This window comes from Streptomyces sp. NPDC002825 (genome assembly GCF_040295385.1).
In the GTDB taxonomy this organism is placed as follows: Bacteria; Actinomycetota; Actinomycetes; order Streptomycetales; family Streptomycetaceae; genus Streptomyces.
In genome coordinates this window covers 226,581-268,575 of sequence record NZ_JBEOVH010000001.1, presented here as the reverse complement: position 1 = coordinate 268,575, position 41,995 = coordinate 226,581, and the positions used below count along the sequence as shown (strand labels likewise).

Annotated in this window: 41 protein-coding genes and 1 tRNA gene; 11 read left to right on the top strand and 31 right to left on the bottom strand. The window is 71.4% G+C overall.

What is annotated here, in order from left to right; genetic code table 11:
- Positions 1 to 141 precede the first annotated feature (141 nt).
- On the bottom strand, positions 142 to 594 hold the full coding sequence (locus ABT041_RS01275; protein WP_351177020.1) for a MarR family winged helix-turn-helix transcriptional regulator: 453 nt from the start codon (positions 592 to 594) through the stop codon (positions 142 to 144).
- 128 nt (positions 595 to 722) lie between these two features.
- On the opposite strand from ABT041_RS01275, the gene ABT041_RS01270 reads away from it, so the two are divergent.
- On the top strand, positions 723 to 1,640 hold the full coding sequence (locus tag ABT041_RS01270) for an alpha/beta fold hydrolase (RefSeq protein ID WP_351177017.1): 918 nt from the start codon (positions 723 to 725) through the stop codon (positions 1,638 to 1,640).
- 14 nt (positions 1,641 to 1,654) lie between these two features.
- On the opposite strand, the gene ABT041_RS01265 is transcribed toward ABT041_RS01270, so the two are convergent.
- The 19 genes from ABT041_RS01265 to ABT041_RS01175 all read right to left on the bottom strand — a co-directional run bounded on the left by ABT041_RS01265 (position 1,655) and on the right by ABT041_RS01175 (position 21,521).
- Positions 1,655 to 2,851: a cytochrome P450 gene (locus tag ABT041_RS01265; protein ID WP_351177014.1), complete on the bottom strand. Its 1,197-nt coding sequence runs from the start codon at positions 2,849 to 2,851 to the stop codon at positions 1,655 to 1,657.
- A gap of 146 nt (positions 2,852 to 2,997) precedes the next feature.
- Positions 2,998 to 3,660 (bottom strand): response regulator, encoded by a 663-nt coding sequence (locus ABT041_RS01260; protein ID WP_351177011.1) that lies wholly within the window; start codon positions 3,658 to 3,660, stop codon positions 2,998 to 3,000.
- Positions 3,657 to 4,982: a sensor histidine kinase gene (locus ABT041_RS01255; RefSeq protein ID WP_351177008.1), complete on the bottom strand. Its 1,326-nt coding sequence runs from the start codon at positions 4,980 to 4,982 to the stop codon at positions 3,657 to 3,659. The genes ABT041_RS01260 and ABT041_RS01255 overlap by 4 nt, the downstream gene beginning before the upstream one ends.
- Positions 4,983 to 5,058: 76 nt before the next feature.
- On the bottom strand, positions 5,059 to 7,290 hold the full coding sequence (locus ABT041_RS01250) for an FG-GAP repeat domain-containing protein (protein WP_351177006.1): 2,232 nt from the start codon (positions 7,288 to 7,290) through the stop codon (positions 5,059 to 5,061).
- 163 nt (positions 7,291 to 7,453) lie between these two features.
- The gene (locus ABT041_RS01245) at positions 7,454 to 8,323 is read right to left on the bottom strand and encodes an alpha/beta hydrolase (RefSeq protein ID WP_351177003.1); all 870 of its coding nucleotides are present in this window, start codon (positions 8,321 to 8,323) and stop codon (positions 7,454 to 7,456) included.
- Positions 8,324 to 8,416: 93 nt separating this feature from the next.
- Positions 8,417 to 9,685: a kynureninase gene (gene kynU / locus ABT041_RS01240; protein WP_351177000.1), complete on the bottom strand. Its 1,269-nt coding sequence runs from the start codon at positions 9,683 to 9,685 to the stop codon at positions 8,417 to 8,419.
- Complete coding sequence (locus tag ABT041_RS01235; protein WP_351176997.1) at positions 9,678 to 10,529, bottom strand: tryptophan 2,3-dioxygenase; 852 nt, start codon at positions 10,527 to 10,529, stop codon at positions 9,678 to 9,680. The genes kynU and ABT041_RS01235 overlap by 8 nt, the downstream gene beginning before the upstream one ends.
- A 121-nt stretch (positions 10,530 to 10,650) precedes the next feature.
- Entirely contained in the window at positions 10,651 to 11,427 is a 777-nt protein-coding gene (locus ABT041_RS01230; RefSeq protein WP_351176994.1) for a DUF3152 domain-containing protein, read from the bottom strand.
- A 269-nt stretch (positions 11,428 to 11,696) separates the two neighbouring features.
- On the bottom strand, positions 11,697 to 12,110 hold the full coding sequence (locus ABT041_RS01225; protein WP_351176991.1) for a DUF3151 domain-containing protein: 414 nt from the start codon (positions 12,108 to 12,110) through the stop codon (positions 11,697 to 11,699).
- Between the two features lie 14 nt (positions 12,111 to 12,124).
- Positions 12,125 to 13,618, bottom strand: coding sequence for an MFS transporter (locus ABT041_RS01220; RefSeq protein ID WP_351176988.1), 1,494 nt, complete (start codon positions 13,616 to 13,618; stop codon positions 12,125 to 12,127).
- A gap of 78 nt (positions 13,619 to 13,696) precedes the next feature.
- The gene (locus ABT041_RS01215) at positions 13,697 to 14,866 is read right to left on the bottom strand and encodes a MalY/PatB family protein (RefSeq protein ID WP_351176985.1); all 1,170 of its coding nucleotides are present in this window, start codon (positions 14,864 to 14,866) and stop codon (positions 13,697 to 13,699) included.
- Between the two features lie 60 nt (positions 14,867 to 14,926).
- Positions 14,927 to 15,949: a class II fructose-bisphosphate aldolase gene (gene fbaA / locus ABT041_RS01210; RefSeq protein WP_351176982.1), complete on the bottom strand. Its 1,023-nt coding sequence runs from the start codon at positions 15,947 to 15,949 to the stop codon at positions 14,927 to 14,929.
- A 222-nt stretch (positions 15,950 to 16,171) separates the two neighbouring features.
- On the bottom strand, positions 16,172 to 16,720 hold the full coding sequence (gene pyrE, locus ABT041_RS01205) for an orotate phosphoribosyltransferase (RefSeq protein WP_351176979.1): 549 nt from the start codon (positions 16,718 to 16,720) through the stop codon (positions 16,172 to 16,174).
- A 10-nt stretch (positions 16,721 to 16,730) separates the two neighbouring features.
- Entirely contained in the window at positions 16,731 to 17,516 is a 786-nt protein-coding gene (locus tag ABT041_RS01200; protein WP_351177639.1) for an aldose epimerase family protein, read from the bottom strand.
- A 35-nt stretch (positions 17,517 to 17,551) separates the two neighbouring features.
- Entirely contained in the window at positions 17,552 to 18,352 is an 801-nt protein-coding gene (locus ABT041_RS01195) for an SRPBCC family protein (protein ID WP_351176976.1), read from the bottom strand.
- Between the two features lie 117 nt (positions 18,353 to 18,469).
- A complete protein-coding gene (locus ABT041_RS01190; RefSeq protein WP_351176973.1) occupies positions 18,470 to 20,179 on the bottom strand; it encodes a polyamine aminopropyltransferase in 1,710 nt (569 codons plus the stop codon).
- A 74-nt stretch (positions 20,180 to 20,253) separates the two neighbouring features.
- Positions 20,254 to 20,772: a DUF2617 family protein gene (locus tag ABT041_RS01185; RefSeq protein WP_351176970.1), complete on the bottom strand. Its 519-nt coding sequence runs from the start codon at positions 20,770 to 20,772 to the stop codon at positions 20,254 to 20,256.
- Between the two features lie 217 nt (positions 20,773 to 20,989).
- The gene (locus tag ABT041_RS01180; RefSeq protein WP_351176967.1) at positions 20,990 to 21,208 is read right to left on the bottom strand and encodes a hypothetical protein; all 219 of its coding nucleotides are present in this window, start codon (positions 21,206 to 21,208) and stop codon (positions 20,990 to 20,992) included.
- A gap of 52 nt (positions 21,209 to 21,260) precedes the next feature.
- Complete coding sequence (locus ABT041_RS01175; RefSeq protein WP_351176964.1) at positions 21,261 to 21,521, bottom strand: hypothetical protein; 261 nt, start codon at positions 21,519 to 21,521, stop codon at positions 21,261 to 21,263.
- 121 nt (positions 21,522 to 21,642) lie between these two features.
- Between ABT041_RS01175 and ABT041_RS01170 the strand changes: the two genes are divergently transcribed.
- Positions 21,643 to 22,824 carry a pyridoxal phosphate-dependent aminotransferase gene (locus ABT041_RS01170; RefSeq protein WP_502976318.1) on the top strand — a complete coding sequence of 394 codons (1,182 nt, stop codon included), beginning with the start codon at positions 21,643 to 21,645 and terminating at the stop codon, positions 22,822 to 22,824.
- 136 nt (positions 22,825 to 22,960) lie between these two features.
- Positions 22,961 to 24,151, top strand: a complete 1,191-nt coding sequence (locus ABT041_RS01165) for a putative hexosyltransferase (protein ID WP_502976334.1) — start codon at positions 22,961 to 22,963, stop codon at positions 24,149 to 24,151.
- A gap of 21 nt (positions 24,152 to 24,172) precedes the next feature.
- Here the strand turns inward: ABT041_RS01165 and ABT041_RS01160 are convergent, their stop codons facing one another.
- Positions 24,173 to 24,709, bottom strand: coding sequence for a YbjN domain-containing protein (locus ABT041_RS01160; protein ID WP_351176958.1), 537 nt, complete (start codon positions 24,707 to 24,709; stop codon positions 24,173 to 24,175).
- A 139-nt stretch (positions 24,710 to 24,848) separates the two neighbouring features.
- Here ABT041_RS01160 and ABT041_RS01155 point away from each other — a divergent pair, with 139 nt between their 5' ends.
- Complete coding sequence (locus ABT041_RS01155; RefSeq protein ID WP_351176955.1) at positions 24,849 to 25,268, top strand: hypothetical protein; 420 nt, start codon at positions 24,849 to 24,851, stop codon at positions 25,266 to 25,268.
- A 1-nt stretch (position 25,269) separates the two neighbouring features.
- Here ABT041_RS01155 and clpB read toward each other — a convergent pair whose 3' ends face one another.
- Complete coding sequence (gene clpB / locus ABT041_RS01150) at positions 25,270 to 27,861, bottom strand: ATP-dependent chaperone ClpB (protein ID WP_351176952.1); 2,592 nt, start codon at positions 27,859 to 27,861, stop codon at positions 25,270 to 25,272.
- A gap of 122 nt (positions 27,862 to 27,983) precedes the next feature.
- Here clpB and ABT041_RS01145 point away from each other — a divergent pair, with 122 nt between their 5' ends.
- Complete coding sequence (locus ABT041_RS01145; protein ID WP_351176949.1) at positions 27,984 to 28,388, top strand: pyridoxamine 5'-phosphate oxidase family protein; 405 nt, start codon at positions 27,984 to 27,986, stop codon at positions 28,386 to 28,388.
- Between the two features lie 105 nt (positions 28,389 to 28,493).
- Here the strand turns inward: ABT041_RS01145 and ABT041_RS01140 are convergent, their stop codons facing one another.
- Positions 28,494 to 28,811, bottom strand: a complete 318-nt coding sequence (locus tag ABT041_RS01140) for a Rieske (2Fe-2S) protein (protein ID WP_041129982.1) — start codon at positions 28,809 to 28,811, stop codon at positions 28,494 to 28,496.
- A gap of 8 nt (positions 28,812 to 28,819) precedes the next feature.
- Entirely contained in the window at positions 28,820 to 29,035 is a 216-nt protein-coding gene (locus ABT041_RS01135; RefSeq protein WP_351176946.1) for a hypothetical protein, read from the bottom strand.
- A 132-nt stretch (positions 29,036 to 29,167) separates the two neighbouring features.
- Here ABT041_RS01135 and ABT041_RS01130 point away from each other — a divergent pair, with 132 nt between their 5' ends.
- Complete coding sequence (locus tag ABT041_RS01130) at positions 29,168 to 30,148, top strand: helix-turn-helix transcriptional regulator (protein WP_351176943.1); 981 nt, start codon at positions 29,168 to 29,170, stop codon at positions 30,146 to 30,148.
- A gap of 69 nt (positions 30,149 to 30,217) precedes the next feature.
- Here ABT041_RS01130 and ABT041_RS01125 read toward each other — a convergent pair whose 3' ends face one another.
- From ABT041_RS01125 to dnaK, 4 genes are read right to left on the bottom strand one after another with little or no spacing between them, the layout of a single operon-like run.
- Entirely contained in the window at positions 30,218 to 30,661 is a 444-nt protein-coding gene (locus ABT041_RS01125) for a heat shock protein transcriptional repressor HspR (protein ID WP_189803135.1), read from the bottom strand.
- 4 nt (positions 30,662 to 30,665) lie between these two features.
- On the bottom strand, positions 30,666 to 31,838 hold the full coding sequence (gene dnaJ / locus ABT041_RS01120; protein WP_351176940.1) for a molecular chaperone DnaJ: 1,173 nt from the start codon (positions 31,836 to 31,838) through the stop codon (positions 30,666 to 30,668).
- A 33-nt stretch (positions 31,839 to 31,871) separates the two neighbouring features.
- The gene (grpE, locus tag ABT041_RS01115; RefSeq protein WP_351176937.1) at positions 31,872 to 32,516 is read right to left on the bottom strand and encodes a nucleotide exchange factor GrpE; all 645 of its coding nucleotides are present in this window, start codon (positions 32,514 to 32,516) and stop codon (positions 31,872 to 31,874) included.
- Positions 32,513 to 34,354, bottom strand: a complete 1,842-nt coding sequence (gene dnaK, locus ABT041_RS01110) for a molecular chaperone DnaK (protein WP_351176934.1) — start codon at positions 34,352 to 34,354, stop codon at positions 32,513 to 32,515. The genes grpE and dnaK overlap by 4 nt, the downstream gene beginning before the upstream one ends.
- Before the next feature lie 202 nt (positions 34,355 to 34,556).
- On the opposite strand from dnaK, the gene ABT041_RS01105 reads away from it, so the two are divergent.
- Entirely contained in the window at positions 34,557 to 35,036 is a 480-nt protein-coding gene (locus ABT041_RS01105; RefSeq protein ID WP_351176931.1) for a sugar transferase, read from the top strand.
- A gap of 126 nt (positions 35,037 to 35,162) precedes the next feature.
- Positions 35,163 to 37,421 (top strand): (Fe-S)-binding protein, encoded by a 2,259-nt coding sequence (locus tag ABT041_RS01100; protein WP_351176928.1) that lies wholly within the window; start codon positions 35,163 to 35,165, stop codon positions 37,419 to 37,421.
- Positions 37,422 to 37,477: 56 nt separating this feature from the next.
- Here ABT041_RS01100 and ABT041_RS01095 read toward each other — a convergent pair whose 3' ends face one another.
- Positions 37,478 to 38,152, bottom strand: a complete 675-nt coding sequence (locus ABT041_RS01095) for a hypothetical protein (protein ID WP_351176925.1) — start codon at positions 38,150 to 38,152, stop codon at positions 37,478 to 37,480.
- 203 nt (positions 38,153 to 38,355) lie between these two features.
- Between ABT041_RS01095 and ABT041_RS01090 the strand changes: the two genes are divergently transcribed.
- On the top strand, positions 38,356 to 39,189 hold the full coding sequence (locus ABT041_RS01090) for a Yip1 family protein (RefSeq protein WP_351176922.1): 834 nt from the start codon (positions 38,356 to 38,358) through the stop codon (positions 39,187 to 39,189).
- 60 nt (positions 39,190 to 39,249) lie between these two features.
- On the opposite strand, the gene ABT041_RS01085 is transcribed toward ABT041_RS01090, so the two are convergent.
- Both ABT041_RS01085 and dcd read right to left on the bottom strand, forming a co-directional pair.
- Entirely contained in the window at positions 39,250 to 39,747 is a 498-nt protein-coding gene (locus ABT041_RS01085; protein WP_351176919.1) for a phosphoribosyltransferase, read from the bottom strand.
- 13 nt (positions 39,748 to 39,760) lie between these two features.
- On the bottom strand, positions 39,761 to 40,336 hold the full coding sequence (dcd, locus tag ABT041_RS01080) for a dCTP deaminase (RefSeq protein WP_030690788.1): 576 nt from the start codon (positions 40,334 to 40,336) through the stop codon (positions 39,761 to 39,763).
- 414 nt (positions 40,337 to 40,750) lie between these two features.
- On the opposite strand from dcd, the gene ABT041_RS01075 reads away from it, so the two are divergent.
- Both ABT041_RS01075 and ABT041_RS01070 read left to right on the top strand, forming a co-directional pair.
- Positions 40,751 to 40,821 (top strand) — tRNA-Gly (locus tag ABT041_RS01075).
- 147 nt (positions 40,822 to 40,968) lie between these two features.
- Positions 40,969 to 41,967 (top strand): quinone oxidoreductase family protein, encoded by a 999-nt coding sequence (locus tag ABT041_RS01070; RefSeq protein WP_351176916.1) that lies wholly within the window; start codon positions 40,969 to 40,971, stop codon positions 41,965 to 41,967.
- Positions 41,968 to 41,995 lie beyond the last annotated feature (28 nt).

Genomic DNA, 41,995 nt, shown 5'->3' with positions numbered 1-41,995 from the left:
CGGCGGCCGGAGGTGGCGGGCCGAGGCGGCCGGAGGTGGCAGGCCGAGGCGGCCGGAGGTGGCAGGCCGAGGCGGCCGGAGGTGGCAGGCCGAGGCGGCCGGAGGTGGCAGGCCGAGGCTCCGTCTTGTTCAGCTGCCGCGTCAGGAGCGCGCCGGTGAGGCCGGCATGAGCGTGCGGGCCAGTACCTCCAGCGCCTGGGTGACCTCACCCAGGCGCTGCGGGTCGTCGGAGCCCAGCGCCGCGGCGAGCGCGCCTTCGATCCGCGTGGCCCGCACCTCCGCGACGCGCTCGGACGCCTCCGCGGCCGGGCGCACGAGCACGCGGCGCCGGTCGGCGGGGTCGGGCACGGCCTGCACCGATCCGGCCTCCTTCAGCCGGGCCACGGCGGTGGACACCTGGCTCTGCGGCAGACCGGTCCGTGCGGCGATCTCGCCGACGGAGCTGTCGGGGTGGGCGGCGATGTCACCGGCGACGATCAGGACCAGCCGGGCGCTGCCGGCGTAACGGCCCTCGCCACCGGGGGGCTCGGGCAGTGCGTCCTCGCCGATCTTCATCAGGAGGCGGCCCAGGAGGAACAGTTCGGCTCCATTCACCCCGTCAACATACATCGAACTGGATTCATCCGATCTGATGCATCGGGATTGATGTATCGAGATGGATGGAATAACGTGGAAGAGGAGACGGGGGGCACGAAGCCCACCGCACACAAAGGGGGAGCACCATGACCGCGATCACGACCGCGACGGCTGCGAGGACCAGGACCGCTGCGACGACCACTGCCGCGACCGAGGCCACGACCGCGACCGCGACCAGGACGGTCGGCGCGCTGGACGTTCCCGGGGCGGTCCTGCACTACCAGGTCCAGGGCACCGGGCCCACGCTGCTCATCTCGCAGAGCGGGGAGGGTGACGCCGACCGCAGCACCGACCTCGTGGCCCGGCTCACCGACTCGTACCGCGTGATCACCTACGACCGCCGCGGCCTCTCCCGCAGCCGCCTCGACGCCCCGGAGCGGGGAGCGACGCTGGTGGAGCACGCCGACGACGTGCAGCGACTCCTCGCCGCGCTCAGCGACGGGCCCGTCCTGATGCTCGGTTGCAGCCTGGGCGCCGTCATCGGGCTGCACGTGGCCGTGCGCCACCCCGGACTCATCGACACGCTGGTCGCCCACGAGCCGGTCGCCCCGCGCCTGCTGTCCGACGAGGAGCGCGCCCGCCACGAGGGCGAACTCACCGGCCTGCAGGACCTGTACGGCCGAGAGGGCCTCTCCGCCGTCCTGCCGGAGATCGCCCGGTGCCTGGGCATCGACCCGGCCGGCACGGACGCCGAGCCGAACCTGACGCCCCAGCCGATGAACGCCCGGCGGATCGCGAACTTCGACCGGTTCATCCGCCACGACTTCACCGCGATCGTCCAGGACACGCTGGACACCGGCGCGCTGGCGAGCACCGGCACGCGCATCGTGCCGGCCATAGGCCGCTCGACCCCGGACGCCGTGTTCGACCTCCGGTGCGCGGCCTCCCTGGCCGAGCTCGTCGGCCACGAGGTGCGGGAGTTCCCCGGTGGCCACAACGGCAACACCAGCCACCCGGAGGCGTACGCGGCCCGTCTCCGCCAGGTCCTGGCGGAGACATGCTGAGCCCGGGGGCCGGGTCAGACCTCCACGAGCAGCTCCTCGAAGCCCCGGATGACGTAGCCGGGCTTCCACACCGGCTCCGCCGAGAGCGTCATGCCCGGCGCCTGGCGCAGCAACTCGCCGAAGACGGCGGTCAGTTCGAGGCGGGCGAGCGGGGCGCCGAGGCAGTAGTGGATGCCGGCGCCGAAGGTGATGTGCGGGTTGTCGGCCCGTTCGAGGTCGAGGACGTCGGCGGTGGGGCCGAAGCGGGCGGGGTCGCGGTTGGCGGAGCCGAAGAGGAGGGCGACCTCGGAGCCGCGCGGGAGGGTCACGCCGCCGATCTCGATGTCGTCGAGGACCCAGCGCTCGAACATCTGGAGCGGGGTGTCGTAGCGCAGAAGTTCTTCCACAGCTGTGGACAACTTTTCGGGATCGGGGCGTACGCCCTGCCTGAGGAGCGTCCACCAGCCGTTGACCGTGGTGTTCACGGTCGCCTCGTGGCCCGCGTTGAGGAGAAGGACGCAGGTGGAGATCATCTCCTGTTCCGTCAGCTCCTCCACCGCGATCAGCGAGGAGATCAGGTCGTCCCCCGGGTCCTTCCGCCGCCGCGCGATCAGCTCCCGCAGATAGTCCGAGAACTCGACGGAGGCCTGGACCGCGCGCCGGGCCGTCTCCTGCGAGGGGTTCAGCTCGAACATCCCGCAGATCGCCGCCGACCAGGGCCGCAGCCGCGCCCGCTCCTCGTCCTCGGCCGGAATGCCGAGCATCTCGGCGATCACCGCGACCGGCAGCGGCTCGGCGACGGCGGACAGCAGGTCGCCGCCGCCCGCCGCGACCAGGTCACCGACGAGCGCGGCGGCCAGGCGCCGCACCGTCGGGGCCAGGTTCTCCACGGTCCTCGGCGTGAACGCCTTGGAGACCAGCCGCCGGATCCGGGTGTGGTCGGCCGCCTCCAGATCGAGCAGACCGTGGTCGTTGAGCGTGTGGAACGGCTCGTACGCGGCGTCCGGCGCCGTCCGCCCGAACTCCTCGTGCGTGAAGCGATGGGTGTACGTCCGGCCGAGCCGCCGGTCGCGAAGGAGCGCGGACACGTCCTCGTAGTGCGGGATGAGCCACTGGCGGGTGGGGGCGTGCCAGTGCGCGCGGCCGGCGGCGCGGAGCCGGGCGTAGGCGGGATAGGGGTCGGCGACGAACTCGGCCGACCAGGGGTCGTACACAGCGTCAACAGCGTCCATGCCCGGACGCTACCCCTCGGGCCCGGTGTGGACCCGGCCGGCCGGACACAGCACCGGCTCCGTCCGGGACCTCCTGCGCCGGCACCGCACGGCCCCCGTCGCGGCCCTGCTCGGCCCGCGCGGCACCGGCTCCGTCCGGGGCCCGGTCAGCCGCCGACGCGGACCAGGCCCGCCTCGTATGCGAAGACCGCCGCCTGGGTGCGGTCGCGGAGGCCCAGCTTCACCAGGATGCGGCTCACGTGGGTCTTGATCGTCGACTCGGCGACGACGAGGTGGTCGGCGATCTCGGCGTTCGACAGGCCCTGGGCGATGAGGACCAGGACCTCCGTCTCCCGCTCGGTCAGCTCACCGATCCGCGCCATCGCCGGCGGGCGCGGAGAGCTCCCCGGCGCCTTCGCGAACTCGGTGATCAGCCGCTTCGTGACGGTCGGCGCGAGCAGCGCCTCCCCCGCCGCGACGACCCGCACGCCGTCCGCGAGCTGGCGGGCGGAGGCGTCCTTGAGGAGGAAGCCGGAGGCCCCGGCGCGCAGCGCCTGGTACACGTACTCGTCGAGGTCGAAGGTCGTCAGGACCAGCACCTTCGCGTCCGCGTCGGCGGCGACGATCTCCCGGGTGGCCTCGATGCCGTTCAGCTCGGGCATCCGGATGTCCATGAGGACCACGTCGGGGTGGAGGGCGGCGACCTGCGCGATCGCCTCCCGGCCGTTGACAGCCTCGCCGACGACCTCGATGTCCGGCATCGCGCCGAGCAGCACCGAGAAGCCCTCACGGACCATCATCTGGTCGTCGACGATCAGTACCCGGATCACGCCTGCTGCTCCTCACGGCTCACGGGGACGAAGGCGGTCACCTCGTAGCCACCGTCCTCGGTCGCCTCCGCCGTCATCTCCCCGCCGAGCATCGTCACACGCTCCCGCATGCCGGTGATGCCGTGCCCGGCGCCCGGGGAGGGCTTCACGAGGCCGCGCGCGGGGCCGTTGGCGACGCGCAGGCCGAGGCCGCCGAGGACGTAGCTGACCTCGACCTTCGCGGCGGCGCCCGGGGCGTGCCGCAGGACGTTCGAGAGGGCCTCCTGGACGATCCGGTACGCGGAGAGCTCGACGCCCTGCGGGAGTTCGCGGACCGCGCCGGTCACGGTCTTCTCGACGTCGAGCCCGGCCTCGCGGACGTTGGCGACGAGCACGTCGAGGTCGGCGAGGGTCGGCTGCGGGGCGTCGGGGGCCTCGTAGTCCTCGGCGCGGACGACCCCGAGGATGCGGCGCAGTTCGGTCAGCGCGGCGACGGCGTTCTCCCGGATGGTGAGGAAGGCCTGCTCCAGCTCGGGCGGCGGGTTCTCCACCCGGTAGGGCGCGGCCTCCGCCTGGATGGCGACCACGGACATGTGGTGGGCGACGACGTCGTGCAGCTCGCGGGCGATGGTCGTCCGCTCTTCGAGGAGGGTGCGCTTGGACCGCTCGACGGCGGTGACGGTCTGCTGGGCGGTGACCTCACGGCGGGCCTGGGTGCGGACCTGGTGGATGGCCACGCCGAGCATGGCCATGGCCGAGAAGAACAGCAGCTCGGCGCCGTTGAAGCCGTAGTAGCCGCCCACGCCCAGGAAGAAGGCCGTGAACATCGCGTACCCGGCGGTGACCAGCCACATCCACAGGGCGGTGCGGGGCCGGGTCCGCATGGCGACGATCAGCAGGACCGCCCAGTGCGCGGCGAAGGAGTTCGGCGACCAGGGCCAGCCGTCGTACCCGCCGATATAGGCGACGAAGGGGGTGGAGCCCAGCGAGACCCAGAAGGCGAGCACGGGCCTGGCCAGGGTGAGCAGCACGGCGCCGGCCGGCACGAGGCAGTAGACGAGGGCGATCGGGCGGGCCTCTCCCCCGACGAAGTCGACGCCCAGGAAGAAGACGATCACCGCGAGGAAGCCCACCATCGCGTGCGGCAGCAGGCCCACGTGCGGACGTATCCGCCTCGGCAGGAAGCGGAAGGCGGGGCTGTCCGGCGCGAAGCGCGGCAGCGGGCGGTAGGCGAAGGCGTTGTGGAAGAGGTCGGCGCGCAGACCGCCGAGCGCGTCCTGCGCCAGGCGGAGCTCGGGGCTGCGGCTCGTCTCGGTGGTCTGCGTATCGGTCACGCGAACCACCGTACGGGCGGCGGGGGACCCGGTCGTCCCGCTGGATGCGGATCCTTCCGGGTCCCCCTTGAGGACTAGCGCCCCGCTACAGGACGCTGTTGAACTTCGAGCCCTCGCCCGCGTACAGCGACGTCGTCTGGCGGCTGAAGGGGGCGGTGACGGAACCCGTCGAGCGGTACACGTACGTGCCGCCCGAGCCGTAGGCGATGAGGTCCGGGCGACCGTCGTTGTCGAGGTCACCCGCACCGACGAGCTGGGAGAAGGCGTTCCAGCCGGCGCCGATCTTCACGCGGACGGAGAAGCCGCCGCGGCCGTTGCCCTGGTACAGCCACAGGACGCCGGCGGTGTCGCGGGCGACCATGTCCCCGGCGGCGGTGCCGGCGATGTTGCCGACGGCGGTGAGCTGGTTGTAGATCTGCCAGCTGCCGCCAAGGCTCACCCGCGTCGCGTACGGCTTCGCGTAGTTGCCCGTGCCCTTGTAGAACCACATGGTCCCGGCGCCGTCCGTGGCCACCAGGTCGGAACGGCCGTCGCCGTCGAGGTCCGAGCCGCCGGCGAGCTTGTTGTAGATCTGCCAGCCCGTGCCGACCTTCACCCGGGGGGCGAACGTGCCGTCGCCCTTGCCGAGGTAGAGCCACTGCACGCCCGATCCGTCGACGGCGATGAGGTCGCCGTTCGCGGCACCGCCGATGTTTCCGACGGCCTCGATCTGCTTGTAGACCTGCCAGCCGGGGCCGATCTTCGTCCGCTGCGCCGGCTTGACCTGGCCGTTCACCGGACGGTCCCGCAGGTCGTCGCGCCACAGCACGCCGGAGGCGTCCCGGGCGAGGACGTCGGTGGAGCCGTTGTCGGTGTAGTCGTGCGGGTTGGCCGTACGGACGATGTTCGTGAACCAGCCCTGGTAGGCGGAGTCGCCGATGCCGTCGAGCGGCGTCGCCTCGGCCTCGACCGCGTACTTGCCGTTCGGCGCGTCGACCCCGGCGATGACACCGTCCCAGTCGAAGGAGAACAGGGTGCCGGTGGCGGGGGCGGTCAGGCGCTTGGTGAACTCCTTGCCGGTGGCGATGTGCGTGAGCGTGACGTCCAGGGAGGCGTCGGCGCGCGACAGCGTCCAGCCCAGCCGCACCTTGCCGCCGGTCTTGTCGAGTTCCGCCACGTCGGGGACGTGGACCTCCTGGATCTCCAGCGGCTCACGGACCGCCGGCGTACCCGTGTCCGCGATCTTGGTGACGGTGGGGGAGCCGTCCTCGCCGACCGCGACACGGAACAGCCCGTCGCCGTCGGCGGCCCGGTTGCCGCGCAGCACCACGCTGAAGTCGGCCGAGGGCGCCGCGGTCACGGCCGTGACGCCGAGGGCGAGGGTCTCACCGGTGGTCAGGGAGACGGCCTGGGCCGGCTTCGAGGGGTTGCCGTACACGAGCCGGTCGCCCGCGAGCTCGTAATACCAGTCGCCGTCACGGACACCCAGGACGGTCTTCTTCCGATCGCCCGTCTTGCGGTCGACGGACGTCACGTACAGCCCGGTCGCCTGGTCGTAGTCGAGCCAGGCCACGTGCGAACCGGAGAACATCAGGCTCGTGAAGTCGTACCCGGACTCGACGGAGGCGTAGGTCTCGGTCGCCGTCCCGGCCGTCAGGTCGACCAGCGCCCGGCCGCCGGTCCGCGCGCCCGCCGGACCCGTCGCGTACCCGACGAGGATGTGGCCGCCCTTGACCGTCGAGCCGGTGAACTCGGTGGCGTCCGCGGGCAGGCCCTCGATCTTGCGGGTGGTCGTCGTGGCGCCGTCCTTGGTGACGACGTGCAGTTCCGCCGTGCCGTCCGCCTGGGTGATCTGCGCGAGCACGCTCGTCGGGCTCAGCACGGCCACGTAGTTGCCGTTCAGCGCGCCCAGGTCAATCTCGACGCCCGGGGCGACGGAGGTGGCCGGGGTCGCCATGTTCCGAAGGGTGAGCTTGCGCATCTGGACGGTCCAGCTCGCGTCGCCGAGGACGACCACGTCCCCGCCCATGGCGAACCCGCCGTTCTCGGGCTCGATGAGCCGGGTGGCGAGCCCGCCGTCGTACGGCGTCCAGAGCAGGTTCCGCTCGTACGTCTGCTTGTCGAAGTACCAGCTGAGGAACCCGGAGGTGCCCACGCCCGAGAGCACGGAGCCCTCGGGGAAGACGGGAGTGGCCGTGGCCTCGTCGGCAGAGGCCACCACCGCCCCGGCCGCGAAGGCGGTCGGGGCCGTGGCCAGGGTGCCCGCGCCCAGGGCCGTGACGGCGAGGACGGCCGTGACGGCGGAGGCGAGGCGGATGCCGGTGGTGCGGAACTGCAAGGTGAACCCCCACGAGAAAGATCGGACACGGGAGTGCCGTGCCCGATGAGACTCGTGATCCGTTCGAAGGGTTGTACGGGCGGACAGGAGAATTCCGGTTCGCCCGGCCGGTCGGCCGGGCCGGCTCACCAGGCCGGTCGACCAGGCCCGTTGACCAGGCCGTTCACCAGGCCAGCTGGGCGATCTCCTCCGCCACCACCGCGCACGCGTCCGCCGCCGGGTCGATCAGCGGGAAGTGGCCGACGTCCTGCAGGAGCGTCAGGCCGACCTCCTCGCCCGCCTTCGCCGCCGCCTCCGCGTACGCCTCGGCCACCGCGTACGGGACGACGATGTCCTCGCGGCCCTGGACCAGGGTCGTCGCGATGCCGGTCGGCAGGAGGACCGACGGGTCCGTGAAGGCGGCCCGCGCCTCGTACCGCGCCTCGCCGCCGAGGAGCTCCGTGACCGCGCCGCCGCACACGCCGAGCTCCACCGCCCGCCCGAAGTGGGCGATCGGGGCCAGGGCGACGACCCCGCGCAGCTCCGGCGGGGCCGGCAGGCGCCAGGGCGCGTCCGCAGGCAGGACGTGCCGGGCGGCGGCCCAGAGCGCCAGGTGCCCGCCCGCCGAGTGACCCGTGAGGACCGTGCGCCGCGGGTCGGCCTGCGGCAGATGGGCCGCGGCGAGTTCCGGTACGGCGTCGAGGGCCGCCGCCACGTCGTCGAAGGTCTCCGGCCAGCGCCCCGCCACCGGAGCCGTACCGCCCTGGTGGGGCAGGCCGGGGCCGCGCCGGTACTCGACGCTCGCCACGGCGAAGCCCCTGCGGGCCAGGAAGTCCACGAACGGGGTCAGATGCTGCCGGTCGTACGGTGCCCGCCAGGCGCCGCCGTGCAGGGCGACGACGAGGGGAGCCAGGGTGCGCCCGTCACGCGGGGCGTAGAAGTCGACCACCTGGTCCGGGTGGTCGCCGTACGCGGCGGTGGCGTCCGGGGCGACGGCCGGGTGCGAGAAGGCCGACGCCTCTTCGGCGGCATCGCGCGCGGCGGGGTCCGGCATGCTGTTCCAACCTCTCGGGTACGCGGCCGAATTGGCCTGACCTGCGGGGACGGTACCAGCACCGGAACCCCCGCAGATCAGGCGATCATCCGACTACCGAAGAACGTCGGCGAGGGTACTCGCCGCCCGCTCCGCGTCCGCGAAGCCCACGTACAGCGGCGTGAAGCCGAACCGCAGGATGTCCGGACGGCGCAGATCCCCGACGACCCCGCGCTTGATCAGCTCGGTCATGACGGCCGGCGCGTCCGCGCAGCGCAGCGCCACCTGGCTGCCGCGCTCGCCGTGCGCCCCGGGGGTCACGGAGGTGACGCGGCCCTCGGGGACGTACGCCTCGACGCACTCCAGGAAGAAGTCCGTCAGCGCGAGGGACTTGGCGCGCACGTCCTCGACGGCGACGCCGTCCCAGACGTCGAGGGCCGCTTCGAGCGCCAGCATGGAGAGGATGTCGGGCGTGCCGACCCGGCCCCGGAGCGCGCCGGTCGCCGCCTCGTAGCCCGGGGTCATGCCGAAGGGGTCGGCGTGCGAGTTCCAGCCGGGCAGCGGCGAGTCGAAGGCCCCCTGGTGGCGCTCGGCCACGTAGAGGTAGGCCGGGGAACCCGGGCCGCCGTTCAGGTACTTGTAGGTGCAGCCGACCGCCAGGTCCACCCCGTGCGCGTCCAGGCCGACGGGCAGGGCGCCCGCGCTGTGGCACAGGTCCCAGACGGCGAGCGCGCCCGCCGCGTGGAGGGCGGCGGTGATGCCGGGCAGGTCCTGGAGCCGGCCCGTGCGGTAGTCGACGTGGTTGACGAGCGCGAGGGCCGTGCGGTCGCTCACCGCGGCCGCCATGTCGGCCGGGTCGCAGGGCACGATCTCGTGACCCGTCATCCGCGCGGCGGACTGTGCGATGTACCCGTCCGTGGGAAAGGTCGTCGCGTCGACGAGGATCTCGTTCCGGTCGTCACCGTTCAGCCGGGCCGCGGCGACGACCGCCTTGAAGACGTTCACGCTCGTCGAGTCGCCGACCACGATCTGCCCGGGGGCGGCGCCGACGATCGGGGCGATCCGGTCGCCGATCCGCTCGGGCGCGGTCCACCAGCCGGACTCGTCCCAGGAGCGGATGCGCAGCTCGCCCCACTCGCGGGTGATGACGTCGGCCATGCGGGCCGGGACGTGCGCGGGCAGGGCGCCGAGCGAGTTGCCGTCGAGGTAGACGGTCCCCTCGTCCAGGGCGAACTTCGCGCGGTGCCCGGCCAGCGCGTCGGCGGCGTCGAGCTCCAGGGCCCGCCGGCGCAGGCCGTGGGCCGCGTCGGGGTCCAGGGCCCGGGGGCGGAGCTCCTCGGCCGCGTCGGGTCGCGTGGCCCTCTGCTCGTGGGTCTCAGACATGGCTGCGGGCCGTCCAGAGCTCGGGGAACACGTTCTTCTGGGCCCGCTTCTCCAGCCAGGCCACACCGGCGGAGCCGCCGGTGCCGGTCTTCGCGCCCATCGCGCGCCGGGTCGCGACCAGGTGGTCGTTGCGCCAGCGCCAGACCAGCTCGGCGACGTCGCTGAGGGCCTCGCCGAGCCGGACGAGCTCGGCGTTCTGGTCGGAGTCCGCGTAGATCCCGGCCCAGACCGCCTCGACCTCGGGGGACGGCTCGTACCGCTGGGAGAGGTCGCGGGAGAGGACCGACGCCGGGACGGGCAGGCCGCGGCGGGCGAGCAGCCCGAGGACCTCGTCGTACAGGCTCGGCTCGTGGAGCGCCTTCTCCAGCTCGGCGTGGACGCGGGGCGCGCCCCGGTGCGGGACGAGCATGGAGGCGGACTTCTCGCCGAGCAGGAACTCCATCCGCCGGTACATCGCCGACTGGAAGCCGGAGCCCTCGCCGAGCGCCGCGCGGTAGGCGTTGAACTGGCCGGGGGTGAGCTGGGCGAGCGGACGCCAGGAGTGGTTGAGCGCCTCCAGCTCGCGCACGGAGCGCTTGAGCGCGTCCATCGCGACCGGGACGCGGTCCTCGCGCAGGGCGCGGCTCGCGGTCTCCCACTCGTGGACGATCACCGTGAACCACAGCTCCATGACCTGGGTGGTGACCAGGAAGACCATCTCGCCGGGGTCGTCCGAGCGGAGGTGCTGGAGGTGGGTGAGGACGTCCGCCTGGACGTAGTCCTCGTACGGCGTCGTGCCCGCGAAGTCGAGGTTCGGGTCGTCGACGACCGAGCCGGCTCCGGAGGCATCGGGGAAGGTGGACATTTCTGTCTCCTCGATACGGGCTACCGGGTAGCGGTCCGCTCCACCGTGTGCGCTCTGCCGCGCGGCACGGGAGCTCCGGTCCCCTCGGGAGGCGCGCTTCTGCGCGCGCGTCCCAAGCGCATCATGACACGATCGGGCCCGTGATGTAGCTCCCGTCTTCGTCATACGGAAAAGCGTTCGACCGACAGCCGTCGAGGCCCTTGATCTGCTGCATCATCGCGGGAGCGAGCCTGCCCGGACCCGGGCAGCCCATGTGCGTGCGGATGCCGATCTCGTGCCCGACCTCGTGGTTGATGATCAGATGCCGGTACTCGGTGGCCGGCCCCGTGAAGGTCGGCGAGCCGAGCATCCACCGCTTGAGGTTCACGACGACGCCGTCGGAGGTCTCGCAGTTCAGCTCACCGTGGGTGCGGAGGCCCTGCCGCAGGCAGAGCGCGTCGGCGGTGTCCGGGGTGGCGATCCGGATGACGAAGTCGGCGTTCTCGGAGACGAGCTGGAAGCGGCCCCGGCCGTGCGCGGCCCAGCTGCGCGGGTGCCCCAGGATCTGCTGGATCTCGGCGGCCGTCTCGCTCGCCGACAGGTCGATGCCGTCCTCGACCTGGACCCGGTAGCGGCGCAGCGTGCCGGTGTCCCCGACCGGCGAGCCGGAGGCCCGCGCGGTGGTGAAGGTCCCGGCACCGGACTGCGGGACGGTGGTCTTCTTCCTGGTCGGCGTGGGTTTGGGGGTCGGCTTCGGCGTCTTCTTGGGCGTCGGCTTCGGGGTCGGTCTCGGCGTCGTGGGCCGCGGGCTCGGCGTGACCGCCGTCGGCGCCGCCGTCCCCGGAGCCGCAGCCGTCCCGTCGGCGGTTCTGCCCTGGTAGTGCGCGAGCGCGGCCCCGGCGCCGAGCGAGACCGTCATCAGGACCAGCGCCGGCAGGACGAGCCCGGACCCGGACCTGCGCTTCTTCCTCTTCGCCCGCCTTCCAGCGGGTAAGGCACGTTTCCCCACGACAGAGTTCCCCCCTCAAGTCCTGCGGTTCCGGGGATCGTACCCGCTCGACTCGAACGCCCTTTCTCCCGTGCGGGAGAAAGGGCGTTGTTCATGAGGCGCGTGAGGCGTTCGCGTTGGCTTTCGCGTCGGGCTTCGGCGTCGGGCTTCGGCGTCAGGCTTTCGCGGGAGCCGGGAGGTCAGCCGAGCGTCTCGGCGGCGGTCTCCGAGGAGTCCCGCAGGAAGGTCGTGCAGCGCTCGTACTCGTCCTTCTCGCCGATCTCGCCGGCCGCCCGGGCCAGGGCGTGCAGCGCGCGCAGGAAGCCGCGGTTCGGCTCGTGCTCCCACGGCACCGGGCCGTGGCCCTTCCAGCCGTTGCGGCGCAGCGCGTCCAGGCCGCGGTGGTAGCCGGTACGGGCGTAGGCGTACGACTCGACGACCGAGCCGCGCTCGTAGGCGTCGTCGGCGAGACGGGCCCAGGCGAGCGAGGAGGTCGGGTACTTCGCGGCGACGTCCGCCGGCGCCGCACCGCTCGCGAGCAGCTCGCGCGGCCCCGGCTCGTCGGGCAGGTGGGTGGGGGCCGGTCCCCCCAGCAGGTTCTCGTGGATGGCCATGGGCCCAGTCTGCCTCAGGACCCCGCACCGGGGGCCGCGTCCCGCTGCCCGGGGTCGAGCGGCGGGGCCTGCACCCCGCAGTGGACCTTGCACTCCGGATGGCAGCCCGCCGCCGCGGCCGGGGTCCGCATCGTCGTCCAGGCGAGGGCCGCGCCCACCACCAGGATCCCCGCGCACATCGGCATCGCCCGCCGGAACGTCTCCCCGAACTCCTCCGCCGAGCGGTACGCCTCCGGGCCCATCCCCGCCAGCAGCGGCAGCGCGGCCACCGCGATCAGCCCGGCGGCGCGGGCCGCCGCGTTGTTGATGCCGCTCGCGAGGCCCGCCCGGGAGACGTCCACCGAGGCGAGGACGGTCGCGGTCAGCGGGGCGACCAGGGTCGTCATGCCGAGCCCGAGGACGAGCATCGCCGGCAGCACGTCGGTCACGTACGAGGCGTCCTCCCCGACCCGCAGCATCAGCAGCATCCCGGCGGCGCACAGCAGCGGCCCCACCGTGAGCGGGATCCGCGGCCCGATCTTCTCCCCCAGCTCCCCGGACCTCGCGGAGAGCAGCAGCATCAGCACGGTCGTCGGCAGCAGCGCCACACCGGCGCCGAGCGCCGAGTAGCCCGCGACCACCTGGAGCTGGAGGGCCGCCAGGAAGAAGAAACCGCCGAACGCCGCGTACACGCAGAGGGTGACCAGGTTGACCGCCGTGAAGAGGCGCGAGCGGAAGATCGACGGGGGCACCATCGCCCGCTCCCCGCGCCGCCGCTCCACCACCACGAACCCGGTGCCGACCACGGCCCCGGCCGCCCCGGCCCACCAGGCCGCGCCGATCAGCGCGTACGTGACGAGGGCGAGCGCCGCCGCGCCCAGGACCGCGCCGAGCACGTCGAAGCGGCCGTGCGCCGTCTCGTCCCGCGACTCCGGCACGTGCCGCAGGGCGACCGGGACGCAGATCGCGGCCAGCGGCACGTTCAGCAGGAACACCCACCGCCAGCCGGGACCGTCCACCAGCCAGCCGCCCACGAACGGCCCGATCGCCGCGCCCACACCGCCGAAGCCCGACCAGAGCCCGACCGCACGGGCCCGGTCGTCGGCGTGGAAGCTCGCCTGGATCAGCGCGAGGGAGCCGGGCGTGAGCAGCGCCCCGCCGACGCCCTGGAGGGCACGGGCCGCGATCAGCACCCCGGCGTTCGGCGCGAGCCCGCACAGCAGGGAGGCGAGGGCGAACCAGACCACGCCGACGACGAAGACCTTCCGCCGCCCGAACCGGTCGCCGAGCGAGCCGCCGAGCAGGATCAGCCCGGCGAGGGTCAGCATGTAGGCGTTGACCGTCCACTGCAGGACGGCGAGGTCGGCGCCCAGGTCCTCGCCGATGTGGGGCAGGGCGACGTTGACGACGGTCGAGTCGAGCAGCGCCATCCCCGAGCCGAGGACCGTGGTGAACACGATCCACCGGCCGGTCCCCGAGGCCATCCGCACGTCCCGCACGCCCGCACCCGCACCCGCACCCGCACCCATGACTGCATGGTCCCGCGAAGCGAGGACCGCCGCGCGCCGGACCGGACCACACGCGGGCCGGCCACACGCAGCCGGGCCTCAGACCGTACGCAGCCGGTTCGCCGCCCTGACCAGTGCGTCCACTCCCCGTTCGGCCTTGCTCCGTGGGCAGCCGACGTTCAGCCGGACGAAGCCCGGCGTGCCGTACACCCCGCCCGGCATGATCGCGACCTTCTCCTTCGCCACGAGCTCCTCCTGGAGCCGGGTCTCCTCGACCCCGAGCGGCCGCAGGTCGATCCAGGCCAGATAGCCGGCCTGCGGGGGCGCCCAGTCGACCTCGGGCAGCCCGTCCGCGAGCCGCTCCCGGACCAGGTCCATCGTGCCCGCCACGTATCCGCGCAGCTCGTCCAGCCACGGGGCGCCCTGTCGGTACGCGGCGATGTGCGCGGTCAGCGAGAGCACGGCGGGCGAGGCGAGACCCTCGCCGGTCTCCATGCGCCGGACGAACGCCTGGCGCTCGTCGGGGTCGCCGACCATCCCGTACGAACCGGAGAGCGCCGGGAAGTTGAAGGCCTTCGTGCCGGAGGTGACCAGGGCCCAGCGGCGCCCCCGGCCCGGCTCGGCGATCCGGGTCCAGGGGATGTGGCGGTAGGCGTCGGTCGTCAGATCGGCGTGGATCTCGTCGCTGACGACGGCCGCGCCGTGCCGCTCGGCCAGCTCGGCGAAGCCCCTGAGCTCCTCCTCCGTCCACACCCGGCCGGTCGGGTTGTGCGGGGAGCAGAGCAGCAGCATCCGGCTGTCCGGCCGGGCGAGCTCCCGCTCCAGGGCCTCCGGATCGCCGACGGGGACGCCCCGCAGTTCGCGCCCGAGCCCCGTGACGGCCTTGCGGAAGCCGTCGTACGTGGGGGTGTGGACGACCACGCCGTCGCCGGGTTCCGTCCACATCTGGAGGAGCTGCGAGAGCTGGGAGAGCACCGAGGGCGCGTAGACCAGCGTCTCCGGGTCGATCTCGGCGCCGTACCGGCTCGCGTACCAGTGGCGGATCGCCTCGCGGAACTCCCCGAGCCGCCAGTCCGTGTAGCCGAAGACTCCGTGGTCGACGCGCTCGCGCAGGGCCGCGAGGACCTCGGGCGGGGAGGCGAAGTCCATGTCGGAGATGGTGAAGGGCAGCAGGTCGGAGACGCCGAAGCGGTCCGCGATGCCGTCCCACTGCACGGACCAGGTCCCGTGCCGGTCTATCTCCCGGTCGAAGTCGTACGCCACGGTCATCCTCCCGACATGACGAGGGCCCGGCACCTCACGAGGTGACCGGGCCCGTCGCTCATCCGCTTACTTCAGCTTCGTGCCGGCCGAGCGCAGCGCGACACAGGCCTCGCCGACGCGCTGGGCCATGCCGGCCTCGGCCAGCTTGCCCCAGGTGCGCGGGTCGTAGGTGGACTTCTTGCCGACCTCGCCGTCGACCTTCAGGACACCGTCGTAGTTGCGGAACATGTGGTCCACGACCGGGCGGGTGAAGGCGTACTGGGTGTCGGTGTCGAGGTTCATCTTCACGACGCCGTTCTCCAGCGCGGTGGCGATCTCCTCGGCCGTCGAGCCCGAGCCGCCGTGGAAGACGAAGTCGAACGGGTCGGCCTTGCCGAACTTGGCGGCGACGCCGGCCTGGAGGTCCTTGAGGAGCTCGGGGCGGAGCACGACGTTGCCCGGCTTGTAGACGCCGTGCACGTTGCCGAAGGACGCGGCGAGCAGGTAGCGGCCCTTCTCGCCCAGGCCGAGGGCCTCGGCGGTGCGGATGGCGTCCTCGACGGTGGTGTACAGCTCGTCGTTGATCTCGTGGCTGACGCCGTCCTCCTCGCCGCCGGTCGGCGTGATCTCGACCTCGAGGATGATCTTGGCGGCGGCGGCCTTCGCGAGCAGCTCCTGGCCGATGGCCAGGTTGTCGGCGAGGGTCTCGGCGGAGCCGTCCCACATGTGCGACTGGAACAGCGGGTTCAGGCCCTTGGCGACGCGCTCGGCGGAGACGTCGAGCAGCGGACGGACGTAGCCGTCCAGCTTGTCCTTCGGGCAGTGGTCGGTGTGGAGGGCGACCGTGATGTCGTACTTCGCGGCGACGATGTGCGCGAACTCGGCCAGGGCAACGGCGCCCGTGACCATGTCCTTGTTGTGCTGACCGCCCAGGAACTCGGCACCGCCGGTCGAGATCTGGATGATGCCGTCGCTCTCGGCCTCCGCGAAGCCGCGCAGCGCAGCGTGCAGGGTCTGGGACGAGGTCACGTTGATGGCCGGGTAGGCGAACTTGCCTGCCTTCGCCCGGTCGAGCATCTCGTTGTAGACCTCGGGGGTTGCGATGGGCATTCGTCCGCTCCTTGTGATGTGCGGGGTGTGTGCGTTGCTGTCCCTGACCTAGGGGCGACGTCATCGTCGCGGCCCATCTTTCCAGACTCTTGTCCGGGCTCCCACGGGCGCGGCATGCCGAAGGGCGGGGTGTTTCACGTGAAACACCCCGCCCTTCGGTAAAAACGCAGGTCAGGACCGCTATGGCGGGGGTCCGGGACCTAAGTCACGACTTCGCGGCGGTTACGCCAGGCCGAGCTCGTCCAGCGCGTACGCGTAGAGGTACGGAACGCCCGCCGTCCCGCTGATCTTCTCGCCCGCCCCGGTGGCGCGGTCCACGATCGTGGCGACGGCGACGACCTCGGCGCCGGCCGCGCGCGCCGCCTCGACGGCGGTCAGCGGCGAGCCGCCGGTGGTGGAGGTGTCCTCCACGATCAGGACGCGACGGCCCTTGATGTCCGGGCCCTCGACCTGGCGCTGCATCCCGTGGGCCTTGGCGGCCTTGCGGACGACGAAGGCGTCGAGCCGCTCGCCCCGCGCGGCGGCGGCGTGCAGCATCGCCGTCGCGACCGGGTCGGCGCCCAGCGTCAGGCCGCCGACCGCGTCGAAGTCGAGGTCCTTGGTGAGTTCGAGCATGACCTTGCCGACCAGCGGCGAAGCCGCACCGTCCAGAGTGATCCGGCGCAGGTCCACGTAGTAGTCGGCTTCCAGACCCGAGGAGAGGGTCACCTTGCCGTGCACCACGGCCTTGTCCTTGATCTGCTGGAGCAGCTCAGCGCGTACGTCAGTCATGCCCCTGAGCTTAAAGCCGCCGCCAGGTCCAGGTGCTCTCGACCTCCAGGGGGTCGATCGGGGTGACCAGGCGCGGGTGGGTGTTGAGGCCGTTCGGCGGGCCGGACTGCGGCTCGACGCAGACCGCCTCGGCGGGCTCGTCGTAGATCACGACCCATTCGGCGCGGCTCGCGACCTTGAGCTCCAGCTCCTGCGGCCAGGTGAGGGTGACGTCGACGCCGTCGGGCATGCCGAAGCAGTCGTCCCAGGGGCCGGGGAGGGAGTCGATGCGGTGGCCGGTGGGGAGGTGGTTCTCCCCGCGCTGCTCCTGCCAGGCGGGCGTGAAGTCGATCCGTACGTCCTGACCGCCCTGCCCGAGGTTGCGCAGGAACCAGGGGTGCCAGCCGGCCTGCGCCGGGAAGGAGCTGTCGTAGGTCTCGACGCCGAAGCGGAGGGTGAGGGAGTCCTCGGACAGCTCGAAGACCTGGGTGACCCGGCCCTCGTACGGCCAGGGGTCGCCGAGCTCGCAGGTGAAGACGGCCTCGGTCCCGGAGGTCCGGGCGGTCTTCCACGGGATGTCCCGGACGGTGCCGTGGATGGCGTGCGGGGCGGCGTTGACGGGGAGCTGGTGGGTTTCGGCGCCGTTGCGGAAGCGGCCGTTCTCGGTCCGCCCGCACCAGGGCACCATCGGGAAGCTTCCGTACCGCTCGCCCTGGCGCAGCACCTCGGTGCCGGCGATGCGCAGGCTCTCGATGCGGCAGCCGTGGTCGGGGTTGATGGTCAACTCGGCGTCGCCCGCCGTCAGTCGCGTCTGCATGCTCACGTCCTGAGCCTAGGGCCTGTCCGGCCTGTTCAGCGGCGGCGGCGCAGGGCCCGGCCGACGACGACGGCGGAGGCGAGGGCGAGGGCGGCGGCCGGGGCGATCCAGCGCAGGGTGGCGCCGGTGCTCGTCGCCTCGGGCGCGGGGACGGGGGCGTAACGGCCGCGCGGCGGGGCGTGGTCGACCTCTTCGGCGCTCCGCCCGATCATGGTCCGGCGGGCGTGGGCGGCCTCGGCGGCGGGCTGCGGGGCGGGGAACTCGATCGGGGTGTCCGCGAAGTCCTCGTCGAGGAGCGGGTCGAGGGAGGACGGCGGTACGGGCGCGTCGAAGACGGCGCCCCGGGCGGGCTCCTCCACCCCGTCGTCGACTCCGTCGTCGTCGGTGGCCTCTTCGAGGGCTTCGGGCTCCTCGGCGAGCGCGGCGAGCGCCTCGACGAACTTGTCGAGGAGCTTGACGCCCGCCGTGGCGCGCGCGTCGTCCGTCGCGTCGGCGAGCCGGCCGACGGCGGTGAGGGCGCCGGTGAAGCTGAGGCTGGTGCCCTCGGCCACCGGGGTGAGGACGACGGTGAGGGACAGCTCGGCCGAGCCCTTGCCGCGGGCTTCGGTGCCCTCGCCCTCGTAGGTGATGGCACCGTCCCGTTCGACGACCCGCAGGGCACCGCGGTAGGTGATGGTGTTGCCGCCGACCCGCACCTTGAGGCGGCCCGTGAGGGGGCCCGCCTCCGCGTCGGCGTCCCGCTGGAGACCGGGCACGCAGCGCACCACGCGGGCCGGGTCCGTGAGCGTCGCGCGCAGGGCCTCGGCCGGGACGGGTACGAACACCTCATGCTCCATGGAAGCCGAGCCTACTCAGGGCGGGGCGCGGCGTCGCCTGTTTGCACCCGGCCGACGGGTCGGGCCGCGTACCGGCCCGGACGGCGGTCGGGCTCCGCACCGCGCCCGGCGGACACGTCAGCCCCCGTACCGGGGATGCACCAGGGTCGACGGCGGCGGCTCCGCCCCCCGGGTCCGTTCGGCGCGGCGCGCCGCGTTCTCCAGGGTTCCGGCCTGGAGCGAGCGCAGCCGGGGCGCGTCGGGGGCGAGGCGGAGGGCGGGCGGCCGTTCGCCCCGTACGGCCAGGAGGAAGCCCCAGTCCCCCGGCCCCCGCTCCGTACCGCTGGTGCGGTCGGCGCGGTCGGGTCCCGCGGCGAAGCCTGGGGTGCGGCCGCTCGCGCTGTACGGCCGGGTCGCGAAGCCGGCGGCGCGCAGGGTGGCGTCGACGGTCCAGTAGGTGCGCGGCCGGTCGGTGACCGATCCGGCGTGCACGGCGAACCGTCCGGACGCGGTGAGCACCCGGGCCACCAGGCCGTAGAACTCCTCCGAGTAGAGCTTGGTGCTGGGGGTGATCCCGGGGTCGGGCAGATCGGAGATCACCACGTCGTACCGTTCCTGCACACGATCGGCGGCGCCCCTGAGCCAGCGGAACGCGTCCGCGTAGACCACGCGGACGCGGGGGTCGCGGAAGGCCTGGGCGTTGAGCGCGGCGAGCGCCGGGTCCGTACGGGCGAGGCGGACGACGCCCGGGTCGAGCTCGACGACGGTGACGGAACGGACCCCGGCGTAGCGCAGGACCTCGCGGGCGGCCATGCCGTCGCCGCCGCCGACGATCAGGACGCGCGCGTGGGCGCCGTACAACGCGGGGTGGACGAGCGCCTCGTGGTACCGGTACTCGTCGCGGCCGGCCACCCGGAGGCGTCCGTCGAGGAAGAGGTCGGGCGGCTCGGCGGCGCCCCCGGTGACCACGACCTCCTGGAGCTCGGTGTGGACGGCGACCCGTACCCGGTCGCCGTAGACGACCCGGCGCGCGGCCTGTTCGAAGTCGTCGACGAGGACGGTCGCGGTGGCGAGGACGGTCAGGACGCACAGGTTCACGGCGAGGAGCAGCGCCCGTGACCGGTTGCCGAGGTCGCGGCGGAACACCCAGAGCACGAGGCCGCCGCCCGCCACGGCGTTGACCGCGCCGGTGACGAGCGCGCCGGTGAGCTGGCCGAGCCAGGGCAGCAGCAGGAAGGGAAAGGCGAGGCCGCCGACGAGCGCGCCGACGTAGTCGGCGGCGAAGAGGTCGGCGACCGTCCCCGCGGCGTCGTCCCGCTCGCCGAGCGAGGCCTGCCGCCCGGCCCGCCCGGAGCCGGCGGAGCGCGCGGCCCGCTCGTCCCTCGCCGCCTGCCCCCGCTGTATCAGCGACATCAGGAGCGGAATCTCGGCGCCGATGAGCACGCCGATCGCGAGCGAGAACGCCACGAGCACGTACCGCGATTCGCCGAGCCAGGCGAAGGACGCGTACAGCACCATCGCCGAGCAGCCGCCGATCAGCGCGAGCCCGGCCTCGACCAGGCCGAAACCGACGGCGGCGCGGCAGCGCAGCCGCTTGGCGAGGAGCGAGCCCACGCCCATCGCGAAGACCATCACGGAGAGCACGACGGAGGCCTGAGTGACCGAGTCGCCGATCAAGTACGAGGCGAGGGCGACCAGTTCCAGTTCGTAGACCAGGCCGCACGCGGCGCAGACGAAGACGACCGCGAGGACCGGGAACCGCACCGCCTCGCGCGGCGGACGCGCGGACCGCCGCGGGGGCGGCCGGCGCACCCGCTTGGGCGGCATGGTCACGGTCGGTTCGATCATGTCCGTAACGCTACGTCACGACTGTCACACCCCTTGTCACCCACACGAGTGCACATGGAGTGCGGGAGGGCGCATCAGAGCGTTGCGGGCATACGTGCGCCGATGCGGGTCCTGGTCGCCACCAACTGCCCCTCCTGCGGGTAGGCGTGCCAGGTGCGCCAGCGCACCTGGCCCTCGTGACGCTGCGCCAGCATCGCGGTGAAGGCGTACGGGGATCCGGGGAAGGTCCCCGCGAGCCCGTTGGGATGGTCGGCGACGAGCGCGAGGAGCTCCTGCGCACGGCCCGCGAAGGAGCCGTGCGAGAGCGTCTCGACGCGCGCGGCGAATTCGTACTCCCATTCGCCGACGCGCTTGGAGACGCCGAGCGGGAGCGGGGTGCTGCTGCCGGGCATGCAGGCCACGGTCTCCGAGCAGTGGCGCCCCTCCTCCTCCAGGAGGACCTGGTGGGAGGCGCCGAGCAGCCTCAACTGGAGCTGGGCTCCGGAGAGTTCGAGATCGAGCACGGCGAGCGCGGGCAGCGGCTCGCGCCCGAGGGCCCAGGCCAGATCGGCCGCGCGCGTATCGGTATAGGAGGTCTTCAGGGTGGTGAGCATGGGTCGGCTCCGCAAACACGGTTTGACGGGTGGGCCGGGGGCGCCCCGGAGAAGGGTTCTACGGGAGTGGGGAATCGCCGGCTCGGGTCCACACACGGTCCGAGGGCTGTCTCTGTCAGGAGCGAGAGAACCACGTACGTCGGGCGACTCGCAGCGTTTCTACCCAACTTGCCGTGTTTTCCAACCCCTTCGGGGACCCAACAGTTCACTTGTTCACTCAGTCGCCGCCACCACAGCCACCGCCGCCGCAGCTGGACCCACAGGAGCTGCCCGATCCGCACGAGCTGCTGCTGCCGCACCCGCCGCCACCGCCGCCGTCGGCCCAGCCGCCACGGCCCTTGCGCCCGCCGCGCCGCTTGCGGCCCCCCGACTTCTTGGTGCCGGAGAACAGTCCGACGACCACCAGCGCGAAGACGATGAAGATCACGATTTCCATCTGTACTACCCCCGTTCTTCTGTGCGAGGGGGATGCCCGTTCCGATCCCCCGTCAAAGCGGACTTGAGCGAGTCCAGAGCTTCAGCTGCAGGAGGAGCTGGAGCACGAGGACGAGGAGCAGGACGAGCTCGAACACGAGGAGCTGGAGCAGGAGAACGACGAGGACGAGGAGCAGGAGGAAGAGGAGGAAGAGGAGGAAGAGGAGGAAGAGGAAGAGGACGAAGAGGCCGACGAGGACGAGGAACCGGCCCACCAGCTGTCGCCGCCGCTCCCCCTGCGCCTCGACCCGCTCATACCGCTCGCGATGAGCCACACCCCGAGCGCGATCACGGCCGCGACCCCGAGGAAGAAGAAGATGATGTCCATGCCGGCGCGATCCCCGCTCCGGTCACCCCCCAAAGCGCACTTGAGCAAGTCCAGAGCTTGGCTCCAGGATGGCCGTCATGACACGACCGCTGCTCAATCGCCGCCTCGCCGAGTTCGGGACGACGATCTTCGCCGAGATGTCCGCGCTCGCCGCCAGGACCGGGTCGATCAACCTCGGTCAGGGCTTCCCCGACACCGACGGCCCCGAGGAGATCCGGGAGGCGGCGGTCCGCGCGCTGCGCGACGGCCTCGGCAACCAGTACCCGCCGGGCCCCGGCATCCCCGAGCTGCGGTCGGCGATCGCCGACCACCAGCGGGAGCGGTACGGCCTCGCGTACGACCCCGACACCGAGGTCCTCGTCACGGCGGGCGCCACCGAGGCGATCGCGGCGGCGCTGCTCGCCCTGGTCGAGCCCGGCGACGAGGTCATCGCCCTGGAGCCGTACTACGACTCGTACGCCGCCTGCATCGCGATGGCCGGCGGCACCCGCGTCCCCGTCACCCTCCGCCCCCACGAGGGCAGCTACGTCCTCGACCTCGACGAGCTGAAGGCCGCCGTCACCGACCGGACCCGGCTGATCCTGCTCAACACCCCGCACAACCCCACCGGCACGGTCCTCACCCGCGCCGAACTGACCGCCGTCGCCGAACTCGCGATCGAACGGGACCTGCTCGTCGTCACCGACGAGGTGTACGAGCACCTGGTCTTCGACGACGCCGAGCACCTGCCGATCGCGAGCCTGCCCGGCATGCGGGAGCGCACGGTCACCATCGGCTCGGCCGGCAAGACGTTCTCCTTCACCGGCTGGAAGGTCGGCTGGATCACCGCGACCCCCGGACTGACCTCCGCCGTCCGCTCCGCCAAGCAGTTCCTCACGTACGTCTCCTCGGGCCCCTTCCAGTACGCGATCGCCGAGGCCCTGCGCCTCCCGGCCGCCTACTTCGACACCCTCCGCGCCGAGCTGCGCGCCAAGCGGGACCTGCTGAGCGAGGGCCTCGCGCAGGCGGGCTTCGAGGTCTACCGCCCGGCCGGCACCTACTTCGTCACCACCGACATCCGCCCCCTCGGCGCCACCGACGGCTTCGCCTTCTGCCGCTCCCTCCCGGAGCGCGCCGGCGTCGTCGCCATCCCGAACGCCGTCTTCTACGACCACCGCGAGGCCGGCGCCCCCTTCGTCCGCTTCGCCTTCTGCAAGCGGACCGAGGTCCTGGAGGAGGCCGTCTCGCGCCTCAAGGCGCTCAGCGGCTGACAGGCCGTTCGGCCGTGCGGGGGTGCGGCGCGCGCGCCCTCCGGGCGCCGGGACGATCGTCGGGTAGACCGATTTACCGGTGGAGATCGGTCCGCCCTCCCGCCCGAGCGGGATCTCCCGCGCCCGGAGGTGCACCCTGTCCGCCGAGACCCTCGACCGCACGGCGCCCCCGGCCACGGTCCGCAGCGGCCCCCGCGCCCCCCGGCCGCCCCGGGGCGCGCTGCGCCGGGCGGCGCCCGCCCTCGGGCTCTTCGCCGCCGCCCGGCTCACCGGTCTGCTCGTCCTCGCCCTGTGGGCCCACCACGTCGGCCGCTCGCCCCGGGCGCTCCTCGCGACCTCCTGGGACTCCCAGTGGTACGCCGGGATCGCCGCGCACGGCTACGGGCGCGTCCTGCACGGCGCGCACGGAATGGTCCTGGACGACCTGGCCTTCTTCCCGCTCTACCCGGCGCTCGTCCGGGCCGTCACCACCGTGCTGCCCGTCACCGGAGGCACCGCCGGTCTCCTGCTGTCCTGGCTCGCCGCCGGGGCCGCCGCCTGGGGCGTCTTCCTGGTCGGCGAGCGGCTGCGCGGGCGCCGCACCGCCACCGTGCTCGTCCTCCTGTGGGGCCTGCTGCCGCACTCGGTCGTGCTGACCATGGCGTACACGGAGCCGGTGATGACCGCGTTCGCCGCCTGGGCGCTGTACGCGCTGCTCACCCGGCGCTGGCCGGCGGCGGCCGCCCTCGCGAGCCTCGCCGGGCTCACCCGGCCGAACGGGATCGCGGTCGCCGCCGCCGTCCTGACCGCCGTCGGCTGCGAGCTGTGGCGGACCCGGGGCCGGGCCGGGCCGCGGGTGTGGACGGCGGGCCTGCTCGCGCCCGCGGGCTGGCTCTCGTACGTGCTCTGGGTCGGGGTCCGCCGCGGCGATCCGCTCGGCGGCTACTTCGCCGTGCAGGAGGGCTGGACGTCCCGCTTCGACTTCGGGAAGGGCGCGCTCGTCTTCGTACGGGACATGCTGGGCGGCCCGACCCAGTTCGGGTTCGCGATGGCGCTGCTCATCACCGGCGCGGCGGTGCTGCTCTTCGCGCTCCTCCTGTGCGGGGAGCGGCTGCCGCTGCCCGTCCTCGCCCACACGGCGGTGCTCGTGGTCATCGCCGTCGGCGGCTCGGGCTTCTTCGAGTCGAAACCGCGCTTCCTGCTGCCGGCCTTCCCGCTGCTGCTGCCGCTCGCGGCGGCACTGACGAAAGCCCGGCCGAGGGCCGCGATCCTGGTGGTCACGGCCCTGGCCGGGCTCTCGTGCTGCTACGGGGCCTACGCCCTGACGCTCGCGCGCATGGCGATCTGAGACGCCGGGGTCGGGAGGGGCTTACGCCTCCTCGTCGCCCGAGGCCTTCTCCTCGGGGGACTCCAGGCCGAACTGCTCGACGATCCACTTGTCGAACTCGATGGAGGCGCGGACCCAGCTGACCGTGGAGGACACGAAGTGCTCCAGGGCGACGCCGGTGCCGATCAGCATCTGCGCCTCGCCGATGAGGCGGAGGGTGGCGGAGCCGTCCTCCTCCTCGTGCAGGTGCGTGTAGACCTTGGGCCACAGGGTGCGGCGGTTCCAGTCGTCGATCGCGTCGAGGATCTTGGCGCGGTCGTCGGCGGCGTGCGGACGGTCGTAGAACGTCCGCACCGAGAAGACCTGCTGCTCGCCCTCGCCGCGGAACATGAAGTACGTGCGGAACTCCTCCCACGGCGCCGCGAGGTCACCCTCGTCGTCGACGACGTACTTGAGTTCCATCTGCTCGAGGAGCTGCTTGACGAGGTCCTGGTCGGGGACGACGGGGCCCGCCGGTCCTGCGGCCTGAGGCTGGGGCTGGCCCCCGAAATTCGGAATCGAGGACGGGTCGATGCTCACCGTTATTTCCCTTCGTACGGATGCTCGCCATCCTCCCCCATGCCGGGCGGTACGTGGCAAGCCCCGCCGCCCGCGATCCGCTGCGGGCTGACAAGATCTGGTGCTCATGGGGGAGAAATCGGAGAGGAAGACGAAACCGGTGCGGCCGCGGCCGTGGACCTGGGTCTGGGCGTCCGCCGTCGTGACGCTGTTCTGCGGCGGGCCGCTGGCCCTCCTGGTCTGGGGCGCGATGGCCTGGAGCGAGATCGGTGAGGAGAAGGCGGTCGACTGCGCCAAGGTGATGACGTTCGCCCGGGGCAGCCTCCCGATGAGCGCCGAAGACGCCCGGTGCACGGCGGCCCACTGGCAGGACACGGTGGCCCACGCCGAGTTCCGGATGCCGCGCGCCGAGGTCGGAGGATGGCTGGAGGCCGCCTATCCGACCGGGGAGCCGGCGTTCTCCTGCGAGCAGGACCGGTGCGTGGACGTGTCGTTCGACGAGCTCCTCTACGTGCACCTCCGGATCACGTACGAGGACGGCGGCACCGCCCTCGTACGTGTGGAGGCCTTCGACACGTGAGCTACCGGGCGGCTCCGACGATCAGCCCGTCCTCGAAGCGGTCGACCCGGACCGTGTCGCCGTCCACGACCTCGCCCGCGAGGATCTCCTTCGCGAGCCGGTCGCCGATCGCCGTCTGGATGAGCCGGCGCAGCGGCCGCGCGCCGTACGCGGGGTCGTTGCCCTCCTCGGCGAGCCACTCCAGGGCCGCCGGGGTGACGTCCAGGGTGAGGCGCCGCTCGGCGAGCCGCTTCGAGAGCCGGTCGATCTGGAGCTGCGCGATCCGGCCCAGCTCGGCCCGGTCGAGCGCCGAGAAGACCACCAGGTCGTCCAGACGGTTGAGGAACTCGGGCTTGAAGCTCGCCCGCACCACGTCCAGGACCTGCTGCTTCTTCACGTCCTCCGAGGTCAGCGGATCCATCAGGAACTGGCTGCCCAGGTTCGAGGTGAGGATCAGGATGGTGTTGCGGAAGTCCACCGTCCGGCCCTGTCCGTCGGTGAGGCGTCCGTCGTCCAGGACCTGGAGCAGGACGTCGAAGACCTCCGGGTGCGCCTTCTCCACCTCGTCGAGCAGGACCACGCTGTACGGGCGGCGGCGCACCGCCTCCGTGAGCTGGCCGCCCTCCTCGTAGCCGACGTAGCCGGGAGGAGCGCCGACCAGACGGGCGACGGAGTGCTTCTCGCCGTACTCCGACATGTCGATGCGGACCATGGCCCGCTCGTCGTCGAAGAGGAAGTCGGCGAGCGCCTTCGCCAGCTCGGTCTTGCCGACGCCGGTCGGGCCGAGGAAGAGGAAGGAGCCGGTGGGCCGGTCGGGGTCGGCGATCCCGGCACGGGTGCGGCGCACCGCGTCGGAGACGGCCCGCACGGCCTCGGACTGGCCGATCAGCCGCTTGCCGAGCTCGTCCTCCATCCGGAGCAGCTTCTGCGTCTCGCCCTCCAGGAGGCGGCCGGCGGGGATGCCGGTCCAGGAGCCGACCACGTCCGCGATGTCGTCGGGGCCGACCTCCTCCTTGACCATGGTGTCCTTGGCGGACTCCTGCTGGGCCTCGGCCTCGCTGGCCTCCTCCAGCTCCCGCTCCAGGGCCGGGATCTCCCCGTACAGCAGCTTGGAGGCGGTGTCGAAGTCGCCGTCGCGCTGGGCGCGCTCGGCGCGGCCCCGGGCCTCGTCGAGGCGCTCCTTGAGCTCGCCGACGCGGTTGAGGGACTGCTTCTCCTTCTCCCAGCGCGCGGTCAGGCCACGGAGCTCCTCCTCGCGGTCGGCGAGGTCGCGCCGGAGCTTCTCCAGGCGCTGCTTGCTCGCCGCGTCCGTCTCGTTCTTCAGGGCCAGCTCCTCCATGCGGAGCCGGTCCACGGAGCGCTGGAGCTCGTCGATCTCGACGGGCGAGGAGTCGATCTCCATGCGGAGCCGGGAGGCGGCCTCGTCGACGAGGTCGATGGCCTTGTCGGGGAGGAAGCGGGAGGTGATGTACCGGTCGGAGAGGGTCGCGGCGGCCACCAGGGCGGAGTCGTTGATCTGCACCTTGTGGTGGGCCTCGTACCGGCCCTTGAGGCCGCGGAGGATCGCGATGGTGTCCTCGACGGTCGGCTCGGCGACCAGGACCTGCTGGAAGCGGCGCTCCAGGGCGGGGTCCTTCTCGATCCGCTCGCGGTACTCGTCGAGGGTGGTCGCGCCGACCATGCGGAGCTCGCCGCGGGCCAGCATCGGCTTGAGCATGTTGCCGGCGTCCATGGCGGAGTCGCCGCCGGCGCCCGCGCCGACGACCGTGTGCAGCTCGTCGATGAAGGTGATGATCTGGCCGTCGCTCTCCTTGATCTCGGAGAGGACGGTCTTCAGGCGCTCCTCGAACTCGCCGCGGTACTTCGCGCCGGCGACCATCGCGCCGAGGTCGAGCGAGACGAGCCTCTTGTTCTTCAGGGACTCGGGGACGTCGCCCTTCACGATCCGCTGGGCGAGGCCCTCGACGACGGCGGTCTTGCCGACGCCGGGCTCGCCGATGAGGACCGGGTTGTTCTTGGTGCGGCGGGACAGCACCTGGACGACGCGCCGGATCTCGTGGTCGCGGCCGATGACCGGGTCGAGCTTGCCCTCGCGCGCGGCGGCGGTGAAGTCCGTGCCGAACTTCTCCAGCGCCTTGTACTGCCCCTCCGGGTCGGGTGTGGTCACCCGGCGTCCTCCCCTGCTCTTCTCGAACGCGTCGAGCAGCTTCCTCGCGCTCGCGCCCTGCCCGTCGAGGATCTCACCGGCCTGGCCGCCCTTGGCGGCGATCGCGACCAGGAGGTGCTCGGTGGACAGGTAGTCGTCGCCGAGCTCCTTGGCGCGCTTGTCGGCGTCGGCGATGACGGCGAGGAAGTCGCGGTTGGGCTGTGGGGGCGCGACCGTGGACCCGGTGACGCTCGGCAGGGCGGCCAGCAGCCGCTCCGCGCCGCCGCGGACGACGGCCTGGTCGGCGCCGACGGCGGCCAGCAGGTCGGTGATGTTCTCGTTGTCCTGACCGGCCAGGAGGGCCAGCAGCAGGTGTGCGGGGGTCAGGTCGGCGTGCCCCTCGGACACGGCGCGGCTGCTCGCCGCGTTGATCGCGTCCCGGCTCCTGTTGGTCAGTTCGGCGTCCACGTGCGGTGCTCCTTCTCGGTTCTCGTGGGTCCTCTCCTTCTATGACTTCTCCAGGGTACACAAAGTTGAGTCGAACCCGCTCAAGGTATCGGAGGGAGCCCTGCCCCGGGTAGTTTCCGGGCATGGCCACAGACCCCAGGAACCCCTCCGACTCGTACCTGAGCTTCTGGCGCGAGTACCACATGTGCACCCTGACCACCCCGCGCCCGGACGGCACGCCGCACGTCGTCGCGGTCGGCGTCACGTACGACCCCGAGGGCGGGTACGCGCGCGTGATCACCAACAAGAACAGCCGGAAGGTCGCCAACGTCCTGGCGGCGGGCGCGGACGGCGCGCGGGTCGCGGTCTGCCAGGTCGACAAGGGGCGCTGGGCCACCCTGGAGGGCGTCGCCCGCATCCGCACGGAGGCCGAGACGGTCGCGGACGCCGTCGCCCGCTACGCGGAGCGGTACGGCCGCACGCCGACCCCGAACCCGGACCGGGTCGTCATCGAGATCGCCCTCACCCGGGCGATGGGCCGCGCCTGAGCGACCCGCACGCAGACGCACAGCGGCGCCATCGCGTTTCAGGTCCGCGATGGCGCCGCTGTGTGGGGGAAGTGCCGGAGCGATCTACAACGACGGGGGAATCGCTCAGGCACTGCGGGGGGTGGCGGTGATGGCCTCTGGCTCGATCAGCTGGTGGTCGCGCTGATCGAGATTGACGAAGATCATGCCGTACCGGATGGCACAGCGGATGGGCTGCGGAGCGCCGCGGGGACGGCGCAGACAGCGGTACGCACGGACGTCTTCGTCCTGTTCACGGGCGACGACGATCGGCTCTCCGAAGAGCGTGACCTTCAGCGAGTCGCCGCGGTGGGGGATGGCCGTGGCGAGATCGACGAAGTGCCAGCCGGAGCGATAGGCCGAGGCCATCTCCCTGCGGAACCTGGGGTCATCGGGAACATTCATGTGCCCGACTAGCTCCAGCCGGGGTCCTGCGCGGGGGCCACGCTCCAGCCCGGGTCATCGACGAGCGTGGGTGCCGCGAGGTGCCAGCCCGGGTCGAGCTGAGCGGCCTGCACCTGCGCCGGCTCCGAGTGCCAGCCCGGATCCGGGGTCACTCCCACCGCGCCCACTGTGGCGGCCGCGATGAAGGCGACTCCGGCCGCCGCGCGTATGAGCTTCTTCATCATCACCGAGCAACCTCACTTGAAGGCAACGTCTGTTTCCAACCCCCGCGAGTAAGACGATGGCTTACTCTCTGCGCCTGCACCACCAAACCCAGGCATCATGTTCCTGAGATGCAGGAGCCTGGGGGTGTACATATGCGGAAACAAGCGGACGAAACAGGTCACCCTCATTCGCACGCCGAACTGTGCGAAGCGGGCTCCGAGCTGTACGCGGCCGCCCTGCGGACCGGGCGAATACCCCGGTCAGAGGCGGTCGAGGCACCGTGCCTCCTCGACCTCTCGCTGCTCCACCCCGACCCCGACGACGCGCAGTGGCTCCGGCCGGTTCCGCCCTCCGCGGCCCTCGCCCAGCTGCTCCAGCCCATCGAGCGGGAGATACTCGACCGCCGGCGGCGCACCGTCGCCCTGTCGGACGCTTTCGAGCCGTTCATGGCCATCAGCGCCCACGACTCACCCACCACACACGCCATCACCGTCCTCGAGGGCATCGACCGCATCAACTCGACCCTCGACCGCGTCGTGGCCGACTGCCGCAGCGAACTCCTCACCGTCCAGCCGGGCGGCGGGCGCCCCGCCCAGGCCCTCAGCGAGGCCCTGGACCGCGTCTCACCCCTCCTGGGCCGCGGCATCAGCATGCGCACCCTCTACCAGCACACCGCGCGCCACACCGAGCTCACGCTCACCTATCTGGAGCACGTCGGGCCCGAGGTCCAGGTCCGCACCCTCGAAGAGATCATCGACCGGCTGATCATCGTCGACCGCGAGGTCGCCTTCATCCCGGCCCGCAGCGACCGCCAGGTCGCCCTGGAGCTGCGCCACCCCGGCCTGGTCGCCTACCTCGGCGGCGTCTTCGACCAGTTCTGGCAGCTGGCGGTGCCGATACGGGAGGAGATCCCGTACGACATCAAGACCGACGGCATCGGCGGCGTCCAGCGCTCCATCGCCAAGCTCCTCGTCGAGGGGCACGTCGACGAGGCCATCGCCCGCCGGCTCGGGATGAACGTGCGGACCTGCCGGGCGCACATCGCCAAGCTCGCCGCCGCCCTCGGCAGCGGGAGCCGGGCCCAGCTCGGCTATCTGATCGCCCAGTCCGGGATCCTCGAACGGGACAGCTGAACGGTCCGGGACACGACGAAGGCCCCCTCCACCGACCGGTGGAGGGGGCCTTCGCGCCGCGTACGGGAGCTACTCGCCGCGCTTCGGGCGCCACACCACGAGGGCGCTCGCCTGCTGCACGTCGGTGTACGGCACCAGATCCCGGCGGTACGAGGCGTGCACCTGGGCCTCGCGCTGGCGCAGCGTCGCCGCCGCGCCCTCGACCGCCGCCGACAGCTCGGACACACGTGCCTGGAGCGCCGCGACCTGGTTCTCCAGTTCGATGATCCGCTTGATTCCGGCCAGGTTGATGCCCTCGTCCTGCGACAGCTGCTGCACCTGACGGAGCAGCTCGATGTCACGGGCCGAGTAGCGCCGTCCCCGTCCGGCCGTGCGGTCCGGGGAGACCAGGCCGAGCCGGTCGTACTGCCGGAGGGTCTGCGGGTGCAGGCCCGAGAGCTGGGCCGCCACCGAGATGACGTACACCGGCGACTCGTCGGTCAGTTCGTACGGATTGCGTCGGCGCCCTTCCACCGGGTCACGCTCCCTTCGCGGCCTGGAACAGCTCGGCCCGGGGGTCCTCGGAGGCGGTCGCCTCGCGGAAGGTCTCCAGAGCCTCGCGTGCCTTGTCGTCCAGCTCCTTCGGCACCGCCACCTCGACCGTCACGAGGAGGTCGCCGCGCGTGCCGTCCTTGCGGACCGCGCCCTTGCCCCGGGCGCGCATGGTCCGGCCGTTCGGCGTGCCCGCGGGCAGCTTGAGCGTGACCGCGGGGCCGCCGAGGGTCGGCACCTTGATCTCGCCGCCGAGCGCCGCCTCCGAGAAGGAGACCGGCACCGTCACGGTGAGGTTGTCGTCCTTGCGGCCGAAGACCGGGTGGGCGTCGACGTGCACGACGACGTACAGGTCGCCGTTGGGCCCGCCGCGCTCGCCCGGCGCTCCCTTGCCGCGGAGACGGATCTTCTGGTTGTCGCTGACGCCCGCGGGGATGCGGACCTGCATGGTGCGGGAGGACTTGGCCCGGCCGCTGCCCTTGCAGACCTCGCAGGGGTTCTCGGCGATGAGGCCGCGGCCCTTGCAGTCCACGCAGGGGTCCGTCAGCGAGAAGGAGCCGCTGCCGCCGCGCGAGACCTGCCCGGTGCCGACACAGGTCGGGCACACCCGGGGCGTGCCGTTCTTGTCGCCGGTGCCCGAGCACGCCGTGCACGGCTGCTGGCTGGACATCCGCAGCGGTACGGTCGCGCCCTCGATGGCCTCGGTGAAGCTGAGCGTCACCTCGGACTCGATGTCCTGGCCGCGCCGCGGCTGCGTGCGGGCGCCCGCACCCCCGCCGCGGTTGAACAGGCCGCCGAAGACGTCCCCGATGCCGCCGCCCCCGAAGCCGCCGGCTCCGCCCTGGGCGCCGCCGAAGAGGTCGCCCAGGTCGAAGTTGAACGAGCCGCCGCCTCCGGGGCCGCCGGCCCGGAAGCCGCCGTTCCCGAAGAGGGCGCGGGCGTCGTCGTACTCCTTGCGCTTCTTGGGGTCGCCGAGGACGTCGTTCGCCTCGGAGATCTCCTTGAAGCGCGCCTCGGCGCTCGCGTCACCCTTGTTGGCGTCCGGATGGTTCTCGCGGGCGAGCTTCCGGTACGCCTTCTTGATCTCGGCCTCGGTGGCGTCCTTGGGGACGCCGAGAACCTTGTAGTAGTCCTTCTCGACGAAGTCCTTCGTGCTCATCGACGTCCCTCCTCCCGCGCACGGGTACGGCTGTTACTCGCTGTCCTTCTCGGACTTGTCGGACTTGGCGTCTTCCGAGTCCTCGGCCTTGCCCTGGGCCCCCGGCTGGGGCTCGGCGACGGCCACGCGGGCGGGCCGGATGGTCCGCTCGCCGATCCGGTACCCCGGCTGCAGGATCGCCACGCAGGTCGTCTCGGTGACGTCCGGCGCGTACGAGTGCATCAGGGCCTCGTGGATCGTCGGGTCGAAGGGCTCGCCCTCCTTGCCGAACTGCTGCAGACCCATCTTGGCGACGACGGTCTCCAGCGATTCGGCCACCGACTTGAACCCGCCCACGAGCTCGCCGTGGTCCCGGGCCCGGCCGACGTCGTCGAGGACGGGAAGCAGCTCGGACAGGAGGCTCGCGACGGCGATCTCCTTGACCGTGACCCGGTCCCGCTCCACGCGGCGGCGGTAGTTCTGGTACTCGGCCTGGAGCCGCTGGAGGTCGCCCGTGCGCTCGGTGAGCGCGGTACGGGCCTGGTCCAGCTGCGCCAGCAGGGCTACGTCCGTAGCGTCCCCGGCCGGGGCCGTCGAGTCCTCCTCGGTGGAGTTCTCGACGGCCTCGGCGGCGTCGTCAGGGGTGGCGCCGGAGGGGACGTCGGGCTTCTCCTCGAAGCCCGGGGTCTCCTCGGTCACGCCTGGCCACCCTTCGGCTTCTCGTCGTCGACGATCTCGGCGTCGACGACGTCGTCGTCCTGCGCCTGGGCCTGGCCCGCGTCGCCGCCGGCGGCCTGGGCGGCCTGGGCGTCGGCGTACAGCGCCTGGCCGAGCTTCTGCGAGACGGCCGCGACCTTCTCGGTGGCGGTGCGGATCTCGGCGGTGTCCTCGCCCTTGAGCTTCTCCTTCAGCTCGACGAGCGCGGCCTCGACCTCGGCCTTGACGTCACCGGGAACCTTGTCCTCGTTGTCCTTGAGGAACTTCTCCGTCTGGTAGACGAGCTGCTCGCCCTGGTTGCGGGACTCGGCGGCCTCGCGGCGGCGGTGGTCCTCCTCCGCGTACTGCTCGGCCTCCTGGCGCATCCGGTCGACCTCGTCCTTCGGCAGCGAGGAGCCGCCGGTGACGGTCATCTTCTGCTCCTTGCCCGTGCCCAGGTCCTTCGCGGTCACGTGCATGATGCCGTTGGCGTCGATGTCGAAGGCGACCTCGATCTGCGGGACGCCACGCGGCGCCGGCGGCAGACCGGTCAGCTCGAACATGCCGAGCTTCTTGTTGTACGCCGCGATCTCGCGCTCGCCCTGGTAGACCTGGATCTGCACGGACGGCTGGTTGTCCTCGGCCGTCGTGAAGATCTCGGACCGCTTGGTCGGGATCGTGGTGTTGCGCTCGATGAGCTTGGTCATGATGCCGCCCTTGGTCTCGATGCCGAGGGACAGCGGGGTCACGTCGAGGAGCAGGACGTCCTTGACCTCACCCTTGAGGACACCGGCCTGGAGCGCGGCGCCGATGGCGACGACCTCGTCCGGGTTGACGCCCTTGTTGGCCTCCTGGCCACCGGTCAGCTCCTTGACGAGCTCGGCGACGGCCGGCATACGGGTCGAGCCACCGACGAGGACGACGTGGTCGATCTCGGAGAGCTGGATGCCCGCGTCCTTGATGACGTTGTGGAACGGCACCTTGCAGCGCTCGAGCAGGTCGGAGGTGAGCTGCTGGAACTGGGCGCGCGTGAGCTTCTCGTCCAGGTGCAGCGGGCCCTCGGCGGAGGCCGTGATGTAGGGCAGGTTGATCGAGGTCTCGGTCGAGGACGAGAGCTCGATCTTCGCCTTCTCGGCGGCCTCGCGCAGACGCTGGAGGGCCATCTTGTCCTTGGCCAGGTCCACGCCGTGACCGTTCTGGAACTGCGTCACCAGGTAGTCGACGACGCGCTGGTCCCAGTCGTCACCACCGAGGTGGTTGTCACCGTTGGTGGCCTTCACCTCGACGACGCCGTCGCCGATCTCCAGGAGGGACACGTCGAAGGTGCCGCCACCGAGGTCGAAGACGAGGATCGTCTGGTCGTCCTTGTCCAGGCCGTAGGCCAGGGCGGCCGCGGTCGGCTCGTTGACGATGCGCAGGACGTTGAGGCCCGCGATCTCACCGGCCTCCTTGGTGGCCTGACGCTCGGAGTCGTTGAAGTACGCCGGGACGGTGATGACCGCGTCGACGACCTTCTCGCCCAGGTAGGCCTCGGCGTCGCGCTTGAGCTTCTGCAGGATGAAGGCGCTCATCTGCTGCGGGTTGAAGCTCTTGCCGTCGATGTCGATCTTCCAGTCGGTGCCCATGTGGCGCTTGACCGACCGGATGGTCCTGTCGACGTTGGTGACGGCCTGACGCTTGGCCACCTCGCCGACGAGCACCTCGCCGTTCTTCGCGAAGGCGACGACGGACGGCGTGGTCCTGGCGCCCTCGGCGTTGGTGATGACGGTGGGCTCGCCGCCTTCCAGAACGCTGACGACGGAGTTAGTCGTGCCCAGGTCGATGCCGACCGCACGTGCCATTTCGATTCCTCCAGCTGACTGACTTGAGTGGAACTGACTCAAGGATGCACGAGGAGGTCGCCCGCGTCAACAGACCTGAGTCGAGTGGACTCAACTCTTCGTCCGGTGGGGCACTCAAAGGGCGCGTCGCTCCCCCCTTTGACCAGGTTCGCATGAGAGAGTCCGGACATATGCCAGGATTCCCGCCGGAGGGTGTGACCGCATGACGGCGAAGCGCGTGTTCGACGTTGCGGCCGGGACGCTCCTGCTCCTCGTCCTCGCACCCCTGCTCGCCGGCACCGCCCTCTCCGTCTCCCTCGGCGGCAGCGGCGCGGTGCTGCGCCGCCGGACGGTGGCCGGCCTCGAGGGGCGGCCGTTCACGATGCTGACCTTCCGCACGAAGAGCCCGCTCGCCGCGCTTCCGCTGCTGTTGCACGTGATCGCGGGCCGGATGTCACTGGTCGGACCGTGCCCGCTGACCCCGGCGCACCGCGAGTGCGCGGGCGAGGGCCGCCGCCGCCTCTCCGTACGCCCGGGGGTGACCGGACCGTGGCAGATCAGCGGTCGCTCGGACCTGCCGTGGGAGGAACGCGAACTGCTCGATCTCCACTATGTGGACCACCACTGGCTGGGGATGGATCTGCTGATCCTTGCGCGTACGCTTCCAGCAGTACGCAGGCGTCGCGCGGCAAGGTTCGCCTGAGAGGGCAAGGTTTGCCTGAGCGACACATATCACCGCGAGCGCCGCTACAGCGCGGCGCCGTGACCGGGTAATCTCAGCAGGAACTCAATAAGTTACCGCTTAGTAGGCCCGCCCGAGGAGCCCGTCATGCAACTCGCCGCGATCATCGTGTCGATCGCCATCACGGTGGTGGCCGTCGCGCTGTTCGGCCGCGCCATCGTGCAGATCTACCGCTTCGTGCGGCTGGGTCAGCCGGTACCCGCCGGCACGCGCACCGGAGACCCCAAGGCCCGCACCATCACGCTGGTCAAGGAGTTCCTCGGCCACACGCGCATGAACCGCTGGGGCATCGTCGGCTTCGCGCACTGGTTCGTCGCGGTGGGCTTCTTCTCGCTGCTCCTCACCATCGTCAACGCCTTCGGCCAGCTCTTCCAGGCCGACTGGCTGATCCCGATCATCGGCGACTGGCTGCCGTACGAGATCTTCACCGAGTTCCTCGGCCTGATGACGGTCCTGGGCATCGTGACCCTCATCGTCATCCGCCAGCTGAGCAAGCCGACCAGGGCCGGCCGCAAGTCCCGCTTCGCCGGCTCCAAGACCGGCCAGGCGTACTTCGTCGAGGCCGTCATCCTGATCGTCGGCGTCTGCATCATGACGCTCCGCGCGCTCGAAGGCGTCCAGCACCACGTGACGAGCTGGGAGCTGGGCTTCTTCGCCTCGTACCCGCTGATCGCGCTCCTGGACGGCCTGGACCTCAGCACGATCCAGTACCTCACCTACTTCTTCGCGGCGCTCAAGATCGTCACGTCCTTCACCTGGATGATCACGGTCTCCCTCAACACCAACATGGGTGTCGCCTGGCACCGCTTCCTCGGCTTCCCGAACATCTGGTTCAAGCGCAACGCCGACGGCTCCACCGCCCTGGGCGCGCTCCAGCCGATGACCACCGGCGGCAAGGAGATCGACTGGGAGGACCCGGCCGAGGACGCCGTCTTCGGCGTCTCCCAGGTCGAACAGTTCTCCTGGAAGGGCATCCTCGACTTCTCCACCTGCACCGAGTGCGGCCGCTGCCAGTCGCAGTGCCCCGCCTGGAACACCGGCAAGCCGCTCTCCCCGAAGCTCCTCATCATGTCGCTGCGCGACCACGCGCACGCCAAGGCGCCGTACCTGCTCGCGGGCGGCGGCAAGACGATGGAGGGCGACGAGAAGGCCACGGAGGAGCAGCTCAAGGACGTCCCGGCGGCCGCCCTGGCCGAGGCCGAGCGCCCCCTCATCGGCACCGCCGAGGAGAACGGCGTCATCGACCCCGACGTCCTGTGGTCCTGCACCACCTGCGGCGCCTGCGTCGAGCAGTGCCCGGTCGACATCGAGCACATCGACCACATCGTCGACATGCGCCGCTACCAGGTGATGATCGAGTCCGCGTTCCCGTCCGAGGCGGGCACGATGCTCAAGAACCTGGAGAAGAAGGGCAACCCCTGGGGCCTGGCCAAGAAGCAGCGCGTCGAGTGGACCAAGGAGGTCGACTTCGAGGTCCCGATCGTCGGCAAGGACGTCGAGGACCTCACCGAGGTCGACTACCTCTACTGGGTCGGCTGCGCCGGCGCCCTGGAGGACCGCGCCAAGAAGACCACCAAGGCCTTCGCCGAGCTGCTCCACATCGCGGGCGTCAAGTTCGCGATCATGGGCGGCGAGGAGAAGTGCACCGGCGACTCCCCGCGCCGTCTGGGCAACGAGCCGCTGTTCCAGCAGCTGGGCCAGGAGAACGTCGCGATGCTGAACATGGCGTTCGGCGAGGACGACGAGGACGAGTCGACGAAGAAGCCGAAGTCGGCGAAGAAGATCGTCTCGACCTGCCCGCACTGCTTCAACACCATCGCCAACGAGTACCCGCAGCTCGGCGGCGAGTACGAGGTCATCCACCACACCCAGCTGCTCCAGCACCTCATCGACGAGGGCAAGCTGATCCCGGTGACCCCGGTCGAGGGCCTCATCACCTACCACGACCCCTGCTACCTGGGCCGGCACAACAAGGTCTACACGCCGCCGCGCGAGATCATGTCCGCCGTCCCGGGCCTGCGCCAGCAGGAGATGCACCGCCACAAGGAGCGCGGCTTCTGCTGCGGCGCCGGTGGCGCGCGGATGTGGATGGAGGAGCGGATCGGCAAGCGCATCAACAACGAGCGCGTCGACGAGGCCCTGTCCCTCAACCCGGACATCGTCTCCACCGCCTGCCCGTTCTGCCTCGTCATGCTCACGGACTCCGTGAACGGCAAGAAGAACGAGGGCAAGGCCAAGGAGTCCGTCACGGTCGTGGACGTGGCGCAGCTGCTCCTGGACTCGGTGAAGACCCCGGTCGAGCCGGAGGAGGAGCCGGTGGCCGAGGAGCCGGAGCCGGCGGTCTGATCCTGACTGCGTGAAGAAGGGCCGCCCCGCGCGAGAAGCGCGGGGCGGCCCTTCTCTCATCGCACCTGGCTCACGAGGGTGCCGTGGAAGTTGTAGGTCCAGCTCTTGCCGCCGGGGACGGAGAGCTTGACGTACGGCCGGCCGTCCTTGCCGGCGAAGAAGGTGGCGGTGTGCCCGTCCGGCAGCTTGACGACCTTGGTGGTGTTGCGGGGGGTCTGCTTCTTGGGGGCGGGCTTGGGCTTGGGCTTCGGGGCGGGCTTGGGGGCGGGGGCCTTGTCGAGCCAGGAGGAGACGGTGCCGTCGGGCCGGAGGACGACGTGGAGCCCGTTGTTCTCCCCGTACGCGGGCTTGCCGTCGACGCTCACGAGGGTGTCGACGAGGGAGCCGCCGCCGTAGATGTCGGCGGAGAAGCGGCCGGGGCCGTCCTTGTAGACCTTGGCGAGGGACCCGTCGGCGAGGTCGACGTTCCGCCAGAAGACGGACTGGTCGGTGGCGGTCTGGTCATTCGCGCTCTGGTCACTGCCGGCCTGGTCGGTCGCGGCCTGGTCACCGCCCGCCTGGTCACTCACGGCCTGGCCGCTCACAGCCTGGCCACTCGCTGCCTGGCCACTCGCTGCCTGGTCACTGCCGGAATCGGCGGCGAAGGCGGCTCCGGCGGCCGGCAGGAGGAGGGCGGCGGCGGCACCGGTGGCGATGGCGGCGGTACGGACGGAACGACGGGTGGCTCGCATCGGAAGAGCTCCTTGCTCGGGTCGCTGACATCTCCGAAGCTACGAGTACGACATTGAGGTGATACGTCGGATTTGTAACAGCGCCCCCGCGCCTCTCCCACGAAGGCGTCACGACCCACGTCACCCCTAGGGGATGTCACAGCTCAGTGGCAAGGCCCGGCCTGGGGAGCGCCCGCATGCCGGAAGCGGGTACGTTCGACGACGTGGCTGGATTCAGGAACGGACGCGGCCGGGACAACCGCCCCCCGCAACAACAACCGCAGCAGGCGCCGTACGGGTACAACGCGGCCCCTTCGCCCTACCCGCAGCAGCAGTGGCAGCAGCCGCCGCAGGGGCAGCAGGCGTACGGGGAGCCGGAGTACTTCGGGGATCCCTACGGCGGGCAGCAGCACCAGCAGCACGCGGCGGCGGCGAACAACCCGGGCCACACCCAGATGTTCAGCGTCGACGACCCGTACGGGCAGCCGGGGCAGGCCCCCGCCCCCGTACCGACGGGTCTGCGGCTGCCGTGGAAGGCGCTCCTGAGCGGCATCGTGCTCCGCCCGGCGGACACGTTCCTGCAGATGCGGGACCACGCCGTGTGGGGACCGGCGCTGATCGTCACGTTCCTCTACGGGCTCCTCGCGATCTTCGGCTTCGACAAGGCCCGCGAAGAGGCGCTCAACGCGACGATCTCCACCACGATCCCGTACGTCCTGATGACCGCCCTCGGCTTCGTGCTCGGCGGTCTGATCCTGGGCGCGGTCACCCACACCCTCGCGCGCCAGCTGGGCGGCGACGGCGCGTGGCAGCCCACGGTCGGCCTGTCGATGCTGATCATGTCGATCACGGACGCCCCGCGCCTGGTCTTCGCGCTCTTCCTGGGCGGCGAGAACGGTCTGGTGCAGGTCCTGGGCTGGGCGACCTGGCTGGCGGCGGGCGCGCTCTTCACGGTGATGGTGAGCCGCTCGCACGACCTGCCGTGGCCGAAGGCGCTGGGAGCGTCGGCGATCCAGCTGGTGGCGCTGCTGAGCCTGATCAAGCTGGGGATGCTGTAACGACGACCGAGAAAAGGCCCCCACCGAACCGGTGGGGGCCTTTCTCGCGTATAGGGGGGCTCAGGCGTCGAGAACCTGGCCCTCGCGCTTCACGACGGGCGGTTCGACCGACCAGGGGAAGTTGATCCACTCGTCGGTCTTCTTCCACACGTACTCGCACTTCACGAGGGAGTGGGACTTCTCGTAGATGACGGCGGAGCGGACCTCGGCGACGTGGTCGACGCAGAAGTCGTGGACGAGCTTGAGCGTCTTGCCGGTGTCGGCGACGTCGTCGGCGATGAGCACCTTCTTGTCGCTGAAGTCGATGGCGTTGGGGACGGGCGCGAGCATGACGGGCATCTCGAGCGTCGTCCCGACACCCGTGTAGAACTCCACATTCACCAGGTGAATGTTCTTGCAGTCGAGGGCGTAGGCGAGCCCGCCGGCGACGAACACCCCGCCCCGGGCGATCGAGAGCACGACGTCGGGCTCGTAACCGTCGTCGGCGATGGTCTGCGCCAGCTCGCGGATGGCGGTGCCGAAGCCCTCGTACGTCAGGTTCTCGCGTACTTCACTCATGCCTGCGACCGCCTCACACCTGGGTCCGATGGAAGTTCATGTAGGAGCGGGAGGCCGTCGGTCCCCGCTGGCCCTGGTACCGGGAGCCGTACCGCTCGCTCCCGTACGGGAACTCGGCGGGCGAGCTCAGCCGGAACATGCACAGCTGGCCGATCTTCATGCCCGGCCAGAGCTTGATCGGCAGGGTGGCGAGGTTCGACAGCTCCAGGGTCACGTGCCCCGAGAAACCGGGGTCGATGAACCCGGCGGTCGAGTGCGTGACGAGCCCGAGCCGCCCGAGGGAGCTCTTCCCCTCCAGCCGGGACGCGATGTCGTCCGGCAGGGTGATGACCTCGTACGTCGAGGCGAGCACGAACTCGCCCGGGTGCAGGATGAACGCCTCGTCGCCCTCCGGCTCGACCTCACGCGTCAGGTCGAGCTGCTCGACGGCGGGGTCGATGTGCGGGTAGCGGTGGTTCTCGAACACCCGGAAGAAGCGGTCAAGCCTCACGTCGATGCTCGAGGGCTGCACCATGGATTCGTCGTACGGGTCGATGCGCACCCGTCCGGCATCGATCTCGGCCCGGATGTCCTTGTCTGAGAGAAGCACGCCCCCACGATACGCAGGATACGGAGAAGGCGCGGACCTGCCCCGATCGACAGCCGCCCGCGCCCCGCACCTCACGGCTCAGCGCCGCCCGACCTCCACCGGCACCGCGTGCCGCAACCGCGCACACCGCGGACAGCGAATGAGCCGCCCGGGCCCGATCCGCCCGGCACCGAGCTGCTGAAGCGGGAACGAGGCGGTACTGAACACATGCCCTTCGGCACAACGGACGACGGTGCGCTCCATCGAAGCCATCAAGTCCCTTCCCCTACACATGTGGTGGACGATCAGCCACATTAGGGGATGAAGGGGGCGCCCTCCACGCGGCACTCCGCACACGCCCACGCGCGAGCTTCGCCTCAAGTGGCGCATGGGGTACAGTGTGCAACGATGCGGCACGGATCATCCGGCCGCTGCGCGGATGTAGTTTAATGGTAGAACATGAGCTTCCCAAGCTTATAGCGCGGGTTCGATTCCCGTCATCCGCTCTTCTACGAAGCCCCAGGTCACTGACCTGGGGCTTCTGTGTTGTCCACAGCTCTCGGCGGGGGTGGCGGCGGGCTGGTCCGCTTGCCGGGAATCGGCTCGCCGTCAACGGGGTTGGTGGGGGGGACGAGTCGATCATCGGAGGGGTCATGCGAGCGATTCAGGTGTACGAAGTGGGCGGTCCCGAAGTGCTGCGGGAGGCCGAGGTGGACCCCCCGCGGCCGGGTCCGGGCGAGGCGGTCGTGGAGGTCGCCGCATCCGGGGTCAACTTCCTCGACGTCTACCACCGCGAAGGCCGGTACAGCCTCCCGCTGCCCTTCACCCCGGGCTCCGAGGGCGCCGGCACGGTCGTCGAAGTCGGACCCGGCGTCGCTGACGTCGCGGTCGGGGACCGGGTCGGTTGGGTGGAGATTCCCGGCACGTATGCCGAGCGGGCCGTCGTGGACTCCTCCCGGCTGGTGCCGCTGCCCGACGACATCGGCTTCGAGACAGCCGCCGCCGTGCTCCTCCAGGGCATGACCGCGCACTATCTCGTCAAGGACGCCTACCAGGTCCAGGCGGGCGACACGGTGCTCGTGCATGCGGCCGCCGGTGGCATGGGGCTGCTTCTGACCCAGCTCATCACCCATCTCGGCGGCAGGGTGATCGGCACGACGTCGACCACGGCGAAGGCCGAGCTGGCGAAGCGTGCCGGGGCCGCCGAGGTGATCCTCTCCTCCGCCGTCGACGATCTCGCAGCCGAGGTGAGGCGGCTCAACGGCGGTCAGGGACTGCCGGTCGTCTTCGACGGCGTCGGCGCCCACACCTTCGACGCGAGCCTCGCCAGCCTGCGAGCCCGCGGCCATCTCGTGCTCTTCGGCGCGGCAAGTGGTGCCGTGCCTCCGTTCGATCCGATCCGGCTCGCCCACGGCGGTTCGCTGACCCTGATCCGGCCCAGCCTCGGGGACTACATCGCCGATCGGTCCGAACTGCTCCGACGGGCCGCCGATGTGTTCGAGTGGGTGCGCTCCAAGGCCCTTGAGGTCACCGTGACGGGCCGCTACGCATTGTCCGAGGCCGCCCGGGCCCACAGCGATCTGGAGGCTCGGCGTACCACCGGCAAGCTGCTCGTCGTACCCGATGCGGCGTCCCCCAGGAGGCCCGCGTAGGTGGGGATCAGCAGCATGCCGGACGAAG

Coding starts and splice junctions, on each gene's coding strand:
- ABT041_RS01270 (WP_351177017.1), top strand. CDS start 723: ATGACCGCGATCACGACCGCGACGGCTGCGAGGACCAGGACCGCTGCG.
- ABT041_RS01265 (WP_351177014.1), bottom strand. CDS start 2,851: ATGGACGCTGTTGACGCTGTGTACGACCCCTGGTCGGCCGAGTTCGTC.
- ABT041_RS01245 (WP_351177003.1), bottom strand. CDS start 8,323: ATGCCGGACCCCGCCGCGCGCGATGCCGCCGAAGAGGCGTCGGCCTTC.
- kynU (WP_351177000.1), bottom strand. CDS start 9,685: ATGTCTGAGACCCACGAGCAGAGGGCCACGCGACCCGACGCGGCCGAG.
- ABT041_RS01235 (WP_351176997.1), bottom strand. CDS start 10,529: ATGTCCACCTTCCCCGATGCCTCCGGAGCCGGCTCGGTCGTCGACGAC.
- ABT041_RS01230 (WP_351176994.1), bottom strand. CDS start 11,427: ATGACGGTCTCGCTCGGCGCCGGGGCCGCGCTCGCGCACTACCAGGGC.
- ABT041_RS01225 (WP_351176991.1), bottom strand. CDS start 12,110: ATGGCCATCCACGAGAACCTGCTGGGGGGACCGGCCCCCACCCACCTG.
- ABT041_RS01220 (WP_351176988.1), bottom strand. CDS start 13,618: ATGGGTGCGGGTGCGGGTGCGGGTGCGGGCGTGCGGGACGTGCGGATG.
- ABT041_RS01215 (WP_351176985.1), bottom strand. CDS start 14,866: ATGACCGTGGCGTACGACTTCGACCGGGAGATAGACCGGCACGGGACC.
- fbaA (WP_351176982.1), bottom strand. CDS start 15,949: ATGCCCATCGCAACCCCCGAGGTCTACAACGAGATGCTCGACCGGGCG.
- pyrE (WP_351176979.1), bottom strand. CDS start 16,720: ATGACTGACGTACGCGCTGAGCTGCTCCAGCAGATCAAGGACAAGGCC.
- ABT041_RS01200 (WP_351177639.1), bottom strand. CDS start 17,516: ATGCAGACGCGACTGACGGCGGGCGACGCCGAGTTGACCATCAACCCC.
- ABT041_RS01195 (WP_351176976.1), bottom strand. CDS start 18,352: ATGGAGCATGAGGTGTTCGTACCCGTCCCGGCCGAGGCCCTGCGCGCG.
- ABT041_RS01190 (WP_351176973.1), bottom strand. CDS start 20,179: ATGATCGAACCGACCGTGACCATGCCGCCCAAGCGGGTGCGCCGGCCG.
- ABT041_RS01185 (WP_351176970.1), bottom strand. CDS start 20,772: ATGCTCACCACCCTGAAGACCTCCTATACCGATACGCGCGCGGCCGAT.
- ABT041_RS01180 (WP_351176967.1), bottom strand. CDS start 21,208: ATGGAAATCGTGATCTTCATCGTCTTCGCGCTGGTGGTCGTCGGACTG.
- ABT041_RS01170 (WP_502976318.1), top strand. CDS start 21,643: ATGGCCGTCATGACACGACCGCTGCTCAATCGCCGCCTCGCCGAGTTC.
- ABT041_RS01145 (WP_351176949.1), top strand. CDS start 27,984: ATGGCCACAGACCCCAGGAACCCCTCCGACTCGTACCTGAGCTTCTGG.
- ABT041_RS01140 (WP_041129982.1), bottom strand. CDS start 28,811: ATGAATGTTCCCGATGACCCCAGGTTCCGCAGGGAGATGGCCTCGGCC.
- ABT041_RS01135 (WP_351176946.1), bottom strand. CDS start 29,035: ATGATGAAGAAGCTCATACGCGCGGCGGCCGGAGTCGCCTTCATCGCG.
- ABT041_RS01130 (WP_351176943.1), top strand. CDS start 29,168: ATGCGGAAACAAGCGGACGAAACAGGTCACCCTCATTCGCACGCCGAA.
- dnaJ (WP_351176940.1), bottom strand. CDS start 31,838: ATGAGCACGAAGGACTTCGTCGAGAAGGACTACTACAAGGTTCTCGGC.
- dnaK (WP_351176934.1), bottom strand. CDS start 34,354: ATGGCACGTGCGGTCGGCATCGACCTGGGCACGACTAACTCCGTCGTC.
- ABT041_RS01105 (WP_351176931.1), top strand. CDS start 34,557: ATGACGGCGAAGCGCGTGTTCGACGTTGCGGCCGGGACGCTCCTGCTC.
- ABT041_RS01100 (WP_351176928.1), top strand. CDS start 35,163: ATGCAACTCGCCGCGATCATCGTGTCGATCGCCATCACGGTGGTGGCC.
- ABT041_RS01095 (WP_351176925.1), bottom strand. CDS start 38,152: ATGCGAGCCACCCGTCGTTCCGTCCGTACCGCCGCCATCGCCACCGGT.
- ABT041_RS01085 (WP_351176919.1), bottom strand. CDS start 39,747: ATGAGTGAAGTACGCGAGAACCTGACGTACGAGGGCTTCGGCACCGCC.
- ABT041_RS01070 (WP_351176916.1), top strand. CDS start 40,969: ATGCGAGCGATTCAGGTGTACGAAGTGGGCGGTCCCGAAGTGCTGCGG.